At 71.4% G+C, this 54,772-nt stretch carries 56 protein-coding genes (2 of these 56 cut by a window edge); 25 read left to right on the top strand and 31 right to left on the bottom strand.

Annotation, left to right across the window (positions count from 1 at the left end; genetic code table 11):
* The 14 genes from pstC to mshD all read right to left on the bottom strand — a co-directional run.
* Positions 1 to 544, bottom strand: partial view of a phosphate ABC transporter permease subunit PstC gene (gene pstC, locus ACFY8U_RS34835; RefSeq protein ID WP_361599179.1) — the 5' portion only. 434 nt of this gene lie to the left of the window's left edge; 544 of the gene's 978 nt are visible here — the first part of the coding sequence; its start codon is at positions 542 to 544; the stop codon falls past the left edge of the window.
* Between the two features lie 108 nt (positions 545 to 652).
* Positions 653 to 1,789, bottom strand: coding sequence for a phosphate ABC transporter substrate-binding protein PstS (gene pstS, locus ACFY8U_RS34830; RefSeq protein WP_361676339.1), 1,137 nt, complete (start codon positions 1,787 to 1,789; stop codon positions 653 to 655).
* A 228-nt stretch (positions 1,790 to 2,017) separates the two neighbouring features.
* Complete coding sequence (locus ACFY8U_RS34825; RefSeq protein ID WP_389576128.1) at positions 2,018 to 2,404, bottom strand: NUDIX hydrolase; 387 nt, start codon at positions 2,402 to 2,404, stop codon at positions 2,018 to 2,020.
* A complete protein-coding gene (locus ACFY8U_RS34820) occupies positions 2,401 to 3,420 on the bottom strand; it encodes a CHAD domain-containing protein (protein ID WP_389576127.1) in 1,020 nt (339 codons plus the stop codon). The genes ACFY8U_RS34825 and ACFY8U_RS34820 overlap by 4 nt, the downstream gene beginning before the upstream one ends.
* Positions 3,407 to 5,722, bottom strand: coding sequence for an RNA degradosome polyphosphate kinase (locus tag ACFY8U_RS34815; RefSeq protein WP_389576126.1), 2,316 nt, complete (start codon positions 5,720 to 5,722; stop codon positions 3,407 to 3,409). Before ACFY8U_RS34815 ends, ACFY8U_RS34820 begins: the two co-directional genes overlap by 14 nt.
* A gap of 312 nt (positions 5,723 to 6,034) precedes the next feature.
* Positions 6,035 to 7,393 (bottom strand): APC family permease, encoded by a 1,359-nt coding sequence (locus ACFY8U_RS34810; protein WP_361599164.1) that lies wholly within the window; start codon positions 7,391 to 7,393, stop codon positions 6,035 to 6,037.
* Entirely contained in the window at positions 7,393 to 8,502 is a 1,110-nt protein-coding gene (locus ACFY8U_RS34805; RefSeq protein ID WP_389576125.1) for a 50S ribosomal protein L11 methyltransferase, read from the bottom strand. Before ACFY8U_RS34805 ends, ACFY8U_RS34810 begins: the two co-directional genes overlap by 1 nt.
* Positions 8,499 to 8,867 carry a Rieske 2Fe-2S domain-containing protein gene (locus ACFY8U_RS34800; RefSeq protein ID WP_389576124.1) on the bottom strand — a complete coding sequence of 123 codons (369 nt, stop codon included), beginning with the start codon at positions 8,865 to 8,867 and terminating at the stop codon, positions 8,499 to 8,501. Before ACFY8U_RS34800 ends, ACFY8U_RS34805 begins: the two co-directional genes overlap by 4 nt.
* Entirely contained in the window at positions 8,864 to 10,222 is a 1,359-nt protein-coding gene (locus ACFY8U_RS34795; protein ID WP_389576123.1) for an iron-containing redox enzyme family protein, read from the bottom strand. The genes ACFY8U_RS34800 and ACFY8U_RS34795 overlap by 4 nt, the downstream gene beginning before the upstream one ends.
* 105 nt (positions 10,223 to 10,327) lie before the next feature.
* Positions 10,328 to 12,451 carry a BTAD domain-containing putative transcriptional regulator gene (locus tag ACFY8U_RS34790; RefSeq protein WP_389576122.1) on the bottom strand — a complete coding sequence of 708 codons (2,124 nt, stop codon included), beginning with the start codon at positions 12,449 to 12,451 and terminating at the stop codon, positions 10,328 to 10,330.
* A gap of 481 nt (positions 12,452 to 12,932) precedes the next feature.
* Entirely contained in the window at positions 12,933 to 13,901 is a 969-nt protein-coding gene (locus tag ACFY8U_RS34785) for an ABC transporter permease (RefSeq protein WP_389576121.1), read from the bottom strand.
* The gene (locus tag ACFY8U_RS34780; protein WP_389576120.1) at positions 13,898 to 14,764 is read right to left on the bottom strand and encodes an ABC transporter ATP-binding protein; all 867 of its coding nucleotides are present in this window, start codon (positions 14,762 to 14,764) and stop codon (positions 13,898 to 13,900) included. The genes ACFY8U_RS34785 and ACFY8U_RS34780 overlap by 4 nt, the downstream gene beginning before the upstream one ends.
* Positions 14,761 to 15,144, bottom strand: a complete 384-nt coding sequence (locus tag ACFY8U_RS34775) for a GntR family transcriptional regulator (protein ID WP_361436802.1) — start codon at positions 15,142 to 15,144, stop codon at positions 14,761 to 14,763. Before ACFY8U_RS34775 ends, ACFY8U_RS34780 begins: the two co-directional genes overlap by 4 nt.
* Before the next feature lie 151 nt (positions 15,145 to 15,295).
* Entirely contained in the window at positions 15,296 to 16,222 is a 927-nt protein-coding gene (gene mshD / locus ACFY8U_RS34770) for a mycothiol synthase (RefSeq protein ID WP_389576119.1), read from the bottom strand.
* A gap of 134 nt (positions 16,223 to 16,356) precedes the next feature.
* On the opposite strand from mshD, the gene ACFY8U_RS34765 reads away from it, so the two are divergent.
* A complete protein-coding gene (locus ACFY8U_RS34765; RefSeq protein WP_389576118.1) occupies positions 16,357 to 18,177 on the top strand; it encodes a bifunctional metallophosphatase/5'-nucleotidase in 1,821 nt (606 codons plus the stop codon).
* 110 nt (positions 18,178 to 18,287) lie between these two features.
* On the top strand, positions 18,288 to 19,154 hold the full coding sequence (locus ACFY8U_RS34760) for a phosphatidylinositol-specific phospholipase C (protein WP_389576117.1): 867 nt from the start codon (positions 18,288 to 18,290) through the stop codon (positions 19,152 to 19,154).
* Here the strand turns inward: ACFY8U_RS34760 and ACFY8U_RS34755 are convergent.
* From ACFY8U_RS34755 to ACFY8U_RS34735, 5 genes are all read right to left on the bottom strand, one after another.
* Positions 19,119 to 20,543 (bottom strand): sensor histidine kinase, encoded by a 1,425-nt coding sequence (locus ACFY8U_RS34755; RefSeq protein ID WP_389576116.1) that lies wholly within the window; start codon positions 20,541 to 20,543, stop codon positions 19,119 to 19,121. The genes ACFY8U_RS34760 and ACFY8U_RS34755 overlap by 36 nt on opposite strands.
* On the bottom strand, positions 20,540 to 21,265 hold the full coding sequence (locus tag ACFY8U_RS34750) for a response regulator transcription factor (protein ID WP_361676384.1): 726 nt from the start codon (positions 21,263 to 21,265) through the stop codon (positions 20,540 to 20,542). Before ACFY8U_RS34750 ends, ACFY8U_RS34755 begins: the two co-directional genes overlap by 4 nt.
* A 20-nt stretch (positions 21,266 to 21,285) precedes the next feature.
* On the bottom strand, positions 21,286 to 22,371 hold the full coding sequence (locus tag ACFY8U_RS34745) for a S1C family serine protease (protein WP_389576115.1): 1,086 nt from the start codon (positions 22,369 to 22,371) through the stop codon (positions 21,286 to 21,288).
* Positions 22,372 to 22,534: 163 nt separating this feature from the next.
* The gene (locus ACFY8U_RS34740; RefSeq protein WP_361436823.1) at positions 22,535 to 23,560 is read right to left on the bottom strand and encodes a LacI family DNA-binding transcriptional regulator; all 1,026 of its coding nucleotides are present in this window, start codon (positions 23,558 to 23,560) and stop codon (positions 22,535 to 22,537) included.
* Between the two features lie 24 nt (positions 23,561 to 23,584).
* Positions 23,585 to 24,382 (bottom strand): response regulator transcription factor, encoded by a 798-nt coding sequence (locus tag ACFY8U_RS34735; RefSeq protein WP_361599123.1) that lies wholly within the window; start codon positions 24,380 to 24,382, stop codon positions 23,585 to 23,587.
* A 269-nt stretch (positions 24,383 to 24,651) separates the two neighbouring features.
* Here ACFY8U_RS34735 and ACFY8U_RS34730 point away from each other — a divergent pair, with 269 nt between their 5' ends.
* From ACFY8U_RS34730 to ACFY8U_RS34700, 7 genes are all read left to right on the top strand, one after another.
* Entirely contained in the window at positions 24,652 to 25,455 is an 804-nt protein-coding gene (locus tag ACFY8U_RS34730) for an alpha/beta hydrolase family protein (RefSeq protein ID WP_389576114.1), read from the top strand.
* Positions 25,456 to 25,500: 45 nt separating this feature from the next.
* A complete protein-coding gene (locus tag ACFY8U_RS34725) occupies positions 25,501 to 25,755 on the top strand; it encodes a MoaD/ThiS family protein (RefSeq protein WP_315896192.1) in 255 nt (84 codons plus the stop codon).
* A gap of 10 nt (positions 25,756 to 25,765) precedes the next feature.
* Positions 25,766 to 26,848: a hypothetical protein gene (locus tag ACFY8U_RS34720; protein WP_389576113.1), complete on the top strand. Its 1,083-nt coding sequence runs from the start codon at positions 25,766 to 25,768 to the stop codon at positions 26,846 to 26,848.
* Positions 26,849 to 26,926: 78 nt separating this feature from the next.
* On the top strand, positions 26,927 to 27,616 hold the full coding sequence (locus ACFY8U_RS34715; protein ID WP_389576112.1) for a DUF2993 domain-containing protein: 690 nt from the start codon (positions 26,927 to 26,929) through the stop codon (positions 27,614 to 27,616).
* 521 nt (positions 27,617 to 28,137) lie between these two features.
* Positions 28,138 to 28,977 (top strand): sulfurtransferase, encoded by an 840-nt coding sequence (locus ACFY8U_RS34710; protein ID WP_361436838.1) that lies wholly within the window; start codon positions 28,138 to 28,140, stop codon positions 28,975 to 28,977.
* A gap of 34 nt (positions 28,978 to 29,011) precedes the next feature.
* Positions 29,012 to 29,299 carry a DUF1416 domain-containing protein gene (locus tag ACFY8U_RS34705; RefSeq protein ID WP_361676405.1) on the top strand — a complete coding sequence of 96 codons (288 nt, stop codon included), beginning with the start codon at positions 29,012 to 29,014 and terminating at the stop codon, positions 29,297 to 29,299.
* A 149-nt stretch (positions 29,300 to 29,448) separates the two neighbouring features.
* A complete protein-coding gene (locus tag ACFY8U_RS34700) occupies positions 29,449 to 29,712 on the top strand; it encodes a DUF3099 domain-containing protein (RefSeq protein ID WP_361676408.1) in 264 nt (87 codons plus the stop codon).
* Between the two features lie 13 nt (positions 29,713 to 29,725).
* Here the strand turns inward: ACFY8U_RS34700 and ACFY8U_RS34695 are convergent, their stop codons facing one another.
* A complete protein-coding gene (locus tag ACFY8U_RS34695; protein ID WP_137994334.1) occupies positions 29,726 to 30,088 on the bottom strand; it encodes a DsrE family protein in 363 nt (120 codons plus the stop codon).
* A gap of 105 nt (positions 30,089 to 30,193) precedes the next feature.
* Here ACFY8U_RS34695 and ACFY8U_RS34690 point away from each other — a divergent pair, with 105 nt between their 5' ends.
* The 7 genes from ACFY8U_RS34690 to ACFY8U_RS34660 all read left to right on the top strand — a co-directional run bounded on the left by ACFY8U_RS34690 (position 30,194) and on the right by ACFY8U_RS34660 (position 36,573).
* Complete coding sequence (locus ACFY8U_RS34690; RefSeq protein ID WP_389576111.1) at positions 30,194 to 30,949, top strand: hypothetical protein; 756 nt, start codon at positions 30,194 to 30,196, stop codon at positions 30,947 to 30,949.
* Positions 30,946 to 31,749 (top strand): hypothetical protein, encoded by an 804-nt coding sequence (locus ACFY8U_RS34685; RefSeq protein ID WP_389576110.1) that lies wholly within the window; start codon positions 30,946 to 30,948, stop codon positions 31,747 to 31,749. Before ACFY8U_RS34690 ends, ACFY8U_RS34685 begins: the two co-directional genes overlap by 4 nt.
* Positions 31,746 to 32,690 (top strand): hypothetical protein, encoded by a 945-nt coding sequence (locus tag ACFY8U_RS34680; RefSeq protein WP_389576109.1) that lies wholly within the window; start codon positions 31,746 to 31,748, stop codon positions 32,688 to 32,690. The genes ACFY8U_RS34685 and ACFY8U_RS34680 overlap by 4 nt, the downstream gene beginning before the upstream one ends.
* A gap of 226 nt (positions 32,691 to 32,916) precedes the next feature.
* Positions 32,917 to 33,489, top strand: coding sequence for an FABP family protein (locus ACFY8U_RS34675; RefSeq protein WP_361436856.1), 573 nt, complete (start codon positions 32,917 to 32,919; stop codon positions 33,487 to 33,489).
* 358 nt (positions 33,490 to 33,847) lie between these two features.
* A complete protein-coding gene (locus ACFY8U_RS34670) occupies positions 33,848 to 35,077 on the top strand; it encodes an RNA-guided endonuclease InsQ/TnpB family protein (protein ID WP_389576108.1) in 1,230 nt (409 codons plus the stop codon).
* An 82-nt stretch (positions 35,078 to 35,159) separates the two neighbouring features.
* Positions 35,160 to 35,597 carry a transcriptional repressor gene (locus ACFY8U_RS34665; RefSeq protein ID WP_361599098.1) on the top strand — a complete coding sequence of 146 codons (438 nt, stop codon included), beginning with the start codon at positions 35,160 to 35,162 and terminating at the stop codon, positions 35,595 to 35,597.
* Between the two features lie 10 nt (positions 35,598 to 35,607).
* Entirely contained in the window at positions 35,608 to 36,573 is a 966-nt protein-coding gene (locus ACFY8U_RS34660; RefSeq protein ID WP_389576107.1) for a YgfZ/GcvT domain-containing protein, read from the top strand.
* Between the two features lie 24 nt (positions 36,574 to 36,597).
* On the opposite strand, the gene dtd is transcribed toward ACFY8U_RS34660, so the two are convergent.
* Positions 36,598 to 37,023: a D-aminoacyl-tRNA deacylase gene (gene dtd / locus ACFY8U_RS34655; RefSeq protein ID WP_361436865.1), complete on the bottom strand. Its 426-nt coding sequence runs from the start codon at positions 37,021 to 37,023 to the stop codon at positions 36,598 to 36,600.
* A 126-nt stretch (positions 37,024 to 37,149) separates the two neighbouring features.
* Here dtd and ACFY8U_RS34650 point away from each other — a divergent pair, with 126 nt between their 5' ends.
* Entirely contained in the window at positions 37,150 to 37,725 is a 576-nt protein-coding gene (locus ACFY8U_RS34650) for an ABC transporter substrate-binding protein (RefSeq protein WP_361599092.1), read from the top strand.
* A 329-nt stretch (positions 37,726 to 38,054) separates the two neighbouring features.
* Positions 38,055 to 39,299: a GNAT family N-acetyltransferase gene (locus ACFY8U_RS34645; protein WP_389576106.1), complete on the top strand. Its 1,245-nt coding sequence runs from the start codon at positions 38,055 to 38,057 to the stop codon at positions 39,297 to 39,299.
* A gap of 23 nt (positions 39,300 to 39,322) precedes the next feature.
* On the opposite strand, the gene ACFY8U_RS34640 is transcribed toward ACFY8U_RS34645, so the two are convergent.
* Together ACFY8U_RS34640 and ACFY8U_RS34635 are read right to left on the bottom strand one after the other, a co-directional pair.
* Positions 39,323 to 40,066 carry an ABC transporter permease gene (locus ACFY8U_RS34640; protein ID WP_361436874.1) on the bottom strand — a complete coding sequence of 248 codons (744 nt, stop codon included), beginning with the start codon at positions 40,064 to 40,066 and terminating at the stop codon, positions 39,323 to 39,325.
* Positions 40,059 to 41,105 carry an ATP-binding cassette domain-containing protein gene (locus tag ACFY8U_RS34635; RefSeq protein WP_389576105.1) on the bottom strand — a complete coding sequence of 349 codons (1,047 nt, stop codon included), beginning with the start codon at positions 41,103 to 41,105 and terminating at the stop codon, positions 40,059 to 40,061. Before ACFY8U_RS34635 ends, ACFY8U_RS34640 begins: the two co-directional genes overlap by 8 nt.
* Positions 41,106 to 41,172: 67 nt before the next feature.
* Here ACFY8U_RS34635 and ACFY8U_RS34630 point away from each other — a divergent pair, with 67 nt between their 5' ends.
* Entirely contained in the window at positions 41,173 to 41,970 is a 798-nt protein-coding gene (locus tag ACFY8U_RS34630; RefSeq protein ID WP_389576104.1) for a TetR/AcrR family transcriptional regulator, read from the top strand.
* Here the strand turns inward: ACFY8U_RS34630 and ACFY8U_RS34625 are convergent.
* The 5 genes from ACFY8U_RS34625 to ACFY8U_RS34605 form a co-directional block, all read right to left on the bottom strand.
* Entirely contained in the window at positions 41,895 to 42,791 is an 897-nt protein-coding gene (locus ACFY8U_RS34625; protein ID WP_389576103.1) for a hypothetical protein, read from the bottom strand. The two genes, ACFY8U_RS34630 and ACFY8U_RS34625, sit on opposite strands and share 76 nt — an antisense overlap.
* Before the next feature lie 107 nt (positions 42,792 to 42,898).
* Complete coding sequence (locus ACFY8U_RS34620; RefSeq protein WP_389576102.1) at positions 42,899 to 43,513, bottom strand: hypothetical protein; 615 nt, start codon at positions 43,511 to 43,513, stop codon at positions 42,899 to 42,901.
* 448 nt (positions 43,514 to 43,961) lie between these two features.
* On the bottom strand, positions 43,962 to 45,419 hold the full coding sequence (locus tag ACFY8U_RS34615) for an MFS transporter (RefSeq protein ID WP_389576101.1): 1,458 nt from the start codon (positions 45,417 to 45,419) through the stop codon (positions 43,962 to 43,964).
* Between the two features lie 203 nt (positions 45,420 to 45,622).
* Entirely contained in the window at positions 45,623 to 46,108 is a 486-nt protein-coding gene (locus ACFY8U_RS34610) for a MarR family winged helix-turn-helix transcriptional regulator (RefSeq protein WP_389576100.1), read from the bottom strand.
* Positions 46,109 to 46,213: 105 nt separating this feature from the next.
* On the bottom strand, positions 46,214 to 47,113 hold the full coding sequence (locus tag ACFY8U_RS34605; RefSeq protein ID WP_389576099.1) for an NAD(P)-dependent oxidoreductase: 900 nt from the start codon (positions 47,111 to 47,113) through the stop codon (positions 46,214 to 46,216).
* Positions 47,114 to 47,162: 49 nt separating this feature from the next.
* On the opposite strand from ACFY8U_RS34605, the gene ACFY8U_RS34600 reads away from it, so the two are divergent.
* The 4 genes from ACFY8U_RS34600 to ACFY8U_RS34585 all read left to right on the top strand — a co-directional run bounded on the left by ACFY8U_RS34600 (position 47,163) and on the right by ACFY8U_RS34585 (position 49,208).
* On the top strand, positions 47,163 to 47,513 hold the full coding sequence (locus tag ACFY8U_RS34600; RefSeq protein WP_389576098.1) for a winged helix-turn-helix transcriptional regulator: 351 nt from the start codon (positions 47,163 to 47,165) through the stop codon (positions 47,511 to 47,513).
* Positions 47,514 to 47,724: 211 nt separating this feature from the next.
* Positions 47,725 to 48,153: a helix-turn-helix domain-containing protein gene (locus ACFY8U_RS34595; RefSeq protein ID WP_389576097.1), complete on the top strand. Its 429-nt coding sequence runs from the start codon at positions 47,725 to 47,727 to the stop codon at positions 48,151 to 48,153.
* 28 nt (positions 48,154 to 48,181) lie between these two features.
* On the top strand, positions 48,182 to 48,778 hold the full coding sequence (locus tag ACFY8U_RS34590) for a hypothetical protein (protein ID WP_389576096.1): 597 nt from the start codon (positions 48,182 to 48,184) through the stop codon (positions 48,776 to 48,778).
* 88 nt (positions 48,779 to 48,866) lie between these two features.
* Positions 48,867 to 49,208, top strand: coding sequence for a DUF2516 family protein (locus ACFY8U_RS34585; protein WP_361599054.1), 342 nt, complete (start codon positions 48,867 to 48,869; stop codon positions 49,206 to 49,208).
* A 62-nt stretch (positions 49,209 to 49,270) separates the two neighbouring features.
* Here ACFY8U_RS34585 and ACFY8U_RS34580 read toward each other — a convergent pair whose 3' ends face one another.
* The 3 genes from ACFY8U_RS34580 to ACFY8U_RS34570 all read right to left on the bottom strand — a co-directional run bounded on the left by ACFY8U_RS34580 (position 49,271) and on the right by ACFY8U_RS34570 (position 52,921).
* On the bottom strand, positions 49,271 to 50,518 hold the full coding sequence (locus ACFY8U_RS34580; protein ID WP_361436910.1) for a fused response regulator/phosphatase: 1,248 nt from the start codon (positions 50,516 to 50,518) through the stop codon (positions 49,271 to 49,273).
* Positions 50,519 to 50,743: 225 nt separating this feature from the next.
* Entirely contained in the window at positions 50,744 to 51,832 is a 1,089-nt protein-coding gene (locus ACFY8U_RS34575) for an NlpC/P60 family protein (protein WP_389576095.1), read from the bottom strand.
* A 279-nt stretch (positions 51,833 to 52,111) separates the two neighbouring features.
* Positions 52,112 to 52,921 carry a class I SAM-dependent methyltransferase gene (locus ACFY8U_RS34570; RefSeq protein WP_389576094.1) on the bottom strand — a complete coding sequence of 270 codons (810 nt, stop codon included), beginning with the start codon at positions 52,919 to 52,921 and terminating at the stop codon, positions 52,112 to 52,114.
* A 208-nt stretch (positions 52,922 to 53,129) separates the two neighbouring features.
* On the opposite strand from ACFY8U_RS34570, the gene mshA reads away from it, so the two are divergent.
* Positions 53,130 to 54,473, top strand: coding sequence for a D-inositol-3-phosphate glycosyltransferase (gene mshA, locus ACFY8U_RS34565; protein ID WP_389576093.1), 1,344 nt, complete (start codon positions 53,130 to 53,132; stop codon positions 54,471 to 54,473).
* A protein-coding gene (locus ACFY8U_RS34560) for a YbjN domain-containing protein (RefSeq protein ID WP_361754023.1) crosses the window boundary here: on the top strand, positions 54,466 to 54,772 show its 5' portion. 206 nt of this gene lie beyond the right edge of the window; the window shows 307 of its 513 coding nt (coding positions 1-307); the start codon lies at positions 54,466 to 54,468; the stop codon falls past the right edge of the window. Before mshA ends, ACFY8U_RS34560 begins: the two co-directional genes overlap by 8 nt.

The following is a 54,772-nucleotide window of genomic DNA, read 5'->3' as shown; positions in this document are numbered from 1 at the left end:
GGATGCCCACGGTGAAGAGGGAGCGGGCGACGCCGTCGCTGGACTTGTCGAAGATGTACGTCCAGCCCAGGTACTGGTCGAGCCAGAGGTTCAGGCCGGCCAGGTACGGGACCAGGAAGATCGCGCCCCAGAGGCCGTAGATGATGCTGGGCACGGCGGCGAGCAGGTCGACCACGTACGCGAGCGGCTTGGCCAGCTTGCGCGGGGCGTAGTGCGAGATGAACAGCGCGATGCCGATCGCGACCGGCACGGCGATGACCATGGCGATGATCGACGAGACGACCGTGCCGAAGGCGAGGACCGCGATGCCGAAGACCGGCGGGTCGCCCGCGGGGTTCCACTCGAAGGTGGTGAAGAAGTTCGTGGAGTCCTTGGAGACCGCGAGGACGGCGCGGTAGGTGAGGAAGCCGGCGATGGCGGCCATGATCACCAGGAGGGTGATGCCGGATCCGCGGGACAGTCCGAGGAAGATCCGGTCGCCCGGGCGGGACGCGCTCTTCGCGCGCCGGCTGTTTCGTATGGGTGGTGTGGTTGTCGTAACCATCGGTCTCTCCGGTCTGCGGAGTCGTACTGCGTACGGCTCCTGGCGGCGGTGCACCGGATGCCGGGGCCGGTCCGTCACGCTGGGCGACGGACCGGCCCCGGCCGGGGATCAGGACAGGGTCGGGACGATCTCGCGGACCTTGGTCGCGATGTCGGCCGGGAGCGGGGCGTAACCGGCGTCGGAGAGGACCTTCTGGCCCTCCTCGCTGACGGTGTAGTTGAGGAACGCCTTCAGGGTCGGCAGGGTCTCCGCCTTGTTGCCCTTGTCGCAGGCGATCTCGTAGGTGACGAGGATCAGCGGGTAGGCGCCCTCGGCCTTGGTCGCGTAGTCGAGGGAGAGGGCCATGTCGGAGCCGGTGCCCTTGACCTTCGCGGCGGCGATGGCCTTGGAGGCGTTCTCCGGGGTGGCCTCGACCGGGGCGGAGGCGCCGGTGTTCAGCTTGACGGTGGAGATCTTGTTGGCCGTGGCGTAGGAGAGCTCGAAGTAGCCGATGGAGCCCTCGGCGTCCTTGACCGCGGTGGCGACACCGGAGGAGCCGTTGGCGGCCTGGCCACCCGGGGCGGGCCACGACTTCGTCTTCGGGTCGTGCTTCCAGTCGGCGGCGGCGGCCTCGGAGAGGTACTTGCCCAGGTTCTGGGTGGTGCCCGACTCGTCGGAGCGGTGGAACGCCTGGATGTTGGTGTCCGGCAGCTTGACGCCCGGGTTCAGCTTGGCGATCGCCGGGTCGTTCCACTTCTTGATGTCGGTGTTGAAGATCTTGGCGATGGTGGAGGCGTCCAGGACCAGGTTGTCCACGCCGTCCAGCTTGTAACCGATGGCGACGGGGCCACCGACCATCGGCAGGTTGATGCCCTTGCCGGTCTTGCAGATCTTCGCCGACTCGGCGACCTCTTCCTCCTTCAGGGCGGAGTCGGAGCCCGCGAAGGCGACCTGGCCCTGGTTGAACTTGGTGATACCGCCGCCGGAGCCGATGGCCTGGTAGTTCACCTCGACGCCCGAGCAGGCGGCCTGGAAGTTCTTGACCCACAGGTCCATGGCGTTCTTCTGCGCGGACGAGCCCGCGGCGAGGAGCTGGCCCTTGGCGCCGTCGCACTTGATGTTCGACGCGGCGGCCGAGGTCTTGTCGCCGTCCGCAGGGGTACCGGTGTTGTTGTCCGAGCCACACGCCGAGAGGACGAGGGCGCCGGAAACGACGAGGGCACCGATCGCAGAGGCGCGAAGCCCGTTCATGCGCGAAAGCTTCACTTTCGGGTGTTCCTTCCAGAAGCCGCCAGCCGCGGACCGGATGTCCTGAACGTTGTACGGCGGCGTGTGTCGGGGTAGTGGGTGCAGCGCTGTACCTCTGCACCTTGTACGACCGAAATTAGGCAGAACAGGTGAAGCCGTCGACGGGGGTGGGTGAACGGAAAGTGAACCGTGCCGGAAGGCGCGGTGTGGTGCCGCTCTTCAGGGCGGGCACGCCGAGGGGCGGTTTCAGGCCACGAGTGCGTCCAGGAGGTCTCTGTCCCGGGGCTGGGTCAGGCGGGCCCGGGCCTCCGCCGGCGGCAGCCACTCCACACGGTCGACCTCCTTCGACGGGCTGAACGTGCCGCCGAGGGCGCGGGCCGACCAGTACGTGACCTCCTTCGGCTGCCCGTTCGCCCAGTAGCGGGCCGAAGGGAGGCGGTCACCCAGGGCGCAGGACTGGCCCGTCTCCTCCCGTACCTCCCGCAGCGCACACTCCTCGGCGGACTCGCCGCGCTTCAGCTTCCCCTTCGGATGCGACCAGTCGTCGTACTTGGGGCGGTGGACCAGGGCGATCTCGATGCCCTGGCCCGAGGGAGCGCGGCGCCACAGGACGCACCCCGCGGCCCGGATCACGGGACGGGTGCCGTGGTGTGCTGCCAGGCGCGCTGGAAGGCGAAGCGGGAGGCTTCGACCTCGTGGCGCTGGTCCGCGTGGAGGACGCCCAGCGCGTACGCGGTGGCCGGGGCGATACGCGGGGTGCGGGCCGCCGCCGAGGCCGCCGCGGCCGCCTCGGAGGCGTCGCGGTGGCGGTTCAGCGCCCGCCCGGCCTCGTCGAGGACCGGGTCGGGGGTGGTGTCGCCGTGCAGGACCTCGCAGGCGTACCGGTGCAGTCGCAGCAGCAGCCGGGTCTGGTGCCAGGGCGCGTCCTGGGCCTCACCGGCGGCGAGGCCGAGGGCGTCGGCGTTGTACGGGTGGGCCGCGCGGGCCAGCGGCAGGACGGAGACCGCGTCCAGCAGGCGCCGCTCGACGACCATGGCCGGGGCGTCGAGGACCTCGATCGCCTGGGCCGCCCCCGCGGGCCCGAGCGGTACCTCGGAGGCCAGGAGCGCGACGGCGTCCGCGACCGCGTGGAAGCGGGAGGATCCCAGCGCCTGGAGGGCGGCCGAGTGGGCGCGCGTACGGGCCAGGGTGAGCTGGCGTTCGAGCAGGGCGCCGGCCCGGGCGGCGCCGACCGTCAGGCCTGCGCTGTCGGCGCCGCGCGCGGCGGGCACGGGCCCCCCGGAGCCCGGCCCGCCGGAACCGTGTCCGCCGTTCGACAGGCGGGACAGCGCGTCCACGAGCCGGATGAGCCGGGCGGTGCAGGCGTGCTCCAGGGCGAGTGTCCCGGAGAGCCAGGCCAGCTCCGTGCGCAGCTGGTCGGCCCAGGGGGCGTCGAGGAGCGGACGGAAGGTGTGCAGCGTGCCGCCGATGCGTCGGGCGGCGGCGCGCAGGGACCGGGCGGCCTCTTCCGCGCCGGCGGTGTCCGCGCCGCTCTCCGTGTGCAGGCGCAGGGCGCGCAGGAAGTCTCCGGCCCGTGCCTGGAGGTAGGGGGAGAGGACCTCTCCTGCCGTGACGCCCGCGGTGGCGGAAAGGGGGTCAGGGTTGTGCACGCCGGCGCCTCCGCGCGTCGATGAGCATCTCCTGCACATGGCGCAGGGGCTGGCCGTCGGCGTCGGTCGCGTGCCGCGTCCAGTTCCCGTCCGGGCCGAGGTGCCAGGAGGAGGTGGTGTCGGACATTCCGGTCTCCAGGAGCCGGCTCATGGCCGCTCGGTGGGCGGGGTCGGAGACCCGGACCAGCGCCTCTATGCGCCGGTCGAGATTCCGGTGCATCATGTCGGCGCTGCCCAGCCAGACCTCGGGTTCGCCGCCGTTGCCGAAGGCGAAGACCCGGGAGTGTTCGAGGAAGCGGCCGAGGATCGAGCGGACCCGGATGTTCTCGGAGAGCCCGGCGACGCCCGGACGGATCGCACAGATGCCGCGGACCCAGATGTCGACCGGGACGCCTGCCTGCGAGGCCCGGTAGCAGGCGTCGATGATGGCCTCGTCGACCATCGAGTTGACCTTGATCCGGACGTAGGCCGGGCGGCCGGCGCGGTGGTGGGCGATCTCCTGGTGGATCCGGGAGACCAGTCCGTCCCGCAGGGACTTCGGGGCGGTGAGCAGCCGGCGGTAGGTCTCGCGGCGGGAGTAGCCGGAGAGCCGGTTGAACAGGTCGGAGAGGTCCGCGCCGACCTGCGGGTCGGCGGTGAGCAGGCCGAGGTCCTCGTAGAGCCGGGCCGTCTTGGGGTGGTAGTTGCCGGTGCCGACGTGCGAGTACCGGCGCAGGACGTCGCCCTCCTGCCGGACCACGAGCGACAGCTTGCAGTGCGTCTTGAGGCCGACGAGGCCGTAGACGACGTGGCAGCCGGCCTCCTCCAGCTTGCGCGCCCACTTGATGTTGGCCTGCTCGTCGAAGCGGGCCTTGATCTCGACGAGGACGAGGACCTGCTTGCCGCTCTCGGCGGCGTCGATCAGCGCGTCGACGATCGGGGACTTGCCGGAGGTCCGGTAGAGCGTCTGCTTGATCGCGAGGACGTCCGGGTCGGCGGCGGCCTGTTCCAGGAAGGCCTGGACGGAGGTGGAGAAGGAGTCGTACGGGTGGTGCAGCAGCACGTCCCGTTCGCGCAGGGCCATGAAGATGTCGGGCGCCGAGGCCGACTCGACCTCGGCGAGGTCCCGGTGGGTGCCGGCGACGAACTTGGGGTACTTCAGCTCGGGCCGGTCGAGCGAGGCGATGCCGAAGAGGCCGGTGAGGTCGAGCGGGCCGGGGAGCGGGTAGACCTCCGCGTCGGAGACCTTCAGCTCGCGGACGAGCAGGTCGAGGACGTACGGGTCGATGGACTCCTCGACCTCCAGACGGACCGGCGGGCCGAAGCGGCGGCGCAGCAGCTCCTTCTCCAGAGCCTGGAGCAGGTTCTCGGCGTCGTCCTCCTCCACCTCCAGGTCCTCGTTCCGGGTCACCCGGAACATGTGGTGGGCCAGCACCTCCATGCCGGGGAAGAGCTCCTCCAGGTGGGCCGCGATGACGTCCTCCAGCGGGACGTACCGCTCGGGCGAGGCCTCCAGGAAGCGGGAGAGCAGCGGGGGCACCTTGACGCGGGCGAAGTGGCGGTGGCCGCTGACCGGGTTGCGCACGACGACGGCCAGGTTCAGGGAGAGGCCGGAGATGTACGGGAAGGGGTGGGCGGGGTCCACGGCCAGCGGGGTGAGGACCGGGAAGATCTGCTGCCGGAACAGGGTGAAGAGGCGCGCCTGCTCCTTCTCGGTCAGCTCGGGCCAGCGGATCAGGTGGATGCCCTCGTCGGCGAGGGCCGGGGCGACGTCCTGCTGGTAGCAGGCGGCGTGCCGGGCCATGAGCTCGCGCGAGCGGGTCCAGATCAGCTCCAGGACCTCGCGGGGCTGCAGCCCGGAGGCGGAGCGGGTGGCGACGCCGGTGGCGATGCGGCGCTTGAGGCCGGCGACGCGCACCATGAAGAACTCGTCGAGGTTCGACGCGAAGATCGCGAGGAAGTTCGCCCGTTCGAGGAGGGGGGTGTTGGGGTCCTCGGCCAGTTCGAGGACGCGTTCGTTGAACGCGAGCCAGCTGCGCTCCCGGTCGAGGAAGCGGCCCTGGGGAAGTTCGCCGCCGATGCCGTCGTCCTCGTACGCGTCGAGGTCGGCGTCCAGGTCGGGGTCGAGACCGGGGCCCCGCTCCGCGTTGACGGTGTGGGGGCGGTGCGCGGCTATGGAACCGACCGTCGGCTGCGGGTTCTGCCGCGTGGTCGGCTCGTCGTTCCGGGTGCTTTTCGCGGACGGCTTCGCGGGCGTCTTGGGAGACGTCTTGGCGTTCTTCGCGGACGGCTGGACCGGGACCTCGGCGGGCTGCTTGCTCATGGCCCCATTCTTCCGCGCGAAGGGCTGGTCGGGCGCGTCGGAGCGGGCCGTGGGCGCGGGAAGTCTCCCTTTGGGGAGCGCGTTGGTGGTCGCGGGCACGACGGGCTTCATTGCGTGAGCGTCGCAAGCGCGTCTGAATGGCCGGTAACGACGACATGACGTGCGGGAATCCATGCGCAACGTGTGCCGGTACGAAATCCGGGGGCGACGGGCGAGACCTGACACGCCGAAACGGCTGGTGGCAAGCCGAAGGGCCGGGCGACGGCCCGGCCCTTCGGTGTTCTCTCACCTTGTGGTGGCGTCCGTCTGTCGTCAGACGTTCGCCTCGGCCCGCGCCCTGCGCCGCCTGGTCCTGTGGACCAGGACCGCGAAGGCCAGCAGCGCCGCCGGGTAGAGCAGCACCCAGCCGAAACCGGCCAGCATCGCCAGGACCGGGGCCCCGGCGACCAGCGCGAGCAGCCGCTGCGAGGGGCGGGTGTACAGCTTGGCGTAGCTGAGCACCGCGATCGCGTACCCGATGACGAAGTTCACCGTCGACAGCTGGAAGACCATCGTCAGGCTGATCAGGTCCAGCGCTTCGACGATCACCACGCCGCCGAACATCAGCACCGAAAGGAGTACGGCGGGCCGGGGCGCGCCGGAGCGGGCGTCGACGCGGGCAAGGGGGGCCGGCAGCAGGCCGTCCCGGGCGGTCGCGAAGACGATCCGGGAGGTCGCCCAGGTGCCGCCCATCAGGGTCGCGAAGATGATCGCCGCGCCCAGTGCGGCCGCGATCCGGCCGCTCGCGTCGCCGAGGACCTGCTCCAGGACGGCGACCACGGGAGCCTCGGAGAGCAGCGGGTCGTCGGGTGCGACGACGAGCTGGACGGCGAGGGAGATGCCCAGGTAGAGCGCGACGACGATGACGAAGGTGATGCCGATGACGAGCGGGAAGTCCCGCTTCGGGTTGCGGTACTCCTCGGCGGTGGACGAGACCAGCTCCCAGCCGGTGAACGCGAAGAACACCAGGCCCACGGCGGGGAGTGCGGCCAGCCACTCGGTCGGCGGGGCCACGTCGCCGTGCAGGGAGCCCGAGTCCACCATCGCGGGGGCGAAGGCGACCAGGGCGAGGAGCAGCAGCAGGCCGATGGTGACGGCCGACTGGATGCCGCCGGCCAGCCGGGAACCGGCCGCCTGGAGCAGGCCGATGACGGCCAGGTAGCCGAGGGCCACCCAGCCGCCGGCTCCGGTGTTGCCGAGGAGCGCGGCGACGTAGTTGCCGCCGCTGATCGCCATCGCCGCACCGCCGAACGCGCAGGCGCCGATGAGGATGACCCCCGCGGCGGTGGAGCCGGGTGCGCCGAACGCGGCCTGGGCGAAGCCCTGGACGCCGCCGGCGGTCGGGTAGCGGGCTCCGAGCCGCGCGAAGACGACGAGGAGCGGAAGGACCACCACGGCCGCCGAGAGCCAGGCGTACACGGCGCTGGTGCCGACCTGGTCGTAGGCGAGGCCCGGCAGGACGAGCAGACCGCTGCCGATGATCATTCCGGTGGCGACACCGACGCCTCTGGGGACGGTCAGGGTCTTGTGGAGTTCCGAACTCGACGCTTCCGCAGTGGTTTTCGTGGAGCCGGGTTGGCCGGTGCTCGGCTTGTGCTCCTCGGACGTCTGTCCCTCATTCGTGACTGCCATTACCTCACCTGGGTGTGTGGGACCTTGCTCGCGGGGCCGACCAGCACGCGCTGGCCATCATGCGCGGCACGGAACCCGAGTGGGGAGTCCTTCTTCAGCCGCCAGGGCTCCGGAAGGGTCTGAATGGCTTGTTTCCAGTGGGAGCCGGTGTCCGAAGGGCTGTTGGAGAGCGTGATGCCCTCGGCCAGATCGAGTTCGAACCACATCACGACGGCATGGGCGGCGCCGTTCTCCAGCGGAGTGACGTCGAAGTGCCGTGCGGTCGGTTCGATGTCCTGCGCGAAGTCGAAGTGGAAGACCTCCACCGGGTCGGTGAGCGGGCGGTGCCGGTAGTTGGTGAGGGTCGTGGAGAAGTACTCGAGCGAGGTGAGCGAGGCGAAGGGGCTGAAGTCGAAGCCCTCGACCTCGCCGACGTGGTTGAGCGAGTGCAGCTCGGGGCTCTCCACGAACTGGGCGAAGAGGCGGCCGGAGCGGGGCAGGACGGTCGCGCCGGGAGCGAGCAGCTCCCGCCGGGCGTGCTTCAGCGCGGGTACGGCGAACTCGCCGAGCAGCGCGCAGTCGAAGATCTCGGTGACCAGGACGTCGGCCCGGCGCGGCAGGTCCACGCCGACGCGCAGGTCGGTGGAGAGGCCGGAGACGACGGTGACGACGTCGTCGTGCCCGTTCTGCCGGACGATCTCGCGGGCCGTGGCGGCGACGACGTCGACGGCCTCGACGGTGACGACCCGCTGCGCGCCCGAGCGGGCGGCGAGCAGCGCGAGGAGGCCGCCGCCGGTGCCGATGTCGAGGACCAGCTGACCGTCACCGACGACCTGCTGGATCGCCTTGGCGTAGGCCTGGTTGCGCTCGGTGTCGTTCATCATGCCGAAGTGCCAGCGGGGGACGAGGGCGCGGACGGCGCGGTTGATCTCACGCCGGTAGCGATCGCCGTCCCCGCCGGCGTCGCAGCGGGCCGCGGCACTGAACAGGTCGTAGGCGCGCTCGTACTGCCGCTGCGCCATGGCCTCCTCGCCGAGCGCGAGCAGGGTCTGGCAGGGGTCGGCGGCGCCCGCGGGCCGGCTGGGCGCGACCAGGCCGAGGGGGGTGTCTTCCGTGGCTGTGAGGGTCATGCCGCGTTCACTCCTGCTCGGACCATGGTGTGGATGGGGACGGGCGTCTCATCTCCGCCGGGGAGATACACGGTGACGGTGTGTCCGACGCGTATCGCGGGGTGCGAGCGGTCACAGAGCCGGTCGACCGGGAACAGGCCGCCGTGCCAGGGGCAGCGGAGCCTGCCGTCCTCGACGTCGCCGAGGTGGAGCGGGCCGCCGCGGTGCGGGCAGCGGCTGCTCAGGACGTGGACGTCGTTGTCGCGTTCCATGACGAAGTAGATGTCGTCGCCGGCGACGAGCGCGTTGTGCTCGGTGCGGTCGAACTCCGCCCGTGCGCGGGGCTGTGCGGGTGCTGCCGCGGCCCCCTTCGTGCGGGCGCTCACGCGGCCGGTCCGGTGGCGAGCTGGGTACGGGACTCGGCCCGCACACCGTAGAGCCGGCCGGCCGGGACGACGACGGACCTGCCCTGCGGCACGCGCAGCGGGTCACCGGTGGCGGACGTGTACAGCAGGGCCTCGCCGCCGCGGACGTGCAGACGCGTGGCGACGGGGGCGACCTGGGTGTCGAAGGCGCTGTCGCTGTCGAGCTCCACGACCTCGGTGGCCGGTGCGTCGGTCTTCGCCGGGGCGTCGGAGAGCGCCGGGTCCCAGGTGAGCTGGGCGAGCAGGTCGGCGCCCGCGAGGCGGTCGAGCAGCTGGATCTCCTCGACGCCCTGGAGCAGGCCCTTGACGGCGACGGGGCCGTGCTTGCGGGCGAGCGGGATGAGCAGGTCGTCGATGGCCATCCGGCCGTGGTGCTGGTCGATGTGGGCGTGCTCGTCGCAGTAGCGGGTGTCGACGTCCTTGCCGTACACGTCGCGGAAGACCTTCGTGAGGTCGCCGAACCAGGCGGCGAAGGTCGCCTCCAGGAAGGCCATCGCTCCGATGTAGCGGAAGAAGCCGGTGCGGTTGCGGGTCGCCCAGTAGAAGTAGTTGTTGATCGCGATCGAGCTGGGCAGGTAGAAGAACCAGTAGTGGTGCGAGGTGGTGGCCATGCCGACGCTGGAGCAGAGCTCCATGAACAGTGTGCTGTGCTTGGCCGGGAAGACGCCGTAGCCGAACTCGTCGACGAAGATCTTGAAGAGTTCGCTCTGCTCCGGTCCGAAGGCGCCGCCCAGGTTCTGCGACATGGCGGTGGCCTCGGTGAGGCCGTCCAGCGCCATCTGGACGATCTGGGTGCCGGCGGCGGTCCGGGGCGATGTGGCGGCGCGGATCGCGTCGAAGACCGGACGGCTGCCGGGGCTGTTGGCCAGGTCGACGGAGCGGCGCAGATGGGCGCGGAGGGTGTCTTCGTCCCACTGCCCGGTGACGCCGACGGAGTCGTCGAGGAAGCCGAAGGCGAACCGTTCCGCCTCGGGGCGGATCCGCTCGCCGGAGAGCCGGCTCTCGGAGTCGTAGAACGCGTGGAAGTCGTCCTCGTACTGACGCAGTCCTGCGGCCGGCAGGAACAGCGCGTCGCTCTCGTAGACGTTCATCAGCAGGCGGTTCGCGAGCAGGCTCCGGTCGGAGGCGAAGGTCTCCTCGACGAGGGGTGTGCTCCAGTCGATCCCGGCGATGCGCTCCGGGTTCAGGGGACGGTGGTACGGGTTGTCCTTGATGAACGGTCCGCTGGTCGAGCGGAACTGTGAGAAGCGGCTGTACCGGACGCTCTCCTCGGTCAGGTTCCCGAAGGCGCTTGCCGGGCTGGTGCTCGTGGTCATCGTGGTCGTGCCCCTCCGTTACTGCACAGCGACAGTCGTGGTGACGCGAGCGATTGTGCGCAGGGGCTTCTGAAGAAGGACTGAAGAGTGTCCGGGTCACCTTCTTCAGTGCCGGGCGAGGGCGTCCGGGAGGCAGCAGCCCGGGAAGCCGTCGTCGTGGATCGGGGTGAGCAGGAGCGTCGAGCGGGCGGTGGCCTGGTCGGCGGCGGCCGCACACTCGGACGCGTAGATGCCGACGAGTTCGTCGAAGCGGTACGCGTCGGAGCCGCTGCGCTCCAGCAGGCCCACGTCGGCCAGGGCGTCGAGCCTGCGGCGGGCCGCCGCCGTGTCGCCGTCCGTGAAGGCGGCCGCGTCCGCGGGCCTGATCGTGTCCGCCGTCCCGCCCCTCCCGGCCACGGACCTGCCGAGGGCCCGGAAGAGCCGGGCCGTCTCGGGAGAGAGGGACAGGTAACTGGCCTCCAGCGCGTGGCGCACGCTGGCCTCGCCGTCGCCCTCGACGCTCAGGTGGTCGAGCCGGGTCCCCGGGTCCTCGTACCGCTCCGCCAGCTCCGCCGGGCACAGGTGCGGGTCGGCGGCCATGGTCCCGGCGGCGATCCGGATGCCCAGCGGGAGCCGGCCGCAGTACTCGGCGAGGCGCTCCACCGTCGCCCGCTGCCCGGCGCACCGCTCGGGGCCGAGGAGGGCGACGAAGAGGTCGGCGGCGGCCTGCCGGTCCAGCGGGCGCAGTCCGATGCGCTGGGCGCCCTCGCGGGCGACGAGCCCGCGCTGGAGACGGCGGCTGGTGACGATCACGGCCGAGGGGCCGGGCGGGACGAGCGGACGCAGCTGGTCGGCGTCGGCCGCGTCGTCGAGGAGGAGCAGCATGCGCCTGCCGTGCATGAGCGTGCGGTAGAGGGTGGCGCGCCCTTCGAGGTCGTGGGGGAGCCGGGCGTGTTCGACGCCGAGTCCCTGGAGGAGCCGGGCGAGTGCGTCGGATGCGGAGCGGGTGCCGCTGTCGCCCGTTCCCCGTAAGTCGACGTACAGCTGGCCGTCGGGAAACAGGCCGGCGTGTTCATGGGCGAGTTCCAGCGCGAACGCGGTCTTGCCGACACCGGCGGGCCCGTCGACGGTGAGGATCGGGGCCGTACTTCCGCACGGGGAGGTGTCCTGGTCGAGCTTCTGTCCGGCCTGCTGGAGTTCCGACTCGCGGCCGATGAAGACCCGGGCGGTGGCGGGGAGCTGGTTCAACGGGCGGCCGTCGTGCGGGGAGAGGGGATTCGGCCGGGGAAGCGCGGCCGGTGTCTCCGGGCGGGGCGCCGGGAGCGAGGGGGGCCGGTGCGGGGTGGGCCTGAGCGCGTGCGTCCGGAGCGGCGCCGGCCGGGTCGAGCGGGGAGACCTGGACGGCCGGGACGAGATGGACGGCCAGGGCGCGGAGGAGGTGTGGGGCGCGGTCGTCGTCGCGCGCGGGGTCTCGGCGGCGACTTCGCCCGCCAGTATCCGCTCGTACAGCTCGCGCAGTTCCTGGCCGGGGTCGATGCCCAGCTCCTCCCGCAGGAGGGACCGCGCCTCGTCGTACGCCTGGATGGCGTGGGCCTGACGGCCGCACCGGGACAGGGCCAGCATGTGGAGGTGGCGCAGCCGTTCGCGCAGCGGCTCCTGGGCGATGGCCTCGGAGGAGGCGACGATCGCGGCGTCGAGGCGGCCGGCGGCGATCAGCCCGGCGATCCAGCCCTCGGTCGCGGCGAACCGCAGCTCGCGCAGCCGGGTGCGTTCGAGGGCCGCGTACGGTCCGGGGATGCCGCTGAGTGCCTCGCCGTGCCACAGGCCGAGCGCCGACTCGAACCGGTCCAAGGCGGCCGGGGCATCGCCCGAGGAGACCAGGTGCCGTGCCTCCTCGTAGCGGCGTACGAAGACGGTGGAGTCGACCGCGTCGGCGGGTACGCGCAGCTCGTAGCCGCCGGTGCGGGAGACGATGAACGCCCCGGACTCCCGGCTGCCGCGGTCCGGTTCGAGGGTCCGGCGCAGCGCGGCGACATAGGTGTGCACGGCGTTGGCGGCCGAGGCCGGGGCGTCGGTGCCCCAGAGGGCGTCCACGATCTGCGCGCGGCTGACCACGGTGCCGTGCCGGCCGGCGAGGAGCGCGAGGACCGCCCGCTGTTTGGGCGGGCCGACGGTGAGTTCCCGGTCGCCCCGCCAGATGCGGAGGGGGCCGAGCAGGTGCAGGGCAAGGCGGTGCGTCGGTTCGGGCATGTGCTGTCACTCCAGGACCGGGCGTCGACGACTGGGAACGTTGACCGGTGGATCAGGAGGCGGTCCTCGCGGTGTCGGGATGCTCCTGGAACGGCCGATGACCTCGCATGGGCCTCGTGGTGCACCACTGCATGACGCAGGTCCTTCCCCCGTGTACCCGTGGACGGCGCACATGCGTGAAGCAGGATGCGACCGCGGATGTGAAGCACGCTAGTTCGCCTGACGCACTGCCAAAAGCTGACACTCGGCCGTGGTTGCATCCCACCGAATATCGGTGATAGGCGGCGCACCGGCGAACGTGCCACCGGCAAGGCGGCACGTTCGCCGAGGCAACTCGCCATCAACCGAGACAATGGGGGAGTGGGGCCGCCGTCGTCGGCGGCCCCACGGGGTGGCTCAATCGCATCCCTTGGCCGAGAGAGTTCGCACAGACCTCCGTTCCGTGGCTCCGTCGCCCCTCCGTCCGGGCTCGTCCGCCGCGTCAGCTCGGGGTGGGTGACGACGGGTGGCGCCCGCGCAGAACCCGGAACGCGACGAGGAGCGTGAGGGCGGCGAGGGCGACGACGATGCCGGTCTCGATGAGCTGCGTGGGCCAGAAGTGGGACTCGGGGTGGTAGTCGAGGTACTCGGCGGTGACGGTCACGTCGACTCGGCACTGGGTGGCCGGGACCGCCTCCGGATCGCAGAACCAGCCGGGTATCCGCGCCCCCGTGGAGTCCATCAGGCCCTGGTCCATGATCAGGCCGTCCTCGGGCATCATCAGCATCGTGCCGTCGACCACGGGCGGGCCCGTGATGGTCCGCACCGGCAGGAATTCCCAGCGCAGAGCACCGAGGACGGCGAGGACCAGGCCGGTGACCAGGCCGGTCGCGGCCATCGCGACCACCGTCCGGCGGATCAGCTGGCCGAGGAGGGCGCCCACCGCGACGGCCAGCAGGACGTACGCGACGAGAACAATTCCGGTCGCCTCGTACGGACCGCGGTCCGCCCAGTGCAGCTGGTAGGTGTTCGAGACCCGGCCCCAGCCGATCCGGTAGACCGCCATGAGGGCGAGGGTGGCCGCGAGCGCGGCGGCGGACGCGGTGAGGAGCTTCGCGCGGAACCATCGCACGGGGGTGACGGACTGGGTGAGCGCGAGCCGGTACGTGCCGCTCTCCAGCTCGCGGGCGACCAGCGGACCCGCGACGAAGGCCCCGACCAGGACGGGGAGGAGGACCATGCCGTTGCCGGCGTACTCCATGGCCAGGCGCAGGAGGCCGAACCCACGGTTGTCGTCGGCGGGGACCGCGTACCCGTCCTCCAGGTATATGTCCGGGGTCAGGGCGTCCCAGAGCCGCAGTCCGGCGATGACGGCGAGGGCCAGGACCACCCCCGCACCCGCGAACAGAAGCGTGCGACGGTGCTGACGGACCGTCACCCAGTGCGGACCCTTCAGCGAGAGGGTGCTCATGCGGAGGCTCCTTCGGCGCGGAGGTGAGCGAGGACGAGGTCCTCCAGGGACGGGGTGCTGGTCTGCCAGGGGCCTTCGACCCGGCCCTCCCGGCGGATCAGGGCCGTGAGGTGGCGGCCCGTCGTGCGGGACTCGACGACGGTGTGCGGGGCGAGGTCCGCGACCGGGCCCCGGAGCACGGCGTGCGCGGCGAGGAGGTCGTCGATCGCGCCGTCGAGGCGGACGCGGCCGCCGTCGACGAGGAGCAGGTGGTCGCAGGCGCCCTCCAGCTCGGCGAGGATGTGCGAGGACACGACGACCGTCGTGCCGCGTTCGGCGGCGTCCGCCATCAGGATGCCCATGAGCTGTCGGCGGGCCAGCGGGTCGAGGTCCGCCATCGGCTCGTCGAGGAGCAGCAGTGCGGGCCGCTTGCCGAGGGCCAGGGCGAGGGCGAGGCGGGTGCGCTGCCCGCCGGAGAGGCTGCGGACGCGGGCGGCGGCGTCGAGCCCGCCGGTGATCCGCTCGGCGACGGCCTGGTCCCAGCGGTCCGGGTTGAGCTCGCGGCCCATCCGCAGCGTCTCGGCGACGGTGAGCTGCGGGTAGAGCGGCTTCTCCTGGGCGACGTACGCGAGGTGTTCGCGCGCGGGTGCCCGGACCGAGCCCTCGGTGGGCCGGAGCAGTCCGGCCGCGAGGGCGAGGAGGGTGGACTTGCCGGCGCCGTTGGGGCCGACGAGCGCGCAGACGCGGCCGGCCGGGAGCGCGAAGGTGCACTCCCGCAGCGCCCACCCGCCTCCCCGGCCTCCCTGGCCGAGCCCCCGCCCCAGCCCCCGTCCGCCGTACCGTTTGCCCAGGCCCTCGGTGCTCAGGACCGTTCCGCTGGTCATGCGTCCCCCTCGAAGAATTCCTTCAGTACGGATGTGAAGAGCGCGTCCACGTCCTCGCGTTCCAGGCCTTCCTCCCGCGCACGGCGCGCCCAGTCGGCGAGTTCGCCCCGCAGGGGCGAGTCCGCGGGGCCGGTCCCGAGCGTCGCCCGGACGAAGGTGCCGAGGCCGCGCCGGGCCTCGACCAGCCCTTCGCGCTCCAGCTCGCGGTAGGCCTTCAGGACCGTGTTCGGGTTGATGGCCGTCGCCTCCACGACCTCGCGCGCGGTGGGCAGCCGGTCGCCCGGTTCCAGAACGCCCATGCGCAGGGCCTGTTTGGTCTGCTGGACGATCTGGACGTAGGTGGCGACGCCGCTGCGCCGGTCGATGCGGTACTCGAGCACGTTCCCTCTCACCACCCTTTCACTAATCAAGTAGTGAAAGGGTGGTGCAAGAGAGGGGGCGGTGTCAACCGCCCCCTTCCGGCAGGTGTGTTCAGCCGTACGCGGCCGTACTCAGCCCTACGCGGCCGTGCTCAGCCGTCCGCGGCCGTGCTCAGGACTCCGTGCGGTACATCAGGTCCACCTCGTGCGTGACGAAGCCCAGCCGCTCGTACACCGTCACCGCCGCCGTGTTGTCCGCGTCCACGTACAGCATCGCCGTCGGCAGCCCCTGCGCCGCCAGGTGCCGCAGCCCGATCGCGGTGAGCGCCTTGCCGAGACCGCTGCCCTGCGCCTCCGGCAGGATCCCGACCACGTACACCTCACCGAGCTGCTCCTCGGCGTGCGTCTTCGTCCAGTGGAAGCCGACCAGCTTCCCCTCCTTCTCCGCGAGGAAGAAGCCCTTGGGGTCGAACCACGGCTCGGCGAACCGGTCGTCGAGGTCGCGCTGGGTGAGCGAGCCCTGCTCGGGGTGGTGGGCGAAGGCCGCCGCGTTGACCGCGAGCCAGGCCGTGTCGTCCTGGCCGGGAACGAACGTGCGGACCGAGACGCCCTCGGGAAGCACCGGCTCGGGGATGTCGAGCGGCACCAAGGGGCGGCGCAGCTGGCGCAGTTCGCGGAACAGGGTCAGGCCGAGCACCTGGGCCAGATGCCGGGCCGCGGACTTCCCGCCGTGCGCCCAGACCCGCAGCCGCTTGCCCGAGGCGGCGAGCAGCGCCGTCCCGAGCGCCCGCCCGTGGCCGCGGCCGCGGTGGGAGGGGTGGACGACGAGCTCGGCGGCCGGGGCCTCCACCGGGTCGGTGTCCTCCAGCTGCGCGTAGCCGTAGAGCTGAGTGCCGACCGTGAGCAGGAAGTGCCGCACGCCCTCGCGCCGGCCGTGCCGCAGATACAGCCGCCCCTGCTCGGACACGGCGTGGACGCCGTCGGCGCGGTCGGTCGCCTCCAGCAGGTCGAGGACGTCGGTCACCTGCTCGGGGGAGAGCTCGTCGAGAGTGTGGATCTGCCGGCCGGGTTCGAGGGCCGGTGCCGCGTCAGGAGTCATGCTCCGAGACTACGGAATCAACCTAGTTGTAACCCGGTACCCCCTGTTGCGCTACGCGCGTTGACTCTAGGCTGCGCCCGGTACGTCAGCAGTCGACAGGCGCCGCTCACAGGGGCGCGGGGACAAGGGGAGAGATGGCAGCGACACCGAAGAAGAAGAGGACGGCGGGGCGGATACTCGCCGTCGGTGCGGGGCTCGCCACCGTCGGCGCGCTCGTCGCCGCGCTGCCCGCGGGCGCCTCGGGGACGAAGGGCGGGCAGGACGACCGTGGCCACGGCTACGGGTACGGGCGCTACGTCGACGTGCAGCTCCTCTCCTTCAACGACCTGCACGGCAACCTGGAGCCGCCCACGGGCTCGGCCGGCCGGGTCACCCACACCAACGAGGACGGCACGACCAGGACCATCGACGCCGGTGGCGTCGAGTACCTGGCCACGCACCTGCGCGAGGCCCGCAAGGGCAACCCGTACTCCGTCACCGCCGCCGCCGGCGACATGATCGGCGCCTCCCCGCTGGTCTCCGGGCTCTTCCACGACGAGCCGACCATCGAGGCGCTGAACCGGCTGAAGCTCGACGTCAGCTCCGTCGGCAACCACGAGTTCGACGAGGGCGCCCGCGAGCTCGCCCGTATGCAGAACGGCGGCTGCCACCCGACCGCCGGCTGCTTCGAAGAGGGCAAGGAGTTCAAGGGGGCGCGCTTCCCCTACCTCGCGGCCAACGTGACGGACGAGAAGACCGGCCGTCCGATCCTCGACCCGTACGTCATCTGGGAGCGCGACGGCGTCAAGGTCGGCTTCATCGGCGTCACCCTGGAGGGCACCGCCGACATCGTCTCGGCCGAGGGCATCAAGGGCCTGAAGTTCGGCGACGAGATCGAGGCGATCAACAAGTACACCAAGGTCCTGGAGCGCAAGGGCGTCAAGTCCATCGTCGCCCTGCTGCACGAGGGCGGTGCGCCGGCCTCGGGTTCGTACAACTACAACTGCGACAGCCCCGGCCCCGGCGACGGCATCTCGGGCCCGATCGTGGACATCGCGAAGAAGGTCAGCCCGCAGGTCGACGCCCTGGTCACGGGCCACACCCACCAGGCGTACGCGTGCACCATCCCGGACCCGTCCGGCAAGCCGCGCACGGTCACCTCGGCGGCCTCCTTCGGCAAGCTGTACACCGACACGACGCTGACCTACGACCGCCGGTCCAAGGACATCGTCCGGACCGCCGTCTCCTCCGCGAACCACGTCGTCACCCGTGACGTGGCGAAGGCCGAGGACATGACCCGGCTGATCGACCGCTGGAAGACGCTCGCGGCGCCGATCGCGAGCCGTCCGGTCGGCTACATCTCCGGTGACGTCGACAACCCCTTCGACGCACCCGAGAAGCCGCTGGGCAACCTGATCGCCGACGCGCAGCTCGAGGGCATGGCCCCGGCCGACAAGGGCGGCGCGCAGCTGGCCCTGATGAACCCGGGTGGTGTCCGCGCGCCGCTGGTCCACAAGGCGTCCGGCGCCGAGGGCGACGGGGTGGTGACCTACGGCGAGGCGTACACGGTCCAGCCGTTCACCAACATGATGACGGCGGTCGACCTGACCGGCGCCCAGCTGATCACCGCGCTCCAGCAGCAGGTGAGCGGCGCGAACCAGGCGGCCCCGAAGATCCTCCAGGTCTCGAAGGGCTTCACGTACACCCTGGACATGACGAAGACCGGTGCCGACCGGATCGTGACGTCCTCGGTGAAGCTGAACGGCGAGGCGATCGACCCGTCGAAGACCTACCGGGTCGCGATGAACGAGTTCCTGGCCGGTGGCGGTGACGGCTTCGCCGTCCTGAAGGAGCACAAGAACAAGCTGGTCGGCGCGTCCGACCTGGACATGTTCACCGCCTACCTGGCGGCCCACTCCTCCGCGAGCGCGCCGCTGGCTCCGCCGGTGACGGGCCGGATCACGGTCGTGAAGTAACACCGCGACAGCGACGCCCAGGGGGCGGCGGACCGTTCCGACGGTCCGCCGCCCCTTTCGCGTCCACCGGAGTCTGGCGCCGATTGTCGTGTCCGCGTCATACTCCGCGCATGGACCGACGAAGCTTTCTCGCGGGAGCCGCGGCAGCCGGCGCCACCGTCCTCATCGGAGCCGCGCCCGCCCCGGCGCGCACCCGCGGAGCCCTCGGGCTCCAGGACTGGATGGCCGGCCACGGCGACCCCACCCCGCTCCAGAAGCTCACCATCCCCGGCACCCACGACTCCGGCGCCCGCTTCGGCGGCCTCTGGTCCGAGTGCCAGAACACCACCCTCGCGCAGCAGCTCGCCGCCGGAATCAGGTTCTTCGACATCCGCTGCCGGGTCACCGGCGGCTCCTTCGCCATCCACCACGGCCCCTCGTACCAGAACATGATGTTCGGCGACGTCCTGATCGCCTGCCGCGACTTCCTGGCCGCCCACCCCTCCGAGACCGTCCTGATGCGCGTCAAGCAGGAGTACTCCTCGGACTCCGACGCCACCTTCCGCGCCGTCTTCGACGACTACCTCGACAACCGCGGCTGGCGCTCGCTGTTCCGTATCGGCGACACGCTCCCCGCCCTCGGCGAGGCCCGCGGCAAGGTCGTCCTCATCGCCGACAACGGCGGCCTGCCCGGCCTGAAGTGGTGGGACGGCGGCGCCCTCGCGATCCAGGACGACTGGAACGCCCTGCCGAACGCGAAGTACCCCAAGATCGAGGCCCACTTCCGCAAGGCCGTCGAACAGCCCGGCAAGCTGTACATCAACTTCGTCAGCACGTCCGCGTCCCTGCCGCCCCGCTGGAACTCCGACAACCTCAACCACCGGGTCCACGGCTTCCTGGACGGCACGGCGAACACCTGGAAGGGGCTCGGCATCGTCGCCATGGACTACCCGAACACCCGCTCAGGCCTGGTCGAGTCCCTCATCCGCCACAACTGACGGCGGGGGCGTCGGCGCGCCCGGCAGACGCAGGGCCGCCGTCGTGCCGCCGCCCTCCGCCGCCGTCAGGGTCACCGTTCCGCCTGCCTGGTGGACCGTGCGGGCCACGATCGACAGGCCCAGGCCCGAGCCGGGCAGGCTGCGGGCCGAGGGCGAGCGCCAGAAGCGGTCGAAGACATGGGGGAGTTCCTCCGGCGCGATGCCCGGGCCGTGGTCGCGGACGGTCAGCTCGCCCCGCATCAGGGTCACCTCGACCGTGCCGCGCGCGGGCGAGAACTTCACCGCGTTGTCCAGGACGTTCACCAGCGCGCGCTCGAGAGCCGCCGGCTCCGCCCGGACGTACCAGGGCGCCAGATCCGTGACGAAGGTCAGCTCGGGACCCCGCAGCCGCGCCCGGTCCAGGGCCGACCGCAGGATCGTGTGCAACGGTACGACCTCCAGCGGGCCCGGCTCCGCCGCGTCCGGGCGCGCCAGCTCCTGGAGGTCGCCGATCAGCGCCGCCAGCTCCGTCATCTGCGCCTTCACCGACGCCATCAGCGCCCGCCGGTCCTCGGGCGGCAGCGCACGGCCCGTCTCCTCGCTGCGGGCGAGCAGCTCGATGTTGGTGCGCAGCGAGGTCAGCGGCGTCCGCAGCTCATGGCCCGCGTCCGCGATCAGCTGCGCCTGCCGGTCCCGGGAGACCGCGAGCGCCGCCGTCATCGCGTTGAAGGAGCGCGAAAGACGCGCGATCTCGTCCTCGCCCTCGACCGGGATCCGTACCGTCAGATCCTCCGTCGCCGCCACATGCTCCACCGCGCCCGTCAGCCGGTTCACCGGTTCGAGCCCGGTCCGCGCCACCCACAGACCCGCCGCGCCCGCGCCGACGACACCGATCCCGGAGACCAGGAGCAGCACCCAGCCGAGCGTGCCCATCGAGTTGTCGATCTCGGCCAGCGGGCGCGCCACCGACACCCCGAGCCCGACCGGGCCCTGCTGCACCGCGTAGGTGTAGACGCGCATCTCGGTGCCGTCGTCGGCCTTCGTCGTGTGCAGCGTGAACGGCAACTGCCCGCGCGCCACCGCCAGGTCGCTCTCCTGCGCCGGCACCGGGGACGCCCCGGACGTGCAGACCGTCCCGTTCGTCAGGATGATCTGCACCGTGTACGTACCGGCCGTCGGCACCGGCGCCTCGCTCCGCTCCCGGCACGTCGCGAGCAGCGCCTGCACCGAACCGGCGTCGAGACGGCTGCCGCGCAGCGAGGAGTCGAGCTCCGCCTCCAGCTGGGCCCGCGTCACGAACCAGCACGCCAGCGACACCGCCGCCACCGCCACCGCGACCGCCGTCGCCGTCAGCAGCGCGAGCCGGGACCGCAGCGGCCGCGACCGGAACCACACCACAGGACCGCTCACTCAGGACCTCCGCCGCGCAGCACGTACCCCACGCCCCGCACCGTGTGCACGAGGCGCGGCTCGCCGCCCGCCTCCGTCTTCCGCCGCAGATACATCACGTACACGTCGAGCGAGTTCGAACTCGGCTCGAAGTCGAAGCCCCAGACCGCCTTCAGGATCTGCTCGCGCGTCAGCACCTGGCGCGGATGCGCCAGGAACATCTCCAGGAGCGTGAACTCCGTCCGCGTGAGCTCCACCGCCCGGCCGGCCCGCGTCACCTCGCGGGTCGCCAGGTCCATCCGCAGATCCCCGAAGCTCAGCACATCGCCCTCGGGCGCCGTCTCGGCGGCGCTCGCGTACGAGCTGCGCCGCAGCAGCGCCCGGATCCGGGCGAACAGCTCGTCCAGCTCGAAGGGCTTCACCAGATAGTCGTCGGCGCCCGCGTCGAGCCCCGTCACCCGGTCGCCGACCGTGTCCCGCGCCGTCAGCATCAGGATCGGCACGGTCGAGCCGGACGCCCGGATCCGGCGCGCCGCCGTCAGCCCGTCCATCCGGGGCATCTGCACGTCGAGCACGACGAGATCGGGGGCGTACGACTCCATCCGGGCGAGCGCGTCGACCCCGTCGACGGCCTCCTCGGTCCCGTACCCCTCGAAGGCGAGACTGCGCCGCAGCGCCTCCCGTACGGCGGGCTCGTCGTCGACGATGAGGATGCGGTCGCCTTCATTCACCGGGCCAGTCATGGGGTCAGCCTCGCACGCGTTCAGTTCGTGCCGCCGTCCCGGAGCTCGTCCAGGTCGGCCTTGAGCGTGTTCACCGGGATGGCGAATCCGAGACCGACACTGCCGGCCGAAGAACCGTTCGAAGAACTCGGCGAGTACATCGCCGAATTGATCCCGATGATCTCGCCGTTCATATTGATCAGCGCGCCACCGGAATTCCCCGGATTGAGCGAGGCGTCCGTCTGGATCGCCTTGTACGTCGTCTTCGACGAGCCGGTGTCGCCGTTGAACTCCTGCCCGCCGAACTCGAAGGGCCAGCCCTGCCGGGGGTCGTACTGCTGCTGCCGCTGCTGGTCCTGGCCGTCGTCCTTGGCCACCGTCACATCGCGGTCGAGCGCGGAGACGATGCCGCTGGTGACCGTGCCGGTCAGGCCCTCGGGGGAGCCGATCGCCACGACCTCGTCGCCGACCTTCACGTCGTCGGAGTTCCCGAGCGTGGCCGCCTTCAGCCCGGACGCGCCCTCCAGCTTGATCAGCGCGAGGTCCTTGTCCGGGTCGGTCCCGACGACCTTCGCCCGGTACGTCTTGCCGTTCGACAGCTGCACGGCGATCGAGGAGGCGCCGGAGATCACGTGGTTGTTGGTGACGATCTCGCCGTCGCCCGTGATGATCACGCCGGAGCCGGTGGACTTGCCGGAGGACGAGTTCGCGGAGATCTCCACGATCGACGGCGAGACGGCCTGGGCGACCCCGGCGACCGTGCCCTTGCTGCTCGCGGAGACGTTCGTCCCGCTGACGCCGGAGGCCGTCGGGGCGTCGTCCGCGGTCAGTTGCTGCACCAGGGTCGCGGTGCCGCCACCGACGGCCGCCGCGGCGATCGCCACGGCGGCGAGGAGTCCGACGCCCCGCTTGGCGCGCCGGTGCGGAAGGGGCGCGGCCGCGGCGGGCGCGGGCGGGGCCGGGGGAGTGAACGTCGGCGGTACCTGGCCCCCGGACGGCGGTACGTGGCCTCCGGACGGCCAGATCGTCGTACCCGGCTCCGTGGTGACGGGCTGCGTCGGGTCGTACGGCGGCCTCGGGGGCTGCGGCGGGTAGTACGGCTGCTGCGGCTGCTGGTGGTCCGTCATGGCAAAGACTCTCGGAGCCGTACATGAGAGCTCTCTGAGGACGGCCTGAGAAGCCCGACAGAAGCCTGTATGCCCCATATAAAGACGCCTGGGGATCGAAGGCGCTCCGGAGCCTGAAGCGCTCCGGGGCCTGAGGCGCTCCGGGGCCTCGTGTGGGGCGGGGTCAGCCGTTGCAGCCGCAGGAGCGGCGGACCACCAGCGCCGACGGGAACTGCTTCACCCGCTCGCGCTTCGACCCCACGACCCGCAGCGAGTCGTCCAGGACGAGATCCACCGCCGCCCGGGCCATCGCCGGCCGGTCCGAGGAGATCGTCGTCAGCGGCGGATCCGTCAGCGCCGCTTCCTTCACGTCGTCGAAGCCCGCCACCGCCAGCTCCGTCGGCACGTCGATCCGCAGCTCGCGCGCCGCCCGCAGCACACCGAAGGCCTGGTCGTCGGTGGAGCAGAAGATCGCCGGCGGCCGGTCCGGTCCGGAGAGCAGCTTCAGCGCGACCTGGTAGGCGTCGTAGCGGTTGTACGGCGCCTGGAAGAGCCGTCCCTCGATCGAGTGGCCGGCCTCCAGCATGGCCCGCCGCCAGCCCTCCTCGTGGTCCGCGACCGGGTCGCCGACCGCGGGGGTGTTCGGGACACCGCCGAGACACGCCACATAGGGGTGCCCGTGCTCCAGAAGGTGCCGGGTGGCGAGCTGCGCTCCGCCGATGTCGTCCGTGACGACGGCCACGTCGTCCAGCGCCTCGGGCCGCTCGTGCAGCAGCACCACGCGCGCGTCCCAGGCCTCGATCTCGCTCGCGGCCCGCTCGCTCATGCCCTGGCTGACCAGGATCAGACCGGAGACCCGCATCCCGAGGAACGCGCGCAGGTAGTGGACCTCGCGCTCGTCGCGGTAGTCCGAATTGCCGACGAGGACCATCTTGCCGCGCTCGGCGGCGGCCTGCTCGACCGCGTGCGCCATCTCCCCGAAGAACGGCTGGCGCGCGTCCGGGACGATCATGCCTATGAGGTCCGTGCGCCGCGACGCCATCGCCTGCGCCACCCGGTCGGGCCGGTAGCCCAGCTCCTTGATGGCGGCGAGTACACGCTCGCGCGTGGCCGGGGCAACCGGCCGGGGTCCGTTGTTGATGACGTAACTCACGACCGCGGTCGAAGTACCCGCCAGTCGCGCTACGTCATCCCGCGTCACCTTGGCCACGCGCGGCAGTCTACGCGGGGTGACCTACCTACCGGCAGGTCGCACTGTGGCTTCCGCCACGTTCCTGTCCTCCGAGGGGGTGACATCACGCGCGGCGCCCTTGACCCGGGCCTCTTCCTTCGCCCGCGCCTCCTCGGCCGCCCGCTCCACCTTCTCCGGCGTGACGAAGCGGTAGCCGACGTTACGGACGGTTCCGATCAGCGACTCGTGCTCGGGGCCGAGCTTGGCGCGAAGTCGCCGTACGTGGACGTCGACCGTACGGGTGCCACCGAAGTAGTCGTACCCCCAGACCTCCTGGAGGAGCTGGGCGCGCGTGAAGACCCGGCCCGGGTGCTGCGCGAGGTACTTCAGCAGCTCGAACTCCTTGAAGGTCAGGTCCAGGACCCGCCCCTTGAGCTTGGCGCTGTACGTCGCCTCGTCCACCGAGAGATCGCCGTTGCGGATCTCCATGGGGGAGTCGTCGGCCACGATCTGCTGGCGCCCCGTCGCCAGCCGCAGCCGCGCCTCGACCTCGGCCGGACCCGCGGTGTCGAGGAGCACGTCGTCGATGCCCCAGTCGGCGGTGACGGCCGCGAGGCCGCCCTCCGTGACGACGAGGATCAGCGGGCAGCCGGGCCCCGTCGAGCGGAGCAGCTGACAGAGGCTGCGCACCTGCGGGAGGTCACGACGGCCGTCGACGAGGATCACGTCCGCGCCGGGGGTGTCCACCAGGGCGGGGCCCTCGGCCGGGGCCACCCGCACGTTGTGCAGCAGCAGGCCGAGCGCGGGAAGCACCTCGGTCGACGGCTGGAGTGCGTTGGTCAGCAGCAGCAGTGAACTCATCGCACCACGCCCCCAAGCTCTCGGCTTCGCTCGAGCAGGGGGTGACCCCATGCCCGGGTCGTCGACTGGGTCTTCAGTCGGTCGTGCTCGGTTCGCTCGTCCATACGTCGGTTCCTCCTCGGTCCCTGCGAGGACTACTGCGGCACTTGCTCACTGCTGACTCTCGCGCCCTGAGAGCTTTTGTTCATCCGTCCGTAACAACGGTCGGAAAACGCAAAAGGACCCGGGGGCTGCGTTGCCCGGATCCTCTGGCAAGCAGAATAGCCCACATGAGTTCCGACGCAGAGGGCCGATTTCACATCGTGGATGTCTCCTCGATCACGTCCCGTCCCCAGCGTGCCACTTTGCTCACCGCCGACGGTGTCCGTATCGAGGCTGTTTACGAACCGTGTACGCGGGGTGTCACCGACACGGCCGTCGTCCTTGCCCACGGGTTCACCGGGTCGGCCGACCGGCCCGCCGTCCGCCGGGCCGCCGAGGCGCTCGCCGAGCACGCGGCCGTCGTCACATTCTCCTTCCGCGGGCACGGCCGTTCGGGTGGTCGCTCCACCGTCGGCGACCGAGAGGTCCTCGACCTCACCGCGGCCGTGCGCTGGGCCCGGAAACTCGGCCACGCGCGCGTGGCGACCGTCGGCTTCTCCATGGGCGGCTCGATCGTCCTGCGCCACGCCGCCCTGGAACGGGACACCGGCGGCCACACCGACGCGGTCGCGGCCGTCAGCGCCCCGGCTCGCTGGTACTACCGGGGCACGCCCTCGATGCGCCGGGTCCACTGGGTGATCACCCGCCCCATGGGCCGCCTCGTCGGCCGCTACGGGCTCCAGACGCGCATCCACCACCAGGACTGGGACCCCGTACCGCTCTCGCCCGTGGAGGCAGTCCCGCTGATCGCGCCGACCCCGCTGCTGGTCGTGCACGGCGACCGCGACCCGTACTTCCCCGTCGACCACCCGCGGATGCTGGCGGAGGCGGGCGCGTGCGAGCTGTGGCTGGAGCGCGGCATGGGCCACGCCGAGAACGCGGCCGGCGAGGAGCTGCTGCACCGTCTGGGGGACTGGCTCACCCGCCGATAGCCCATCATGGACACCGGCGCGCACACGAACGAAGGGAGCGCCGCTATGGCAGCGGGAACCATCCGCTACTGGGCCGCGGCCAAGGCCGCCGCCGGTGTCGCCGAGGAGCCGTACACCGCCGAGAACCTGGCCGAGGCGCTGGACGCCGCCCGCGCGAAGCACCCGGGTGAGCTGGTCCGCGTACTCCAGAGGTGTTCGTTCCTCATCGACGGTGACCCCGTCGGGACCCGCGCGCATGAGACCGTACGCCTTGCCGAGGGCGGCACGGTCGAGGTGCTCCCGCCGTTCGCAGGAGGGTGAACCGCACAGCATGAGCAGCGATCAGCAGCAGCCGTACGACCAGGGCCACGACCAGGGCCACGACCCGTACGCAGGCGGGCAGCAGTACGGCGGGCAGCAGCAGTACGGGTACCAGGACCCGCAGGTCACACAGACGTGGCAGGGCCAGACCTGGGACACGCAGTACCAGCCGGTGGTCCAGCCCGTACAGCAGCCGACGGCGTACGACACCGCCTACCTGCCCCCGCAGCCCGCGACCGCGGCCCACCCGCTGCCGGACGAGAGGCCGGCCGTCCCCGCCGTCCAGGGCGAACCGGCGGCCGCGTACTCCGCGCCCACCACCTCCGGCCACACGCGCCTCACCGACGCCCAGCGCGCCAGGGCCGAGGGCCGTTCGCCGATCATCGCGCCCGGGATCCAGCCCGCCGCCCTCACCGCCGTCCTCGGCGTGCTGCTCGCCGGCGGCGCCGCACTCGGCTCGTACGGACTGCTCGTCCCGCTCGTCCTGCTCCAGGCCGTCACCGCCGCCGGCTGGTTCCGGCTCAACGGCATGTGGCCCGCCCGTCAGGGCATCGCCCTCGCCTTCGCCGGCGGCCTGGCCGCCGACGTCGCCCTGCTCGCCGCCGGCCGCGAGAACGCGCCCGCCGCGATCATCGGCACCCTCGGCGTCTGGGTGCTCCTCACCCTCGTCCTCCAGCTCCGCAGCCACGCCGACCCCGACGAGCGCATGTACGGCCTGATGGCCACCGTCGCGTCGGCCGCGCTGACGATCGTCGCCACCGGACACCTCGGCGCCGCGCCCGACGCCGTGGTCGTCGGCGGCCTTGCCGTCGCCGCCGCCACCGTCGCCCGCGCCCTCCCGCTGCCCGGCCCGGTCTCCGTCGTCGTGGCGCTCCTGGCCGCCGCGGGCGCCGGGATCGCGGCCGGCGGTTTCACCGACCTGGGGACCTCCGGTGCTCTGCTCGGTCTCGGCGCCGGAGTCTGCGCGCTGATCGGCCTGCGCGTCGCGAGCTACGACTACCCCTCGCGGTTCGTGCACATGACCGCCGGTGTCGCCCTCCCGCTGACCGCCGCCGCCCCCGCCGTCTACCTGCTGGGACGTGCGCTCGCCTGAGCCGGGGGAACCATCCGGCCCCGCGACGCGTCGATCTTGATGTCGGGGGCCGGACAAGTTTTTGGGGGGCGGCAGCTCATGCGGGCACTGCGCGTATTGCTGATCGTGGCCGTCGTGCTCGGCGGGATCTTCGTGGGCGTGGACCGTCTCGCGGTCAACTACGCCGAGTCCGAGGCCGCCGACCGCGTGCGGCTCGGCCCTGCGCGGGCCGGCTCGACGGAGGTCGACATCAAGGGCTTCCCGTTCCTGAACCAGGCCATGGACAAGCGGTTCGACGAGGTCGACGTGGCGCTGACCGGCGTCGAGGCCACGGCCGGCGGCCGGAAGGTCCGGATCAGCGAGATGACCGCCTCGCTTCGCGACGTGACGATCGAGGGCGACTTCGAGGGCGCCCGCGCGCGCACCGCGACCGGTACGGCCCTGATCTCGTACGCCGACCTGATGGCGGCCTCCGGCCGCGACGTGAAGATCGCCTACGGCGGCGACGGCAAGGTGAAGGTCACCGGCGGTGTCGAGATCCTGGGCCGCACGGTCACCCGCAGCGTCGTCTCCTCGGTGACCCTGGTCGACGGCGACACGATCCGTGTCCGCGCCGACGAGGTGCCGGGCGAGGGCATCCCGGGCCTGGAGTCCCTGATCCGCAAGCGCACCGACTTCGACCGTGAGATCGGCGGGCTGCCTCAGGGCATGAAGCTGGAGAAGGTCGAGGCGCGCGAGGACGGCGTGGCGATCGGCGTGACGGGCACGGACGTGGTCCTGGCGGGCTGAGACCGCGCACGGCGCGTGCGGGCGACCGGGCTCGCGGCGGGCCGCGCGGCGGTGACCGGGGTGCGGCATGGCCGCCCCCGGGGGTCGGGCGGCCCGTATGGACAGGGCCCGGCCACATGGTGAGACTGCACCGTCCGACTCGTAGAAAAATCGCCTCCCGGCCCCGCCCCCGACCTCGGCGGTGCCCGGTTTCTCCGCGATCTCGTCCCACATCTCGGACGATCGCGTCTCAAAATACGACACACCGGTGACACGGCCGCCTGTCCGTCCCTACGATCGTGGGCATGAAGCGACAGGCGGATCTCACGAAGCGGCGGGCAGTAGACCTGTGCCGCATCGCCGCCATGCTCTGTCGCTCCGTCTGAGCGGGCCCCCGAGTCCCGTATTCCTCAGGCCTTTCCGACCCCCGGTCGGGGCCACCCCCGTGTAGCCCGTACGTGGCGCTGACGCGTACCCGCAACCCCACGCGACATCGCACCACCGCACCACACCGCCGAACACTGCCCCGGAGGAGAAACAGCATGAGCCGCAGCGACGTCCTGGTAGACGCCGATTGGGTCGAGGCGAACCTCGACAACCCGCAGGTGGCCGTCGTCGAGGTCGACGAGGACACCTCCGCGTACGAGAAGAACCACATCCGCAACGCGATCCGGATCGACTGGACCAAGGACCTGCAGGACCCGGTCCGCCGCGACTTCATCGACCAGGAGGGCTTCGAGAAGCTCCTCTCGGCCAAGGGCATCGCGAACGACACCACGGTCGTCCTCTACGGCGGCAACAACAACTGGTTCGCCTCCTACGCGTACTGGTACTTCAAGCTCTACGGCCACCAGGACGTGAAGCTCCTCGACGGCGGCCGCAAGAAGTGGGAGCTCGACTCCCGCGACCTCGTCGCCGAGGTCCCGACCCGCCCGGCCACCGAGTACAAGGCCAAGGCCCAGGACACCTCCATCCGCGCCTTCCGCGACGACGTCGTGTCCGCGATCGGCGCCCAGAACCTCGTCGACGTGCGTTCGCCCGACGAGTTCTCCGGCAAGCTGCTCGCCCCGGCCCACCTCCCGCAGGAGCAGTCGCAGCGCCCGGGCCACGTGCCGAGCGCCCGCAACATCCCGTGGTCGAAGAACGCCAACGACGACGGCACCTTCAAGTCGGACGACGAGCTCAAGGCCCTCTACGAGGACGAGCAGGTCGACCTGGCGAAGGACACCATCGCCTACTGCCGCATCGGTGAGCGTTCCGCGCTGACCTGGTTCGTGCTGCACGAGCTGCTCGGTGTCGAGAACGTCAAGAACTACGACGGCTCGTGGACCGAGTACGGCTCCCTCGTCGGCGTGCCGATCGAGCTCGGCGCCAACAAGTAAGACCACCCGGACGTACGGACCTAAGGACAGAGACATGTGTGGAGCGCAGCCCGGCGGCCCCGACGCCTCGACGATCAAGCCCGGTGAGACCACCATCCAGGGCTTCGTGACCAAGGACGGCGAGCCCGTCACCGGTTACGTCCGCCTCCTGGACTCGACCGGCGAATTCACGGCCGAGGTCCCGACCTCCGCCACCGGCCAGTTCCGCTTCTACGCGGCCGAGGGCACCTGGACCGTCCGCGCCCTGATCCCGGGCGGCACGGCCGACCGCCAGGTCGTGGCCCAGCACGGCGGCCTCGCCGAGGTCGCCATCGCGGTCTGATTGCCTGACGCGCCCCCCCCGCACCGCGCGGGGGGCGCCTCACGGGCTTCGAGCAGGAAGCCCCGCTTACCGGCCGAAGGGCCGTGCCTCCTGGGGGTTGGACGCTTTCCAGAACTTGAGGCGCGGCCCTTCGGTCTTACTCTGAAGATATGTACGCGCGTCGTCGACACGTCTACTTCTGGCTGATGGGCGGTTGCCTGCTGCTCTTCGTGGGCGCCTGGGCCGTCGTGCGGCTGTTCTCCATGCCCGTCGCCATCGGGATGTGCGTGGTCGCCATGCTCATCCCGCCGGTCGCCGCGATGATCGCGAACCGGCGGGGTCCCGAGGACCGCTGGTGGGACGACCCGTCCGGGGACCCCCAGTCGGACGAATGGTGGGACGAGCTCGACGGCAAGAAGCGCCGCGAACGCTGACCGCCCGCCCGCCTCAGTAGACGAGGGCCTGCGTGCCGTCCGTCATCGCCTCCTGGACGAAGACCTGGGCGCCGGCGATGCGGACACCCTCCAGGACGTCCTTCTCCGTGATCTCGCGGCGGGCCGCACACTGGGTGCAGAGCGTGATCCGACCCGCCGCCAGGATCGAGTCGATGAGGTCGGGCAGCGGCGCGGCGTGCGGGAGTTCGAACTCCGCCGCGCGGCCCGGGAGCGCGAACCACGACGACTCGCCCGTCAGCCAGAGCGAGACCTCGACCCCACTGGCGACAGCGACGGCCGCCACGGTGAAGGCCTGGGAGCAGCGTTCGGGGGCGTCGGCCCCGGCGGTCACCTTGATCACGAGCTTCTTCGCCATATACCGAACTGTAATGCGGACCTCTGCAACCTCATGCACCTCTCACGTGTCAGCCCTGTGCGCGGATAACGGAATCCTCGCTTCAGGTCTCGTGGGGGGACCCCCTTGGAACACATAGAAGAAGGCGCCGCCGCGCCGCGGCGGCGCAGAACCGGGCGGACGATCGGCCTCATCGCCGTCGCCGCCGTTCTCGGCCTCGTCGGCGGCACCGCCGTGGGCTACGGCATCCAGGCCGAGCGGGAGCCGACGGCTCTGCCCGCCCTGAACCAGCCCGGTCTCGCCTACCCGAAGCCGCTCCCGAAGGGGCAGAAGGCCGCGCCTCTGCCGGCCTCCGAGGACCGCAAGGTCAAGACGGACGGCGACCTGCGCAAGCTGCTGCTGCCGCGCCCGGCGGGTGCGAAGAAGACGGAGTTCTCGGACCTCGACGGCTGGGAGTCCGTGTCCGCGTACGCCCGTGGGTTCAATAGCCCGGGTCCGGCGCTGGACTTCCAGCTGCGCAACGGTGTCCGGCGCGTGGCGACCACGACGTGGCAGCAGGGCAAGTACCGGTTCGCCGAGATCCGGCTGGTCCAGTACCGCTCGAACGACACCCTCGGTGCGCAGGAACACGCCGAGGGCCAAATGGAGTACATGCCGGAGGAGGACTACGCCTCCTCCGAGGGGGAGCCGCTCAAGGGCTCCGCCAACGGCCGCTACTACCTCTTCCCGGTGGAGCGGAAGGCCGGCTACCTGGACTTCTACGAGGCCCGGGCGTACTTCCACCGCGGCGACATCATGGTCGCGATCTTCATCACCGACACCAAGAAGATCTCCGCGAAGGACATCCGTTCGATCGCCGAGCAGCAGCTGGGGCGCCTGTGAGCGAGGACCTGAACACCGTGACCGAGCCGGCGAAGCCCGGCCGTGGGCGCAAGCTGCTGACGGTCGCCCTGCCGGCCGTGCTCGTCCTCGGGGCGATCGGCGGCGGCGTCACGTACACCGCCGTCACCGTCGATTCCGCGGACCGCAGCGCGCCGACGGTCGCCTGGGAGGAGCCCGAGGCGACGCAGTGGGACAAGGATCCCGCCGCCCTGGGCGCGGAGCGCGGCAAGGCGTCGACGCCGCTCAGCAAGCTGCTGCTTCCGGTGCCGGAGGGGTACACGCTCGGCCCTGACATCGATTCGTACGGGAACGACGGCGAGCTGAGCGACAAGGAGGCCCTCGCGCTGATGAAGCAGGAGGGCAGGGGTCTCTCCGGAAAGAAGCGGCGCGAGTACGACAAGCGGGTCGAGAAGGTCGGCATCAAGGGCATCGCGGTCCGTTCCTACGCCGCGGAGGACAACGAGAGCGTGGTGTCCGTCCGCATCACGCAGATGAAGGACAAGAAGCGGATCCGCACGATGTTCGAGCTCCGCAAGGACCTCTTCGAGCTGTTCGAGTTCCCCAAGGGCCCGAAGATCGCCGGGCACAAGAACTCCGCCTGCTTCATGGTTCCCGAGGACAAGGACCTGACCAAGTCGGAGAAGGCCGTGCAGCTGGTGGAGATGCACTGCACGGCGTACGACTCCGAAGTCGAGGTCACGGTCACCATCGCCGGTACCAAGCCGTTCGACAGGTCCGCGGCCGCCAAGCTGGTGCAGAAGCAGCTGGACCACATCAAGTCCCCGGGGGAGTACGTATGACCGAGCAGACGACGGACAAGGCCGTGACGCTTCCGGAACAGCGGGAGTCGGTCGAACCGGTCGAGCCGGAGTCGGTCGAGCCGGTCGTTCCGGTCGAGCCGGTCGAGCCGGTCGAGCCGGTCGTTCCGATCGAGCAGGCGGAGCCCGAGCAGCCCGAGCAGCCCGTCGGCCCGCCCACCGTCAAGGCCTCCCGCAAGCCGCTCCTCTGGGCCGTCGCCCGCTGGACCGCCGCCGCGCTCGTCTTCGGCGGGATCGGGACCGGGACCGCGCTCGGGATCACCTCCATGGAGCGCACCGACGTGCCCGGTCTCGCGACCGAGAGCGACGGCCGCTGGGCGTACCCGGAGCTCAGTCTCCCCGCGCTCCCGGCCGACGCGCCGCGGCCCTTCACCGACGGTAACGACGGCGAGATCCACCACGCCGACCTGCGCAAACTCCTCCTGCCCGCGCCCGCGGGCGCCACGCCCGACCCGAAGCTGAACGGCGGCTGGGTCAGCGTGGACCAGTTCCTGTCCCAGTACCGGAAGGACGACAGGACCGAGCTGTCGGAGCCGCTGAAGGAGTCCGCGCTGCGGCACATCGCGGCCCGGGGCTGGACCATGCCGGACGGGACCACGACCCGGATCCATCTGCTGCGGTTCAACTCCGTGGCCTTCGCCGAGGCCTTCAAGGACGACGCCGTGCAGGCCGGATCGGCCACCGGCCCGCTCCTCGACGGGATCGAGGGGGTCCAGATCGACGGCGACTTCCCGACGGACATCAGCGTCCCGTACACGGTTCTGTACACCCACGTCGAGCTGCCGCAGAACGCCGACCAGACCCGCTGGGCGTACATCCAGGCCGGCGACACCCTGGCGCTGATCACCCAGACCCGGAAGGGAGAGGCGCCGGCGGTCCCGTTCCAGCAGACGGTGGCACTCCAGAACCAGCTCCTGGGCTGATCCCGGCAGCCTGACCCACCTCACAGAGAGGGCCGGTCCCCCGCAGACTAAGCTGGGGTCCGGCCCGTTCTGCCTTCACCGCTCATTCGAGGAGCACCCGTGATCATCTTCTTCGAAGTCCTCCTGGCCCTGGTCTGCGTCGCCGTGCTCGCGTTCACCGGTCTGGCCGTGAAGAAGCTGTACCAGGGCCAGCGCTAATCACCTCTACGGAACGACAGAGCTGCTCATGATCGAGATCCCGTCCGACCTCAACCCGGACCTCGTCCCCCTCGCGTTCCTCCTCGGAACGTGGGAAGGCGCGGGCGTCGCCGACTTCCCCGGCGCCGAGAAGTGCAACTTCGGTCAGTCCGTGACCTTCAGCCACGACGGCCGTGACTTCATCGAGTACCACTCGCACTCGTGGGTCCTGGACAACGAGGGCAACCAGGTCCGCCCGCTGGAGAGCGAGAGCGGCTACTGGCGGATCGACAAGGACCGCAAGGTCGAGACCGTCATGGTCCGCGACCAGGGCATCGTGGAGATCTGGTACGGCGAGCTCGCCGACAAGAAGCCGCAGATCGACCTGGTGACGGACGCCGTGGCCCGTACGGCGGCGGCCGGCGCGTACAGCGGTGGCAAGCGGCTCTACGGCTACGTCAAGGGCGACCTGATGTGGGTGGGCGAGAAGGCGACCCCCGAGGTCCCGCTCCGCCCGTACATGTCCGCGCACCTGAAGAAGGTCGTGACGCCCGAGGAGGTCGCGGAGATGGCGCGCAACCTCGGCGACCTGCCGGACGACGGCATCGCCTTCTTCAAGTGAGTCGCTCTCCTGGCCCCGGCCGGGAGATTCGCGAGGTTCGCCCCGCCACCGATGATTCTGACCAGTGCCCCGGCCTTCAGGCAGGGGCACCGGTTATTTATCTCGTGGTGCTCCGGCGCCGCGGGCGTACGACGGACCGAGGAGTACGGGTGATCACGCCCGGGCTTCAATGATCAATCCACGTCGGAACTGCCCGCGTGGATTCGCGTGAACATGCGAAAAATGAGCCATATGCGAAGGATTCCGTCATCATGACCTGGTGTCCTGGTAAGTCGCATAGAGTCGCGGCTGTCGGTAGCCGGGGCGGTGCCCGGGCCTTCGCAATCATTGGGAGACGATGGGCGGGATCCCGGGAGCGATGCTGAAGCGCCGGCGTGGTCACAAGGCGCGGCTCTGTCTCACCCCCGCCCAGGCGGCGATGGCTGAGGAGCAGGGTCATGCGGCCCGCGCGTTATGGAATCTCGTTCATGACTGGTGGACGATGCTGCCCAGAGAGCGCCGCAGCCTGGCCGCCGCCGACGAAGCGATCCGGCAGGGCCGCAAGGATCTTCCCTGGCTCGGCGCCCTGCCCGCGCAGGCGGCGCAAGCCGTGCTTAAGACGTATTTCCAGGCGTGGAAGAACTGCTGGGGCGGCCGCGCTCAGGCCCCTCAGTTCAAGGGCCGTTTCCGCTGCCGCATGGCCATCGACATTCCGCAGGGCCGTGACCTGCAGATCGTCAGGTTGAACCGGCGGTGGGGGCGTATGTGGGTGCCGAAGGTCGGGCACGTCCGCTTCCGCTGGACCCGGGATCTACCGGTGGGCAGACACGCTGACGGCGCGAGCCGGGTCTCGGGGGCTCGGCTGGTGAAGGAGGCCGACGGCTGGCACGTCGTGTTCCGTGTCCAGAGAGAGGTGCCCGAACCAGAGCCGCATCCGGGGCCGACGGTGGGAATCGACCGGGGCATCACTCGCCCACTTGCCCTGTCCGACGGTACGTTTCGTGACCACGGACCCTGGCTCACCGAGGGGGAAGCCAAGCGGCTCCGGCGGCTGGAGAAGACAAAGGACCGCAGGCGCCACGCCCGCGAACCTGGTGAGAAGGACTCGCGTCGCCTGACCCGTACGTACGACCAGATCGCCCAGCTCCGCGCGACAGCCAAGCGCCGAGCGGTCGACTGGCAGCACAAGACCACCACAGAGATCGCTGAGACGTTCGCCCGCGTCGGGGTGGAGGACCTGGCCGTCACCAGCATGGTCAAGTCCGCCCGAGGGACCGTGGAAGCACCCGGGCGCCATGTCCGCCAGAAGGCCGGTTTGAACCGGGCGATCGCCGAGGAGGCGTGGGGCAGGACCGTGACCATGCTGGAGTACAAGACCACCGACCGTGGCGGCATCGTGGTCAAGGTCCCCTCCGCGAACACCTCCCGCCGCTGCTCCGCCTGCGGCGTCATCACCCCCGGAAGCCGGGAGAACCAGGCCCGTTTCGTCTGCAAGAACCCAGGCTGCCGGTTCGAGGCCAATGCGGACACCAACGCCGGGCGCAACATCGAACACGCCGCCGGGCAGGCGGTGTCAGGACGTGGAGACCTCGGCACAGCCGGTCTGTGAAGCGTCAACCACCCACCAGGCCGCACATGGCCTGAGAAGGGACCCGCCCCATTCAAGGGTGGAGGATGTCAAACTGGGGGGCGTGGTGAGCACCGACTGGAAGAGCGACCTGCGGCAGCGCGGCTATCGGCTGACGCCTCAGCGCCAGCTTGTCCTGGAGGCTGTGGACACGCTGGAGCACGCGACGCCCGACGACATCCTGGGCGAGGTCCGCAAGACGGCCTCCGGTGTGAACATCTCCACCGTGTACCGGACCCTGGAGCTCCTGGAGGAGCTCGGGCTCGTCTCGCACGCCCATCTCGGGCACGGGGCGCCGACGTACCACCTCGCCGACCGGCACCACCACCTCCACCTGGTCTGCCGGGACTGTACGGAGGTCATCGAGGCGGATGTGGACGTGGCCGCCGAGTTCACCGGGAAGCTGCGCGAGACCTTCGGCTTCGACACGGACATGAAGCACTTCGCGATCTTCGGCCGGTGCCGGGACTGTTCGAACAAGGACTCCGGTACGCAGTCGTAGGCTTGCCCCTATGAAGAGCCCTCTGCTGTCCCTGCCCGGCGCCGTCCCCGCCGAAGGCCGTGACGAAGGTGTCGCCGCGCACTACGGCGACCTGTTCCGCGAGCAGCGTGCCCTCGCCGCGGGTGACGGTTTCGTCGATCTCTCGCACCGCGGTGTCGTCACCGTCTCCGGGGACGACCGGCTGAGCTGGTTGCATCTGCTGCTCACCCAGCATGTCAGCGAGCTGCCGGCGGGCCGTGCCACCGAGGCGCTGATCCTCTCCGCGAACGGTCACATCGAGCACGCGCTGTACCTCGTCGACGACGGCGAGACCGTCTGGGCGCACGTCGAGCCCGGCACCCAGGACGAGCTCATCGCCTATCTGGAGTCGATGAAGTTCTTCTACCGGGTCGAGGTCGCCGACCGTACGGAGGACTTCGCCGTCGTCCACCTCCCGGCCGGCTCCATCGCCGGGGTGCCGGAGGGTGTCGTCGTACGGGAGACCCCGCACGGCCGCGACCTGTTCCTGCCCCGCGCCGACCTGGAGCCCTTCGCGGCCGGTCATGGTCCGGCGGCCGGGATGCTCGCGTACGAGGCGCTGCGCATCGAGTCGCACCGGCCGCGGCTCGGCTTCGAGACCGACCACCGCACCATCCCGCACGAGCTGGGCTGGATCGGCAGCGCGGTGCATCTGCAGAAGGGCTGCTACCGCGGGCAGGAGACCGTCGCGCGCGTCCACAACCTGGGGAAGCCGCCGCGCCGGCTGGTCTTCCTGCACCTGGACGGCAGCGAGGTCCATCTGCCGGGTCACGGCACCCCGATCCGGCTCGCGTCGGACGGCGCCGACGGCCGCCAGCTGGGCTTCATCACCACCTCCGGCCGCCACCACGAGCTGGGGCCGATCGCGCTGGCGATGGTGAAGCGCAACGTGCCGGTGGACGCGGAGCTGATGGCCGGGGAGACGGCCGCCGCGCAGGAGACCGTCGTCGAGCCGTAGGTCCTCGGCCGCCGCCGTAGCCCCTCAGACCTCCACGAGCACCGTGAACGGGCCGTGGTTCGTGAGCGAGACGCGCATGTCCGCTCCGAACCGGCCCGTCTCCACGTGCGCGCCGAGCTCGCGCAGCCGGGCCACGACCTCGTCGACGAGCGGCTCGGCGACCGGGCCGGGCGCGGCGGCGTTCCAGGTCGGCCGGCGGCCCTTGCGGGCGTCCCCGTAGAGGGTGAACTGAGAAATCACCAACAAGGGCGCATTGACGTCCGAACAGGATTTCTCTCCCTCCAAAATCCGGACGGACCACAGCTTTCTGGCCAACTGTGCCGCTTTCTCCGGGGTGTCCTCGTGGGTGACTCCCACCAGCACACACAGCCCTTCGCCGACGATCTCGCCGACGGTCTCTCCTGCCACGACGACGCTCGCGCCGTCCACCCTCTGCACCACTGCACGCATACAGTCCAACCTACAGACCTGCGCAAAGGGGCCGAACGGGTGCAGAGCGCCTGCACATGCACGGGCGGGAGTGGCACCATGCCTGTCAGGCGGTGCGGCTCCGCACCGGTCGAGGGGACGATTCACATGAGTGCACCTGGCGCCGGGCAGACGCCGGCCCGTTTCGGAGTAGGCGTACGTCCGCCCGCGCAGCGGACGGGGGAGCCGGCGCTGCCGGAGCGACCGCAGCCGGACATCGCCGCCCTGAGGCTGCCGGAGCTGCGCGCGCTGCGCCGTGACGCGCAGGGCGACGAGGCGGACCTCAGCTACGTACGGCGGATGCTGCAGGGCCGTATCGACATCCTGCGGGCCGAGCTGGCGCGGCGTACGGATCCGGAGTCGCCGGTCCTGGACCGGCTGTCGGAGATTCTCGCGGACGTGCCGTCGCGGCGGGGTTCGTCGGCGCGGCACGTGACGCTGTCGACGCCCCGGAGCGAGGAGTACCGGCGGCTCGCGGCGGAGATGCTCTCGGAGGTCGAGCTGTCCGACCTCGGGGCGCGGACGGACGACGAGCTGCACGCGGCGATGGGGCGGCTCGCGGGGTACGAGCAGCAGATCTCGCGGCGGCGCCAGGAGCTCCAGCGGACGGCCGACGACTGCAGCGCAGAGATCACCCGCCGCTACCGCGAGGGCGAGGCCCAGGTGGACGACCTCCTGGCCTGAGCGGAGGCCGACCGGCGGTTCGGCGGCGAGGGAGGCCGCCCGCCGCGTCGCGCCGGGCGGGGGTCCGGCGACGCGTGCCCCGGGGTCCTTGCGGTCCGGTGGCGCGGCGGCCCGGCGGCCCGGCGGTCCGGTGGCGCGGCGGTCCGGTGGCCGCCCTGGGGTCCCTCTCGTCCTGCGGCCCTGCGGTCCGGTGGCCCTGCGTCCCCGTCGCCCTGCGTCCCCGCGGGCGCGTGGCCCTGCGGGCGCGAGGCCCCGGCCGTCGAGGCCCCGGCGGTTCTTTCGGGAAACTCGCGTGCGGCGGGCCCCGGTGCGCGCATAGCCTCGCCGACATGAGCCTTGAGGTACGCCCCGTGGGCGAGTCAGAGTTCGGCGAGTGGCTGCGTGCGCTCAAGACCGGGTTTCTGCGGCCACCGGTCCTCGCGGACGACGAGGCCGAGGCGCGGCTGCCGCACTTCGACCTCTCCCGCACGCTCGGCGTCTTCGACCGGGGCCGGATCGTCGGCACGTTCCGTACGTTCACGCAGGAGCTGTCCACCGTCGGCGGTGGCTCGCTCGTCGCCGACGCCATCAGCCAGGTGACCGTCTCGCCGACGCACCGCCGCCGCGGGGTCCTCAGCGGCGCGATGACGGCGGATCTCGCCACGGCGAAGGAGCGGGGCGACGCCGTGGCCACCCTCATCGCCGCCGAGTACCCGATCTACGGGCGGTACGGCTTCGGTCCCGCCACCTGGACCACCGAGTGGGCCGTCGACGTGACGCGCGCCGGGCTCGACCCGCGCCGTACGGGCCGGCCCGAGTGCGGCGGCTCGGTCGAGCTCTCCGACGGCGCCGAGATCCGCAAGGTCGCCCCCGAGGCCCACCGCCGGCTGGCCCGCGTCCGGGCCGGCGTCCCGAACCGGGAAGCGCGTGACTGGGAGCGCGGCACGGGTCTCGGTTTCCAGGGCGAGCCCTGGACCGAGCCCTTCTACGCGGTGTACCGCTCCGAGTCGGGCGAGGTCGAGGGCTATGCCGCCTACCGCTCCGACGACAAGTGGGCCGACGGCAAGCAGCCGGAGAACACGGCCTCCGTCCGGGACCTGATCGCCTGTACCCCGGCCGCCGAGCAGGCGTTGTGGCGGTACCTCTGCTCGATCGACTGGGTGACCACGGTCCGGTCCGGCTACCGCGCCCCCGACGACCTCCTGCCGCTGCTCCTGCCCGACCCGCGCGCGGCCAGGGTCGTCAGCCACGCCGACATGCTCTGGGTCAGGATCCTGGACGTGCCCAAGGTGCTGGAGGGGCGTACGTACGCCGCTTCCGGCTCCCTCGTCCTGGAGCTGCGGGACGAGGGCGGTCTGGCCGGCGGGCGCTACCGGCTCGACGCGTCCCCGGCGGGCGCGGAGTGTTCCCGTACGACCGAGTCCGCCGATCTCGCCCTCGACATCGCCGAGTTGGGCAGGCTCTCGCTCGGTGACGAGTCGGTGGTACGGCTGGCGGCCCTCGGCCGGGTCGAGGAGCTGACGGCGGGCGCGGCCGCCCGCGCGGACGTACTGCTGCGGGCCGCGCGCCGGCCGTGGTGCCCCGACATCTTCTGAGCGCCCGTGCCGCCTGCGTACGGTCACTTCGTACGGAGGCGGAACAGGCCCCCGGACGCGGCGATGCCCGTCGCCATGATCCCGGCGCACCAAGCCAGCGCGATCCAGGGCGTGTTGCCCACCGGCTGGTCGAGCAGCAGGCCGCGCATCGACTCGATGAGAGGGGTGACGGGCTGGTGCTCGGCGAAGCCGTGCAGCCAGCTCGGCATGGTCTCGATCGGGACGAACGCGCTGCTCGGGTAGGGCAGGAACATCATGAAGAACGTGATCCCGCCCGCCGCTTCGGGCGTGCGGGTGAGCAGTCCGAGCGCCGCGGAGAGCCAGGAGATCGCGGTGATGAAGGCGACGAGCAGGCCGAGCGCGGCGAGCCAGCCGAGCGGGGTCGCGGCGGGCCGGAAGCCGATGGCGAAGGCCACGCCGAGGACGAGCACGGTGGCGACCAGGTTGCGGGCGACGCTGGCGCCGACATGGCCCGCGAGGATCGGCGTGCCGCCGATGTCGAGCGAGCGGAACCGGTCGATGATCCCGCCCTTCATGTCCTCGCTGACGCCGACGGCGGTCCCTGCGGAGCCGAATCCGGAGCAGAGGATGAGGACGCCGGGGACGACGTAGGTGACGTACCGCGTGCCGGTGTCGATGGCTCCGCCGAAGAAGTAGACGAAGACCAGCATCAGCATGATCGGCAGCAGCATCGAGGTGATGACGGCGTCGATGTTGCGGCGGCCGAGACGGAGTCCGCGGCCGGTCATCGTGAGGGCGTCAGACATTCAGGGGCTCCTTCTCGGTGAGCGTCAGGAAGACGTCGTCGAGCGTCGCGGTGCGCAGGGCGAACCGGACGATGTCGGTGCGGCCGGGGTCGAGTTCGTCGAGGAGCGCCCGGACCTGGGCGGCGCTGCCGTCGGTGGGGACGCCGAGGGTGAGGGCCTCGGCGTCGTGGTGGACGGCCCGGTCCGCGAGCCGGAGGTAGCTCTCCCGGTCGCGCAGGACGAGGTCGAGGCGGTGGTCGGCGAACCGGGCCTTGAGCTGCTGTGCGGTGCCGTCGGCGACGATGCGGCCGGCGTCCATGACGGCGATGCGGTCGGCGAGCCGGTCGGCCTCCTCCAGGTACTGGGTGGTGAGGAAGACCGTCGTACCGCCGTCGGAGAGGGCGCGGACCACGTCCCACAGCTCCTTGCGGCTGCGCGGGTCGAGGCCGGTGGTCGGCTCGTCGAGGAAGATCACCGCGGTCTCGCCGGGATCGCGGACCAGTCCGGCGGCGAGGTCGAGGCGGCGGCGCATGCCGCCCGAGTACGTCTTGGCGAGGCGTCCGCCCGCGTCGGAGAGGCCGAAGCGTTCCAGGAGTTCGGCCGCGCGGCGGGCTGCGGCCGGGCGGGGGAGGCCGGAGAGCCGGGCCATCATGCGCAGGTTCTCGGCGCCGGTCTGCATGTCGTCGACGGCGGCGAACTGGCCGGTGAGGGAGATGGCGCGGCGCACCCGGGACCGCTCGGTGGCGATGTCGTACCCGGCCACGCGCGCGTGGCCGGAGTCCGGGGCGGTGAGGGTGGCGAGGATGCGGACCGTGGTGGTCTTGCCCGCGCCGTTGGGGCCGAGCAGGGCGAAGACGGTGCCCTGGTCGACGCGGAGGTCGAGGGAGTCGAGGACGGGAACGGTCCCGTAGGCCTTGCGCAGGCCGGTGGCTTCGATGGCGGCCGGGGCGAGGACGGGCTGCGCGGGCGGTACGGCGGGCGGGGAGGCGGGCTGCGCGGGTCGAGAGCCGGGCTGCGCGGGCGGGGAGGCGGGCTGCGCGGGCGGTACGGCGGATGGCATGGGTCCCCCTGGGATCAGTACTGCGTATGCCTTACGCGTTACTGTGTAAGGGTTACGCATTACTAGGATGGCCGTCAAGCGAAGAAGGGCGGATGCGGTGGCGGACGACAAGGGCGAGGGCGGCGGAACCTTCCTGCCCGCGAGCATCGAGGCCGCCTGGGGGCTGCGCGAACGCCCCTCCAAGGGCCCCAAGCCCGGGCTCACCCTCGACCGGATCGTGACGACGGCTGTCGCCGTCGCCACGGCGGAGGGGCTCGACGCGGTCTCCATGGGGCGGATCGCCAAGGAGCTCGGCGTCTCGACCATGTCCCTCTACCGCTACGTCGGGGCGAAGAGCGAGCTGTACGTCCTGATGCAGGACGTCGCCACGGGCGCCCCGCCCGCCCCGCTCCCGCCCGGCACCGGCTGGCGCGAGGGCATCGAGCACTGGGCCTGGGCGATCCGCGAGGTCTACCACCGCAATCTCTGGATGCTCCGCATCCCGCTCTCCGGCCCGCCCGCGACGCCGAACACCGTCGCCTGGTGGGAACAGGCCATGGTCGCCCTGGAGGGCACGGGCCTCGACGAGGGGACCAAGGTCTCGGTGGTGATGCTGGTCGGCGGCTTCATCCGCAACGAGGCGCTGATGATGGCCGACATCGGCGCGGTCATCGGCGCGAGCGGGCAGACCCCGGAGGAAGTCCTCTCCCGTTACGGCCACACCCTGCGGCGGCTCGCCGACCCGGACCGCTATCCGGCGGTGGCGCGGATGCTGGACTCGGGCGTGATGGACGAGGCGGACGAGCCGGACTACGAGTTCCGCTTCGGCCTCGCCCGGATCCTCGACGGGGTCGCGCTGCTGGTGGACGGGGACGGGCGCTCGTAGAACTGGAGCACTCCGCCGACGCTGAAGCACGCGGCACCCGTGAGCGTGCCCCAATTCGCGACGGTGACGCTCACCAGGTCCCCGGTCGAGGGCCGCGTGAAGGCGGTGACCGCCGAGGCCATGAAGAGGAACGACCCGAGCTGGTTGACCGAGACGATCCACCAGGCGAGGTCCTGCGTGCGCAGTCGTGGCCGGCCGTGGCAGACCTCGACCAGCGCGAGGTGCCCCGAGATCAGGAACAGGATGCACCCGACCATGTCCGGGGCCCAGACGAGCCGGTTGACCTGCTGCACGGAGAGCCCGTGCAGCAGCGAGCCCACCAGATTGATGCCGAACACGAGCGTGCCGGCGAACAGCACGAAGGTGCTGAGCCAGTCGATCCGGCCCGGCTCGTAGCTCCACCACCGCCAGCGCCGCGCGGCCAGCCGACCCGCCTGGTGGTCCCGGTCGGGCGTGTTGATCGCCTGGAGCAGCGAGGCGTACCCGCCGGTGTTGAAGAACAGGCCGCCGGTGAAGTAGATCCAGGCGCTCGTGATGTCGCCCGGTCCGAACTGGGCCAGCCCGGCGCCGAGGGCGAAGAGCGCGCCACCGACGGTGAACGCGCCGGCGGCGATGGCGTTCAGCCGGCGCATCCGGCCGACCGAGACGCTGTCCGCCGTTCGCGCCCGGGGCCCCGGCTCGCCCGTGGCATGGACGGTCAGCAGGGCGCGCTTGCGCGCCACGCGCGACTCCCAGACCGCGGTGCCTCCGCCCTCGGGCCGCCAGGTGACCCGGGTCGTGAACGGTCCCGCTCCTTCGGAGTGCTCCTTCGTTCCCGCCACCAGCCGACTGTATCCCTCGTGTGAGGAAAGCTCCCTGTATCGACCGGTATGTCCGGCGCTGGGTGGGCGCCTTGCGCCGTCAGGTCAGCACCACGGGGCGGGCACGGCTACGTCAGCACGTTGACGGCGCGGGCGACGACAAGGCCGAGGATGACCAGGGAGACGAGGGACTGGACCGCCATGGCGATCTTGGCCCAGGGCGCCAGCGGCATGACGTCCGTCGGGCTGAAAGCGGTGGCGTTGGTGAGTCCGAGGTAGAGGTAGTCGACGAACCGGGGGCGCCAGTCGGGCGCGGCGAGTCCGGGGGTCAGCTGCTGGGGGAAGGCGAGCGCCGGGGTGGGGGGCATGCCGTGGGCGCGGGCGGCGGCACCGCCGCCGTCGAGTTCGAAGTACAGCAGGGCGAAGGCGAGGACCGTTCCCGCCCATACGGTGCCTCCGGTCTGGAGCAGGCTGGTGGCGGAGGCGGTCTCGCGCCCGTTGTGGACGATGTCGTCGATCAGCTGGACGGTCGACCAGACGGCGCCGAGCGCGAGGACGGAGACGAGGGCGATGGACACGGCGCGCAGCGCGGAGGAGCGGCGGTCGATCCGGCCCGGGTCGCCCGCGATCAGTGTGAGCAGGAGCAGTCCTTCGATGGACGGCAGCACCCAGATGGGTGCCATGCGCAGGTCGTCGGGGAGCAGCAGGGTGAGGACCATGGCGGCCACGACGGCGGCGGCCATCGGCCAGCGCGGCTCGCCGATGGGCGGGTTCCCCTGCGGTGAGCCCGGCGGCGCCCCTTGGGCCGGCTCCGGCGGTTCTGGCGGCTCCGGCGGCCCTTGAGACTGGGGACCATGGTGTCGGCTCACGTCGTTTCGTCCCCTGTCGGTCGTGTCGTGGGCCGGTCGGCGAGCCCGCGCCGGGGACGACCCGGGAGTCCGTTCCCGGGGATCACCCGGTCATCGACCCCACTCCACTACGCCTCGCCGGGACGCGCACGGCCCGGCACCCGGCCGGGTCAACGCGACGACCGGAACGGCTGACACGCGTGCCACGCGGAGCCTTGATCACCCGTGGATCGCCGAAGAGGGCCCGACGAGCGTCGCGAGGGCCGGCTGTCCGCCGGTGGACTCGGTGGCGCTCGGGGCCCTCGTGCTCGACGAGCCTCCTCCTGGCCGGGGCCGCACCCCGTTACGCGACGGGCATCGCGACCCGGTCCTCGGTCGCCTCGTGGCCCCGCTTCGGCTGCCGCAGGACCGTGAAGGCGACCACGAAGGCGGCGACCAGGAGCCCGGTGCCGACGGCGAACGCCAGGCGGTGGCCGGCGGTCAGGGCCTCGGCGACGGGGCGGCCCGCCCCGGTCAGCGCCTCGGTGCGGGCGGCGGCCAGGGTGGAGAGGACCGCGATCCCGAGGGCCATGCCGATCTGCTGGGTGGTGTTGAACAGGCCCGAGGCCAGCCCCGCGTCCTCCTCCTTCGCACCGGACATGCCCAGCGAGGTCAGGGCGGGCAGCGCCAGGCCGAAACCGGCCGCCAGCAGCATCACGGGCAGCAGATCGGTGACGTACGAGGCGTGCACGGGGATCCGGGCGAGCAGTCCGAGCATCACCACGAGCAGCGCGAGCCCGGTGAGCAGGACGGCGCGCTCGCCGAAGCGGGCGTTGAGGCGGGCCGAGACGCCCAGGGACGCGGCGCCGATGACCGCGGCGGCCGGCAGCATCGCGAGACCGGTCTCGGCGGCGCCGTACGCGAGGACCTTCTGCAGGTGGAGCGCGACCAGGACCTGGAAGGAGAACAGGGCGGCGACCATCAGCATCTGGACCAGGTTGGCGCCCGAGACGCTGCGCGAGCGGAGGATCCGCAGCGGCATCAGCGGGTTGGCGGTCCTGGCCTGGCGGACGAGGAAGCCGACGAGGAGGGCGAGCGAGAGCGCGCCGAGGCCGAGGGTGTGGGCCGAGGCCGCGCCGTACTCCTCGATCTTGACGACCGCGTAGATGCCCGCCATCAGACCGGCGGTGACGAGCAGCGCGCCGAGGACGTCCGCGCCGCCGCCGGCCTTGAGGCCCGGGCCGCGGTCGGTGGGCAGGGCGCGGAGGGCGACGAGGAGGGTCGCGAGACCGATGGGGAGGTTGATGAAGAAGATCCAGTTCCAGGTGAGCGCGTCGGTGAGGACCCCGCCGAGCACCTGTCCGATGGAGGCGCCGGCCGCGCCGGTGAAGCTGAACACGGCGATGGCCTTGGCGCGTTCGCGGGGCTCGGTGAAGAGCGTGACGAGGATGCCGAGGCTGACGGCCGCGGCCATCGCGCTGCCGACGCCCTGGAGGAAGCGCGCCGCGATCAGAACGCCGGGGGAGGCGGCGACGCCGGCGAGCAGCGAGGCGGCGGTGAACACCCCCGTACCCGCGAGGAACATCCGTCTGCGGCCGATCAGATCGCCGAAGCGGCCGGCCAGGAGGAGCAGTGATCCGAAGGCGATCAGATACGCGTTGACGACCCAGCTGAGTCCGGCCGGGGTGAAGCCGAGGTCGCTCTGGATGGCCGGCATGGAGACGGTGACGATGCTGCCGTCGAGGATCGTCATCAGCATTCCTGTGGCCAGGACACCGAGAGCGAGCGAGCGGGAGCGGGAGGGGGCGGACGTGGCAGGCATGGGGTCTCTCCTGTTCGACGGAGGCAACAGAAAAGACCGTAGCAGATAGTTCCGTTGCAGACTATCTTTTACGGATCGAAGAGGATCGACGGTGGATCGATGAGCGGCTCGGTGGTGGATCGGCGGGGGGATCGACAGGTGGAGCGGCGGGTGGATCGGCGGGTGGCTCGGCGCGGCTCGGCGCGGCTCGGCGGCCCGGCCCGTCAGCCCTTCTGGCGCGCCCGACGGGCCGGCCGCGCACCCTCGACCGGTGTCTCCAGATGTCCGGTGACCAGGCGGTTCAGGGCGCGCAGCAGCACCTCGCGCTCCTTGTCGGGAAGCGAGGCCAGGGCGCTCTCGTGCACCCGGTCGACGATCTTCTGGCTCTCCGCCGCGACCTTCGCACCCTCCTCGGTCACCGCGATGATCCGCGCCCGCCGGTCGGTGCTGGAGGGCCGGCGTTCGGCGAGCCCGGCCTTCTCCAGTGCGTCGACGGTGACCACCATCGTGGTCTTGTCCATGTCTCCGATCTCGGCGAGCTGCGCCTGGGTGCGCTCCTCTTCGAGGGCGTGCACGAGGACGCAGTGCATACGGGGGGTGAGCCCGATCTCTCCCAGCTCCGCGGTCATCCGTGTCCGCAGGACATGGCTGGTGTGGTCCAGGAGGAAGGAGAGGTCCGGTTCGGTGCGTGTGGGTGCCATGGCTGTCATGTCAGCCAGGGTAAGCCCGCTCGATCCGTAGCGGATTATCAGGAAGCGGACGACAGGCTCCCCCCGGCCCCTGCCCACGGGCTCACCCGCCCGTTGCCGGCAGCCTCACCCCTCCTTCCGGTCGCGGCCCAGCAGCTCCGTGATCCGGAGGAAGCCGTCGGTGCCGTGGCCCAGGCCGATGGTGCGGCGGGCGAGGCCTTCGGCCGCGCGCATCACGCCGGCGTCGATGCCGTGCGCCTCGGACGCCTCGATGATGTGCGCCATGGACGAGGCCGCCGAGGTGATCGGATTGCCTTCGCCGGAGAACGTGCCGTCGTCCACCTCTGCCCCGTCCTCTCCGAAGGCCGGCGCGAGGATGGCGCCGATGCCCCGGGCGAACGGCGCCAGCTCCCGGGCGGTGATGCCTTCCGCCCGCGCGACCGCCAGGGCGTGGGCGTAGCCCGCCATCGCCGTCCAGAAGATGTCGAGCAGCGCGATGTCGTACGCCGCCGCCCGGCCGATCTCCTCGCCGAGATGGGTGTGCGTACCGCCGAGAGCGTCCAGAACGGGCCGGTGCGCCCGGTAGAGGTCCTCCGGGCCACTGTGGAGGAACACCGCGTCCGGGGTGCCGATGGTGGTCGTCGGCGTCATGATCGCGCCGTCCAGGTAGCGGATGCCGTGCTCGGCCGCCCAGGCCGCCGTGGACCGCGCCCGGGCCGGCGTGTCGGCGGTCAGATTGACGACCGTACGACCCTTGAGCGCGCCGGTGACCGCCTCGCGCCGCAGGACGGCGTCCGCCGCGTCGTAGTTCACGACGCAGACCACGGTCAGCCCGCTCGCCGCGACCGCCTCCTCGGCCGAACCGGCGCCGACCGCGCCCCGCGCGACCAGCTCCCGGTCCCGCCCCGGTGTCCGGTTCCAGACGGTGGTGCGCAGCCCGGCGTCCAGGAACGAGGCCGCGAGAGCCCGGCCCATCGGCCCGAGGCCGAGTACCGTGACGGAGGACTGATCGGTCTCCGATGACATGGTCCAACTCCTGTGTGAGTAGTGAGAATCCGTGAGAAAAGGGGCGAGAATGACGCGCAGTCGTGCCCAGGACACGAACGTCTGCGGAGTGACCGCCGCGATCGCCGTGATCGACGGAAAGTGGAAGACGGCCCTGCTCTGGCAGCTGGAATCCGGTCCGCGCCGCCCCGGCGAGCTGCGCCGCGTCCTGCCCGGCCTCAGCGAGAAGGTGCTGACTCAGGCGCTCCGCGAGATGGAGACCGACGGCCTGGTGCACCGGGAGGTGTACGACACGCTTCCGCTGAAGACCGAGTACTCCCTGACGGAGTTCGGCAAGGAGCTCTCGGAGGTGCTCGGGCCCCTCTCCGACTGGGGGCACCGCCGCCTCGAGAGACTCACCGAGGCCCGCTCGGTCTCCTGACCCATCGCGCCGCCACTCCGTCCCGTCCCGTGATCCGGCGGCCCCGCGACCGCCCTCCACAAGGTTCGCCGGGTCGCCGCGCGCCGCCAAGTACCCACAAATAAGTGGCTACACGGCGGGCAGACGACCACAGGCGACACGTGCGGTGAGGCGCGACACTCTTGCAAGCGCCTGCTTGCAATAGTTAGCGCCGGATGGCATCGTCACGGGCATGGCATCACTCAACGTCGGCAATCTTGGCGAGTACCTCCGTGAGCAGCGGCGCACCGCGCAGCTGTCGTTGCGGCAGCTCGCGGAGGCCGCGGGGGTGTCCAATCCGTATCTGAGCCAGATCGAGCGCGGTCTGCGCAAGCCCAGCGCCGAGGTGTTGCAGCAGGTCGCCAAGGCCCTGCGGATCTCCGCCGAGACGCTGTACGTGCGGGCCGGAATCCTCGACGAGAAGGAGCGGGACGAGCTGGAGACGCGCGCCGTCATCCTGGCCGATCCCTCGATAAACGAGCGGCAGAAGCAGGTGCTGCTCCAGATCTACGACTCCTTCCGCAAGGAGAACGCCGCCGAGGCCGCCGAGGCCGCGGAGGCGGCCGACACCGCCGGCACCGCAGATGCCACCGGCGCCACAGCCGGACCCACCCCGAGCTAGTACGTACACATCCGGGAGGACCACCACCATGGCCATCATCGAAGAACTGCGTACCCCCCTCTACTTCGCCGCCGGCACCGCCGACCTCGCCGTCCAGCAGGCCAAGAAGGTCCCGGGCCTGATCGAGCAGATCGCCGCCGAGGCTCCCGCGCGGATCGACGCCGTGCGCAACACCGACCCCAAGGCCGTCCAGGAGAAGGTCACGGGCCGGGCCAAGGAGGCCCAGGCCACCGTGCAGTCGAAGCTCGCCGAGGTCGTCGGCACCCTCGACACCGACCTGAAGAAGATCGGCGAGACCGCCCAGGACCTGGCCCTGCGGAGCGTCGGCGTGGCCGCCGAGTACGCGGTCAAGGCGCGCGAGAAGTACGAGGAGGTCGCCGCCCACGGCGAGGAGGCCGTCAGGGCGTGGCGCGGTGAGGTGGCCGACGAGATCACCGAGATCGCGGTGGTCGTGGAGCCGGAGCCGGCCACCGCGCCGGAGGCGAAGAAGGACGAGACCAAGGTCCAGGTGCCCGCCGCCAAGACGGCCGGGACCGGCGAGACCCCCGAGGCGTCCAAGTCCGCCCGCAAGACCACCGCCCGCAAGGCGCCCGCCAAGAAGCCGGTCTCCGCCACCGAGAAGTAACCCCCCGGGGCGCCGATCAGGGTGTCCGGTGCGTCGTACCGGGTACCTTGGCCGCGAGGGCCCACATCACTACCTAGGCGGTTCAGACATGTTGCGCGACGGATTCGACCTCGGTCTCTCCCTGGTGACGGACCTGGTCTTCCTCGGCTTCGCCGTCGTCTCGTTCGTCTTCGCCGCCATGGCACGCGAGGACGCGTATCGCGCGGCCGAGAAGCAGACCAAGAAGTTCTGGCTGATCATCCTCGGTATCAACCTCGTCCTGAACCTGGTTCTGGACATGTTCTTCCTGCAGATCGCCGGCGTCATCGCCGCGATCGTCTTCATGGTCGACGTGCGGCCCGCCATCAAGCAGGTCTCCGGCGGGGGCGGCGGCCGGCGTGGCGGGTCGAGCAGCGACGGTCCGTACGGTCCCTACAACGGCGGCCGCTAGCGCCGTACGTCGTCCGTTCCTACGGACGCAAGCGGAACCAGGCGGACCCAAGGGGCCCGGGGCTATCCCCGGGCCCTTTCCAGTGCCAGGACCGCCACGTCGTCCGTCAGCTCCCCGCCGTTCAGCGAGCGCACCTCCGTCACCGCCGCCTCCAGGAGCTCCTCGCCCCGCAGGCCCTCCGCCAGCTGCCGGTTGATCATCTCGACCATCCCGTCCTGGCCGAGCCGCGGCGAGCCGGGGCCCGCCGAGCGCCCCTCGATCAGACCGTCGGTGTACATCAGCAGGCTCCACGCCCCGCCCAGCTCCACCTGACGCCGTGGCCAGCGGGCACGCGGCAGCAGGCCGAGGGCCGGGCCGCCGTCCTCGTACGGGAGCAGCCGCGCGGGTCGGTCCTTGCGGGCGATCAGCGGCGCGGGGTGTCCGGCCAGGCAGAGGCCCGCCCGGCGCCCGTCGGGCGCGATGTCGACCGTGCAGAGCGTCGCGAAGATCTCCTCGCTCTCCCGCTCGTGCTCCAGGACGCGCTGGAGCGTGGAGAGCAGCTCGTCGCCGCACAGGCCGGCGAAGGTGAGCGCCCGCCACGCGATGCGCAGCTCCACGCCCAGCGCAGCCTCGTCGGGGCCGTGCCCGCACACGTCGCCGATCATTGCGTGGACCGTGCCGTCGGGGGTGCGGACGGTGTCGTAGAAGTCGCCGCCGAGCAGCGCGCGGGAGCGGCCGGGCCGGTAGCGGGCGGCGAACCGCAGGTCGGAGCCCTCCAGGAGCGGGGTGGGGAGCAGTCCGCGCTCCAGCCGGGCGTTCTCCTGGGCCCGCAGCCGGGACTCGGTGAGCTTCACCTGCACCGCGTCGGCCCGCTTGCGCTCGACCGCGTACCGGATGGCCCGGCTCAGCAGCCGGCCGTCGAGCTCCTCGCGGAAGAGATGGTCCTGCGCGCCGACCCGTACGGCCTCCGCCGCCAGCTCCGCGTCGGCCGAGGCCGCGAGCGCCAGGACGGCGTGGCGCGGCGCGAGCCGCAGGATGTGGCGCAGGGGCGCGAGCGTGTCGTCGCCTGCCGCGCGGGGTCCGGGCAGGGCCAGGTCGACCAGGACACAGTGCACGTCGTCGGTGAGCAGCCGTTCGGCCTCGGTGAGGTTCCGGGCGGTACGGATGCGGACGCGGGTCCCGTCGACGTCGTCGAGCATCTCGGGTACGGCAAGGGCACCCGCCGGGTCGTCCTCGACGACCAGCAGGGTCAGATCGGTGCCTGTCGCAGCGGGCACAGCGCCGGGCGCCTCAGCAGAGACGATTCTCTGGCGCGGTACGGGTACGGGCATCGGTCGTGGTTTCCTTCCCTCCCCCCGAGGGCGCGGCGGGGCGACGAACGACGTCCCGCCAGACGGGGACCATAGCGGTACGGCACCGGGCAGCGGAATGGCGATCACGGTACGAGCACCGATGGTCCCTTGGCATATGCCGCGCATGGGGAGGTTGTTGCCCGCGAGGCCATGACGAACATCACGCCGGACGGCGTCCGGAAGATGTCCCTCCGGTGGTGCAGGTCACGCCGGGCGGACGACTCCCAGGATCTCCATCGAGCCCGCGCCCGCGAGGGTCACGTTCCGTCCGGGGCGCGGCGCGTGGACCATCGCCCCGTTTCCGACGTACATCCCGATATGACTGGCGTCCTGGTAGTAGACGATCAGGTCGCCCGGCCGCATGTCCTTGATGTCCACCCGGGGCAGCAGCCGCCACTGCTCCTGCGAGGTGCGCGGGATGTTCCGGCCGGCCTTGCCCCAGGCGCGCTGGGTCAGCCCGGAGCAGTCGTACGAGTCCGGGCCCTCGGCGCCCCAGACGTACGGCTTGCCGATCTGCGCCGTCGCGAACTCCACCGCCCGCTTGCCCTGCGGCGTCGCCGTGTCGCTCAGGCCCTTGAGGACGCCGGTGTCCAGCCAGGCGGTCTGCGCCCGGTACTGCTCCTGCTCCTCCAGGCGCCGCAGCCGCTCCCGCTCCTCGGCCGCCAGCTCGGACTCGAGCTTCTTGGCCGCGGCTATCTTCTCCTCGATGTCCTTCTTCGCCGTGGCCTGCTTGACGCGGTTGGCCTCCAGCTTGGTCCAGTTGGTGCCCGCGTCCTTGGCGTAGACGGTCAACTGGGCCTGAGTCACGGTCATTTCGGCCAGCAGGTCCTTGGTGGCCTTCTGGCCCTCCTTGAGCCGGCCGGCGTTGTCCAGGAAGAGCTGCGGGTCGTCGGTGAGGACGAACTGGGCGCCTTCCGGAAGCCCGCCGTTGCGGTACTGGGCTCGGGCCGCCGCGCCCGCCTGGGCCTTGAGGGCGTCGATCTTCTCGCGCCCGGCGACGATCATCTTGGCCAGCCGCACGATCTCGGCGGACTGCTCCTCGGTCTGCTCCTCGGCGAGGTTGTACGCGTCGGTGGCGGCGGCCGCCTTCCGGTACAGGCCGTCGATCTCCTTGCGTACCTCTTCGAGGGTCTTCTTCGGAGCGGTGGGCGGCAGAGGGGCCGCGGGTGCCGCGGGGGCCGCCTTCGGCGCGGCCGGGGCCGCCGAGGCCTGGAGCGTCAGCGCGGGTGAGGCCAGCACCGTCAGGGCGCAGACCACGGTGATCGCGGCGTTGACACAGCGGCGTCGGTTCACAAGCTCCCCCTCGTACGGCCCGCACCGGTATCTGATTTACCGTCAGTAACTTAGTGGTGACCTTGGCGATAGTGCCACGCGAAACGTGAAAGCAACAGGGGATACCGGGCCCTGTCGGGTCACTTTCCCCCACAGGGGACGAGTGAGGTGGGTGTTGCGTTCCATTCCTGCCGTGAATTCACCGGCAGTTGGCGCCCGGATGGCCGCTCGGACGACGGGTGGACGATCTCCGGCCGAGGCGACGGCGGGCGGGGGAGGAGGGGTTGGCCGGGCGCGCCGTCAGGTGTGCGGTCGGCGCGGTGCCAGTGCCTCCCAGCGGACCGTCACTTCACCCTGACGCCACCGCCGGTGCCCGTCCGTCAGGGGCCAGTCCGCCGCCAGGTCGCGTACGGCCCGGATCCAGCGCTGCCGCGCGCCGAGCGAGGCGTACGGAGCCGCCGCCGCCCACGCCCGGTCGAAGTCGCGCAGGAACGCGTGCACCGGCTCGCCCGGCACATTGCGGTGGATCAGCGCCTTCGGGAGCCGCTCCGCGAGGTCCGACGGCCGGTCGAGCGAGCCCAGCCGGGTCGCGAACGTCACGGTCCGCGGCCCGCTCCGGTCGAGCGCGACCCACACATGGCGGCGCCCGATCTCGTCGCAGGTCCCCTCGACGAGCAGCCCTCCGGGCGCCAGCCGCGCACGGAGCCGCTCCCAGACGGCGGCCACCTCGTCCTCGTCGTACTGCCGCAGCACGTTCGCGGCCCGGATCAGCGCGACCTCGCCCGGGACGGGGACCTCGAAGCCGCCGTGCAGGAAGGTGAGGCCCTCGCGCTCGTACGGGCGGGCGGCGGCGACCCGGGCCGGTTCGATCTCGATGCCGACGACCTCGGTGCGCGGGTCGGCGGTCCGCAGCCGGGCCAGGAGCTCCACGGCGGTCCAGGGGGCGGCCCCGTATCCCAGGTCGACGGCGACGGGCGGCTCGGGGGAGCGGCGCAGGGCCGCGCCGTGGACGGCGGCGATCCAGCGGTCCATGCGGCGCAGCCGGTTGGGGTTGGTGGTCCCGCGGGTGGCCGTGCCGACGGGGCGGGTGGGGGTGGTGCGCGGGGCCATGGGACGAGGGTACGGGGCGCTCCATGCCGTGCCGACACGGCAATGAATTGGCAAAACGGAAATGGATGGCGCCATTCCGGTGTTGTGCGGCGTGAAGGACGCGGTGCGCGTCCCTTTTGCCGTGCCCGCACCACCGCAAGGCCGCTTCACCTGCAAGTCCCGCACCACCTCAAGGCCCGCTATCCCCCTCAGCGGAAGGACCGTCGACGTGAGCCAGTACGTGTCCCGGCTCGCCGGCTCCCTGGCGACGCCGTCCCGGCTCCGGCTCCCCGGCCGTCACCGGACCCCGCGCCGGGTGGCCATGCTCAGCGTCCACACCTCGCCCCTCCATCAGCCGGGCACCGGCGACGCGGGCGGTATGAACGTCTACATCGTCGAGCTGGCCAAGCGCCTGGCCGCGATCGACATCGAGGTCGAGATCTTCACCCGGGCCACCACGGGCGGCCTCGCCCCGTCCGTCGAGCTCGCCCCGGGCGTGCTCGTACGGCATGTGGACGCCGGGCCGTACGAAGGCCTGGCCAAGGAGGAGCTGCCGGCCCAGCTCTGCGCCTTCACCCACGGTGTGATGCGGGCCTGGGCGGGCCACCGCCCCGGCTACTACGACCTGGTCCACTCCCACTACTGGCTCTCCGGCCACGTCGGCTGGCTCGCCGCCGAACGCTGGGGCGTCCCGCTCGTCCACGCCATGCACACCATGGCCAAGGTCAAGAACGCGGCGCTCGCCGAGGGCGACACACCCGAGCCCGCGGCCCGCGTGATCGGCGAGACGCAGATCGTCTGCGCCGCCGACCGGCTGATCGCCAACACCGCCGAGGAGGCCGACGAGCTCGTCCGCTTCTACGAGGCGGAGCGGGGAAAGGTCGCCGTCGTCCACCCGGGCGTGAACCTGGACCACTTCCGCCCCGCCGACGGCCGGGCCGCCGCCCGCGCCCGGCTCGGGCTGCCCGCCGACGCCTTCATCCCGGTCTTCGCAGGCCGTATCCAGCCGCTGAAGGCCCCGGACATCCTGCTGCGTGCCGCGGCCGTGCTCCTGGACCGCGATCCGTCGCTGCGCTCGCGCATGGTCGTACCGATCGTCGGCGGGCCGAGCGGCAGCGGCCTCGCCAAGCCCGAAGGGCTGCAGAAGCTCGCCGCCCGGCTCGGCATCGCGGACGTCGTCCGCTTCCACCCGCCGGTCGGCCAGGACCGGCTCGCGGACTGGTTCCGGGCGGCATCGGTGCTGGTCATGCCGTCGTACAGCGAGTCCTTCGGCCTGGTCGCCATCGAGGCGCAGGCGGCCGGGACCCCGGTCGTCGCGGCGGCGGTGGGCGGACTTCCGGTCGCGGTACGGGACGGTGTCACCGGCTTCCTCGTCCCGGGCCACGACCCGGTCGACTACGCCCGCGCGCTCGCGCGGTTCGTGGCCGAACCGGCGCTCTCCGCCCGGATGGGCGCGGCGGCGGCCCGGCACGCGGAGTTCTTCGGCTGGGACACGGCGGCCTCGGGCACGTCGGACGTGTACACGGCGGCGATGCACGATCATCGCCGTCGCGTACGCTCGCTCCATGGCTGAGCGAGCTGAGCAGGCTGCGGACGTACGTCGGGTCGTCGAGGACACCTTCAAGGACGCCGAGCTGGAGTGGGAGTCACCGGAACCGGGCTCGTACGTGGTGAAACTCCCGGGCACGCGCAAGCTCTTCACCACCCTCTCGCTCCGCGTCGGCCGCCACTCCCTCTCCCTCAACGCCTTCGTCATCCGCCACCCGGACGAGAACGAGCCGGGCGTCCACCGCTGGCTTCTCGAGCGCAATCTCAAGCTGTACGGAGTGAGTTACGCGGTCGACGGCCTCGGCGACATCTATCTGACCGGCA

The organism is Streptomyces sp. NPDC012508 (genome assembly GCF_042902595.1).
In the GTDB taxonomy this organism is placed as follows: domain Bacteria; phylum Actinomycetota; class Actinomycetes; order Streptomycetales; family Streptomycetaceae; genus Streptomyces.
Note: the sequence above shows the minus strand (reverse complement) of the source record. Positions and strands in the feature narration are given on the sequence as shown.

What these genes read in the sequence shown, in the direction of transcription:
- ACFY8U_RS34815 (WP_389576126.1), bottom strand. Translation starts at nt 5,722, where the DNA reads ATGAGCAAGCAGCCCGCCGAGGTCCCGGTCCAGCCGTCCGCGAAGAAC.
- ACFY8U_RS34810 (WP_361599164.1), bottom strand. Translation starts at nt 7,393, where the DNA reads ATGGCAGTCACGAATGAGGGACAGACGTCCGAGGAGCACAAGCCGAGC.
- ACFY8U_RS34805 (WP_389576125.1), bottom strand. Translation starts at nt 8,502, where the DNA reads ATGACCCTCACAGCCACGGAAGACACCCCCCTCGGCCTGGTCGCGCCC.
- ACFY8U_RS34795 (WP_389576123.1), bottom strand. Translation starts at nt 10,222, where the DNA reads ATGACCACGAGCACCAGCCCGGCAAGCGCCTTCGGGAACCTGACCGAG.
- ACFY8U_RS34790 (WP_389576122.1), bottom strand. Translation starts at nt 12,451, where the DNA reads ATGCCCGAACCGACGCACCGCCTTGCCCTGCACCTGCTCGGCCCCCTC.
- ACFY8U_RS34785 (WP_389576121.1), bottom strand. Translation starts at nt 13,901, where the DNA reads ATGAGCACCCTCTCGCTGAAGGGTCCGCACTGGGTGACGGTCCGTCAG.
- ACFY8U_RS34780 (WP_389576120.1), bottom strand. Translation starts at nt 14,764, where the DNA reads ATGACCAGCGGAACGGTCCTGAGCACCGAGGGCCTGGGCAAACGGTAC.
- mshD (WP_389576119.1), bottom strand. Translation starts at nt 16,222, where the DNA reads ATGACTCCTGACGCGGCACCGGCCCTCGAACCCGGCCGGCAGATCCAC.
- ACFY8U_RS34765 (WP_389576118.1), top strand. Translation starts at nt 16,357, where the DNA reads ATGGCAGCGACACCGAAGAAGAAGAGGACGGCGGGGCGGATACTCGCC.
- ACFY8U_RS34760 (WP_389576117.1), top strand. Translation starts at nt 18,288, where the DNA reads ATGGACCGACGAAGCTTTCTCGCGGGAGCCGCGGCAGCCGGCGCCACC.
- ACFY8U_RS34750 (WP_361676384.1), bottom strand. Translation starts at nt 21,265, where the DNA reads ATGACTGGCCCGGTGAATGAAGGCGACCGCATCCTCATCGTCGACGAC.
- ACFY8U_RS34745 (WP_389576115.1), bottom strand. Translation starts at nt 22,371, where the DNA reads ATGACGGACCACCAGCAGCCGCAGCAGCCGTACTACCCGCCGCAGCCC.
- ACFY8U_RS34735 (WP_361599123.1), bottom strand. Translation starts at nt 24,382, where the DNA reads ATGAGTTCACTGCTGCTGCTGACCAACGCACTCCAGCCGTCGACCGAG.
- ACFY8U_RS34730 (WP_389576114.1), top strand. Translation starts at nt 24,652, where the DNA reads ATGAGTTCCGACGCAGAGGGCCGATTTCACATCGTGGATGTCTCCTCG.
- ACFY8U_RS34725 (WP_315896192.1), top strand. Translation starts at nt 25,501, where the DNA reads ATGGCAGCGGGAACCATCCGCTACTGGGCCGCGGCCAAGGCCGCCGCC.
- ACFY8U_RS34720 (WP_389576113.1), top strand. Translation starts at nt 25,766, where the DNA reads ATGAGCAGCGATCAGCAGCAGCCGTACGACCAGGGCCACGACCAGGGC.
- ACFY8U_RS34715 (WP_389576112.1), top strand. Translation starts at nt 26,927, where the DNA reads ATGCGGGCACTGCGCGTATTGCTGATCGTGGCCGTCGTGCTCGGCGGG.
- ACFY8U_RS34710 (WP_361436838.1), top strand. Translation starts at nt 28,138, where the DNA reads ATGAGCCGCAGCGACGTCCTGGTAGACGCCGATTGGGTCGAGGCGAAC.
- ACFY8U_RS34705 (WP_361676405.1), top strand. Translation starts at nt 29,012, where the DNA reads ATGTGTGGAGCGCAGCCCGGCGGCCCCGACGCCTCGACGATCAAGCCC.
- ACFY8U_RS34700 (WP_361676408.1), top strand. Translation starts at nt 29,449, where the DNA reads ATGTACGCGCGTCGTCGACACGTCTACTTCTGGCTGATGGGCGGTTGC.
- ACFY8U_RS34695 (WP_137994334.1), bottom strand. Translation starts at nt 30,088, where the DNA reads ATGGCGAAGAAGCTCGTGATCAAGGTGACCGCCGGGGCCGACGCCCCC.
- ACFY8U_RS34680 (WP_389576109.1), top strand. Translation starts at nt 31,746, where the DNA reads ATGACCGAGCAGACGACGGACAAGGCCGTGACGCTTCCGGAACAGCGG.
- ACFY8U_RS34675 (WP_361436856.1), top strand. Translation starts at nt 32,917, where the DNA reads ATGATCGAGATCCCGTCCGACCTCAACCCGGACCTCGTCCCCCTCGCG.
- ACFY8U_RS34670 (WP_389576108.1), top strand. Translation starts at nt 33,848, where the DNA reads ATGCTGAAGCGCCGGCGTGGTCACAAGGCGCGGCTCTGTCTCACCCCC.
- ACFY8U_RS34660 (WP_389576107.1), top strand. Translation starts at nt 35,608, where the DNA reads ATGAAGAGCCCTCTGCTGTCCCTGCCCGGCGCCGTCCCCGCCGAAGGC.
- dtd (WP_361436865.1), bottom strand. Translation starts at nt 37,023, where the DNA reads ATGCGTGCAGTGGTGCAGAGGGTGGACGGCGCGAGCGTCGTCGTGGCA.
- ACFY8U_RS34650 (WP_361599092.1), top strand. Translation starts at nt 37,150, where the DNA reads ATGAGTGCACCTGGCGCCGGGCAGACGCCGGCCCGTTTCGGAGTAGGC.
- ACFY8U_RS34645 (WP_389576106.1), top strand. Translation starts at nt 38,055, where the DNA reads ATGAGCCTTGAGGTACGCCCCGTGGGCGAGTCAGAGTTCGGCGAGTGG.
- ACFY8U_RS34640 (WP_361436874.1), bottom strand. Translation starts at nt 40,066, where the DNA reads ATGTCTGACGCCCTCACGATGACCGGCCGCGGACTCCGTCTCGGCCGC.
- ACFY8U_RS34635 (WP_389576105.1), bottom strand. Translation starts at nt 41,105, where the DNA reads ATGCCATCCGCCGTACCGCCCGCGCAGCCCGCCTCCCCGCCCGCGCAG.
- ACFY8U_RS34630 (WP_389576104.1), top strand. Translation starts at nt 41,173, where the DNA reads ATGGCCGTCAAGCGAAGAAGGGCGGATGCGGTGGCGGACGACAAGGGC.
- ACFY8U_RS34620 (WP_389576102.1), bottom strand. Translation starts at nt 43,513, where the DNA reads ATGGCCGCCGCCGTCGTGGCCGCCATGGTCCTCACCCTGCTGCTCCCC.
- ACFY8U_RS34615 (WP_389576101.1), bottom strand. Translation starts at nt 45,419, where the DNA reads ATGCCTGCCACGTCCGCCCCCTCCCGCTCCCGCTCGCTCGCTCTCGGT.
- ACFY8U_RS34610 (WP_389576100.1), bottom strand. Translation starts at nt 46,108, where the DNA reads ATGACAGCCATGGCACCCACACGCACCGAACCGGACCTCTCCTTCCTC.
- ACFY8U_RS34605 (WP_389576099.1), bottom strand. Translation starts at nt 47,113, where the DNA reads ATGTCATCGGAGACCGATCAGTCCTCCGTCACGGTACTCGGCCTCGGG.
- ACFY8U_RS34600 (WP_389576098.1), top strand. Translation starts at nt 47,163, where the DNA reads ATGACGCGCAGTCGTGCCCAGGACACGAACGTCTGCGGAGTGACCGCC.
- ACFY8U_RS34595 (WP_389576097.1), top strand. Translation starts at nt 47,725, where the DNA reads ATGGCATCACTCAACGTCGGCAATCTTGGCGAGTACCTCCGTGAGCAG.
- ACFY8U_RS34590 (WP_389576096.1), top strand. Translation starts at nt 48,182, where the DNA reads ATGGCCATCATCGAAGAACTGCGTACCCCCCTCTACTTCGCCGCCGGC.
- ACFY8U_RS34585 (WP_361599054.1), top strand. Translation starts at nt 48,867, where the DNA reads ATGTTGCGCGACGGATTCGACCTCGGTCTCTCCCTGGTGACGGACCTG.
- ACFY8U_RS34580 (WP_361436910.1), bottom strand. Translation starts at nt 50,518, where the DNA reads ATGCCCGTACCCGTACCGCGCCAGAGAATCGTCTCTGCTGAGGCGCCC.
- ACFY8U_RS34570 (WP_389576094.1), bottom strand. Translation starts at nt 52,921, where the DNA reads ATGGCCCCGCGCACCACCCCCACCCGCCCCGTCGGCACGGCCACCCGC.